Annotated in this window: 48 protein-coding genes (1 of these 48 running past the window's edge); 30 read left to right on the top strand and 18 right to left on the bottom strand. The window is 38.8% G+C overall.

Translation table 11 applies throughout. The features are described 5' to 3' along the window. The first annotated feature begins 396 nt into the window (after positions 1-396). Together ACTH6U_RS08340 and mdtD are read left to right on the top strand one after the other, a co-directional pair. A complete protein-coding gene (locus tag ACTH6U_RS08340) occupies positions 397-1,089 on the top strand; it encodes a FadR/GntR family transcriptional regulator (RefSeq protein ID WP_294102573.1) in 693 nt (230 codons plus the stop codon). Positions 1,090-1,143: 54 nt separating this feature from the next. Continuing rightward, positions 1,144-2,547 (top strand): multidrug transporter subunit MdtD, encoded by a 1,404-nt coding sequence (gene mdtD, locus ACTH6U_RS08335; RefSeq protein ID WP_441831995.1) that lies wholly within the window; start codon positions 1,144-1,146, stop codon positions 2,545-2,547. Here mdtD and rbsR read toward each other — a convergent pair. The 6 genes from rbsR to rbsD all read right to left on the bottom strand — a co-directional run bounded on the left by rbsR (position 2,544) and on the right by rbsD (position 8,410). Continuing rightward, positions 2,544-3,545, bottom strand: a complete 1,002-nt coding sequence (gene rbsR, locus ACTH6U_RS08330) for a ribose operon transcriptional repressor RbsR (protein WP_441831994.1) — start codon at positions 3,543-3,545, stop codon at positions 2,544-2,546. The genes mdtD and rbsR overlap by 4 nt on opposite strands. A gap of 8 nt (positions 3,546-3,553) precedes the next feature. After that, positions 3,554-4,477 carry a ribokinase gene (gene rbsK, locus ACTH6U_RS08325; RefSeq protein ID WP_441829603.1) on the bottom strand — a complete coding sequence of 308 codons (924 nt, stop codon included), beginning with the start codon at positions 4,475-4,477 and terminating at the stop codon, positions 3,554-3,556. Positions 4,478-4,579: 102 nt separating this feature from the next. Next, on the bottom strand, positions 4,580-5,470 hold the full coding sequence (rbsB, locus tag ACTH6U_RS08320; protein WP_434720540.1) for a ribose ABC transporter substrate-binding protein RbsB: 891 nt from the start codon (positions 5,468-5,470) through the stop codon (positions 4,580-4,582). A 39-nt stretch (positions 5,471-5,509) separates the two neighbouring features. Further along, a complete protein-coding gene (rbsC, locus tag ACTH6U_RS08315) occupies positions 5,510-6,472 on the bottom strand; it encodes a ribose ABC transporter permease (protein ID WP_441831993.1) in 963 nt (320 codons plus the stop codon). Next, positions 6,469-7,983, bottom strand: coding sequence for a ribose ABC transporter ATP-binding protein RbsA (gene rbsA, locus ACTH6U_RS08310; RefSeq protein WP_336428682.1), 1,515 nt, complete (start codon positions 7,981-7,983; stop codon positions 6,469-6,471). The genes rbsC and rbsA overlap by 4 nt, the downstream gene beginning before the upstream one ends. Positions 7,984-7,990: 7 nt before the next feature. After that, positions 7,991-8,410, bottom strand: coding sequence for a D-ribose pyranase (rbsD, locus tag ACTH6U_RS08305; protein ID WP_441831992.1), 420 nt, complete (start codon positions 8,408-8,410; stop codon positions 7,991-7,993). A 349-nt stretch (positions 8,411-8,759) separates the two neighbouring features. Here rbsD and ravA point away from each other — a divergent pair, with 349 nt between their 5' ends. Beyond that, positions 8,760-10,268, top strand: a complete 1,509-nt coding sequence (gene ravA / locus ACTH6U_RS08300; protein WP_434720538.1) for an ATPase RavA — start codon at positions 8,760-8,762, stop codon at positions 10,266-10,268. A 2-nt stretch (positions 10,269-10,270) separates the two neighbouring features. Beyond that, a complete protein-coding gene (gene viaA / locus ACTH6U_RS08295; protein WP_294102565.1) occupies positions 10,271-11,728 on the top strand; it encodes an ATPase RavA stimulator ViaA in 1,458 nt (485 codons plus the stop codon). 33 nt (positions 11,729-11,761) lie between these two features. On the opposite strand, the gene asnA is transcribed toward viaA, so the two are convergent. Continuing rightward, a complete protein-coding gene (asnA, locus tag ACTH6U_RS08290; protein ID WP_294102564.1) occupies positions 11,762-12,754 on the bottom strand; it encodes an aspartate--ammonia ligase in 993 nt (330 codons plus the stop codon). A 160-nt stretch (positions 12,755-12,914) separates the two neighbouring features. On the opposite strand from asnA, the gene asnC reads away from it, so the two are divergent. The 20 genes from asnC to ACTH6U_RS08190 all read left to right on the top strand — a co-directional run bounded on the left by asnC (position 12,915) and on the right by ACTH6U_RS08190 (position 34,590). After that, positions 12,915-13,376, top strand: a complete 462-nt coding sequence (asnC, locus tag ACTH6U_RS08285; protein ID WP_294102563.1) for a transcriptional regulator AsnC — start codon at positions 12,915-12,917, stop codon at positions 13,374-13,376. Positions 13,377-13,467: 91 nt separating this feature from the next. Beyond that, positions 13,468-13,908, top strand: a complete 441-nt coding sequence (mioC, locus tag ACTH6U_RS08280) for an FMN-binding protein MioC (protein ID WP_294102562.1) — start codon at positions 13,468-13,470, stop codon at positions 13,906-13,908. 376 nt (positions 13,909-14,284) lie between these two features. Then, positions 14,285-16,174 carry a tRNA uridine-5-carboxymethylaminomethyl(34) synthesis enzyme MnmG gene (gene mnmG / locus ACTH6U_RS08275; RefSeq protein ID WP_294102561.1) on the top strand — a complete coding sequence of 630 codons (1,890 nt, stop codon included), beginning with the start codon at positions 14,285-14,287 and terminating at the stop codon, positions 16,172-16,174. A gap of 1 nt (position 16,175) precedes the next feature. After that, a complete protein-coding gene (gene rsmG / locus ACTH6U_RS08270; protein ID WP_441831991.1) occupies positions 16,176-16,799 on the top strand; it encodes a 16S rRNA (guanine(527)-N(7))-methyltransferase RsmG in 624 nt (207 codons plus the stop codon). Between the two features lie 599 nt (positions 16,800-17,398). Next, positions 17,399-17,776, top strand: a complete 378-nt coding sequence (gene atpI, locus ACTH6U_RS08265) for a F0F1 ATP synthase subunit I (RefSeq protein WP_294102559.1) — start codon at positions 17,399-17,401, stop codon at positions 17,774-17,776. A gap of 33 nt (positions 17,777-17,809) precedes the next feature. After that, a complete protein-coding gene (gene atpB / locus ACTH6U_RS08260; RefSeq protein WP_294102558.1) occupies positions 17,810-18,628 on the top strand; it encodes a F0F1 ATP synthase subunit A in 819 nt (272 codons plus the stop codon). Positions 18,629-18,674: 46 nt separating this feature from the next. Beyond that, positions 18,675-18,914 carry a F0F1 ATP synthase subunit C gene (gene atpE, locus ACTH6U_RS08255; RefSeq protein WP_004393045.1) on the top strand — a complete coding sequence of 80 codons (240 nt, stop codon included), beginning with the start codon at positions 18,675-18,677 and terminating at the stop codon, positions 18,912-18,914. A gap of 58 nt (positions 18,915-18,972) precedes the next feature. Next, complete coding sequence (gene atpF, locus ACTH6U_RS08250; RefSeq protein WP_294102575.1) at positions 18,973-19,443, top strand: F0F1 ATP synthase subunit B; 471 nt, start codon at positions 18,973-18,975, stop codon at positions 19,441-19,443. A gap of 11 nt (positions 19,444-19,454) precedes the next feature. Then, positions 19,455-19,988 (top strand): F0F1 ATP synthase subunit delta, encoded by a 534-nt coding sequence (atpH, locus tag ACTH6U_RS08245; RefSeq protein ID WP_294101678.1) that lies wholly within the window; start codon positions 19,455-19,457, stop codon positions 19,986-19,988. 14 nt (positions 19,989-20,002) lie between these two features. Next, positions 20,003-21,544, top strand: a complete 1,542-nt coding sequence (gene atpA / locus ACTH6U_RS08240) for a F0F1 ATP synthase subunit alpha (protein WP_294101675.1) — start codon at positions 20,003-20,005, stop codon at positions 21,542-21,544. Positions 21,545-21,599: 55 nt separating this feature from the next. Next, the gene (gene atpG / locus ACTH6U_RS08235) at positions 21,600-22,463 is read left to right on the top strand and encodes a F0F1 ATP synthase subunit gamma (RefSeq protein ID WP_294101672.1); all 864 of its coding nucleotides are present in this window, start codon (positions 21,600-21,602) and stop codon (positions 22,461-22,463) included. 34 nt (positions 22,464-22,497) lie between these two features. Beyond that, entirely contained in the window at positions 22,498-23,880 is a 1,383-nt protein-coding gene (gene atpD / locus ACTH6U_RS08230) for a F0F1 ATP synthase subunit beta (protein ID WP_294101669.1), read from the top strand. 21 nt (positions 23,881-23,901) lie between these two features. Next, positions 23,902-24,327, top strand: coding sequence for a F0F1 ATP synthase subunit epsilon (locus ACTH6U_RS08225; RefSeq protein WP_294101666.1), 426 nt, complete (start codon positions 23,902-23,904; stop codon positions 24,325-24,327). A 182-nt stretch (positions 24,328-24,509) separates the two neighbouring features. Beyond that, positions 24,510-25,883: a bifunctional UDP-N-acetylglucosamine diphosphorylase/glucosamine-1-phosphate N-acetyltransferase GlmU gene (gene glmU / locus ACTH6U_RS08220; RefSeq protein ID WP_434720536.1), complete on the top strand. Its 1,374-nt coding sequence runs from the start codon at positions 24,510-24,512 to the stop codon at positions 25,881-25,883. 205 nt (positions 25,884-26,088) lie between these two features. Continuing rightward, positions 26,089-27,921, top strand: coding sequence for a glutamine--fructose-6-phosphate transaminase (isomerizing) (gene glmS / locus ACTH6U_RS08215; protein WP_294101660.1), 1,833 nt, complete (start codon positions 26,089-26,091; stop codon positions 27,919-27,921). Positions 27,922-28,884: 963 nt separating this feature from the next. Further along, complete coding sequence (locus tag ACTH6U_RS08210; RefSeq protein WP_441831990.1) at positions 28,885-29,433, top strand: fimbrial protein; 549 nt, start codon at positions 28,885-28,887, stop codon at positions 29,431-29,433. Between the two features lie 143 nt (positions 29,434-29,576). Further along, positions 29,577-32,123, top strand: a complete 2,547-nt coding sequence (locus ACTH6U_RS08205; protein WP_441831989.1) for a fimbria/pilus outer membrane usher protein — start codon at positions 29,577-29,579, stop codon at positions 32,121-32,123. Then, a complete protein-coding gene (locus tag ACTH6U_RS08200) occupies positions 32,120-32,854 on the top strand; it encodes a fimbrial biogenesis chaperone (protein WP_441831988.1) in 735 nt (244 codons plus the stop codon). The genes ACTH6U_RS08205 and ACTH6U_RS08200 overlap by 4 nt, the downstream gene beginning before the upstream one ends. Next, entirely contained in the window at positions 32,854-34,029 is a 1,176-nt protein-coding gene (locus ACTH6U_RS08195) for a hypothetical protein (protein WP_441831987.1), read from the top strand. Before ACTH6U_RS08200 ends, ACTH6U_RS08195 begins: the two co-directional genes overlap by 1 nt. A 57-nt stretch (positions 34,030-34,086) precedes the next feature. Beyond that, positions 34,087-34,590 (top strand): fimbrial protein, encoded by a 504-nt coding sequence (locus ACTH6U_RS08190; protein WP_441831986.1) that lies wholly within the window; start codon positions 34,087-34,089, stop codon positions 34,588-34,590. Between the two features lie 165 nt (positions 34,591-34,755). On the opposite strand, the gene ulaG is transcribed toward ACTH6U_RS08190, so the two are convergent. Together ulaG and ulaR are read right to left on the bottom strand one after the other, a co-directional pair. Then, a complete protein-coding gene (gene ulaG / locus ACTH6U_RS08185; RefSeq protein ID WP_434720535.1) occupies positions 34,756-35,823 on the bottom strand; it encodes an L-ascorbate 6-phosphate lactonase in 1,068 nt (355 codons plus the stop codon). Positions 35,824-35,938: 115 nt separating this feature from the next. Next, positions 35,939-36,694 (bottom strand): HTH-type transcriptional regulator UlaR, encoded by a 756-nt coding sequence (gene ulaR, locus ACTH6U_RS08180; RefSeq protein WP_441831985.1) that lies wholly within the window; start codon positions 36,692-36,694, stop codon positions 35,939-35,941. Between the two features lie 402 nt (positions 36,695-37,096). Between ulaR and ACTH6U_RS08175 the strand changes: the two genes are divergently transcribed. From ACTH6U_RS08175 to ACTH6U_RS08160, 4 genes are all read left to right on the top strand, one after another. Further along, positions 37,097-38,857, top strand: a complete 1,761-nt coding sequence (locus ACTH6U_RS08175) for a PTS ascorbate-specific subunit IIBC (protein ID WP_294101651.1) — start codon at positions 37,097-37,099, stop codon at positions 38,855-38,857. A gap of 62 nt (positions 38,858-38,919) precedes the next feature. Then, positions 38,920-39,390 carry a PTS sugar transporter subunit IIA gene (locus ACTH6U_RS08170; protein WP_294101648.1) on the top strand — a complete coding sequence of 157 codons (471 nt, stop codon included), beginning with the start codon at positions 38,920-38,922 and terminating at the stop codon, positions 39,388-39,390. Between the two features lie 247 nt (positions 39,391-39,637). Then, entirely contained in the window at positions 39,638-40,459 is an 822-nt protein-coding gene (locus tag ACTH6U_RS08165) for a Cof-type HAD-IIB family hydrolase (protein ID WP_294101646.1), read from the top strand. 5 nt (positions 40,460-40,464) lie between these two features. After that, a complete protein-coding gene (locus ACTH6U_RS08160) occupies positions 40,465-41,112 on the top strand; it encodes a 3-keto-L-gulonate-6-phosphate decarboxylase UlaD (protein ID WP_441831984.1) in 648 nt (215 codons plus the stop codon). Between the two features lie 59 nt (positions 41,113-41,171). On the opposite strand, the gene ACTH6U_RS08155 is transcribed toward ACTH6U_RS08160, so the two are convergent. From ACTH6U_RS08155 to ACTH6U_RS08145, 3 genes are all read right to left on the bottom strand, one after another. Then, on the bottom strand, positions 41,172-42,482 hold the full coding sequence (locus ACTH6U_RS08155; protein WP_441831983.1) for an MFS transporter: 1,311 nt from the start codon (positions 42,480-42,482) through the stop codon (positions 41,172-41,174). A 204-nt stretch (positions 42,483-42,686) separates the two neighbouring features. Beyond that, complete coding sequence (locus ACTH6U_RS08150; protein ID WP_294101637.1) at positions 42,687-43,481, bottom strand: enoyl-CoA hydratase/isomerase family protein; 795 nt, start codon at positions 43,479-43,481, stop codon at positions 42,687-42,689. A gap of 2 nt (positions 43,482-43,483) precedes the next feature. Then, positions 43,484-44,689 carry a CaiB/BaiF CoA transferase family protein gene (locus ACTH6U_RS08145; protein WP_441831982.1) on the bottom strand — a complete coding sequence of 402 codons (1,206 nt, stop codon included), beginning with the start codon at positions 44,687-44,689 and terminating at the stop codon, positions 43,484-43,486. 190 nt (positions 44,690-44,879) lie between these two features. Here ACTH6U_RS08145 and ACTH6U_RS08140 point away from each other — a divergent pair, with 190 nt between their 5' ends. After that, positions 44,880-45,986, top strand: coding sequence for a hypothetical protein (locus tag ACTH6U_RS08140; RefSeq protein ID WP_441831981.1), 1,107 nt, complete (start codon positions 44,880-44,882; stop codon positions 45,984-45,986). Between the two features lie 26 nt (positions 45,987-46,012). On the opposite strand, the gene ACTH6U_RS08135 is transcribed toward ACTH6U_RS08140, so the two are convergent. The 6 genes from ACTH6U_RS08135 to ACTH6U_RS08110 all read right to left on the bottom strand — a co-directional run bounded on the left by ACTH6U_RS08135 (position 46,013) and on the right by ACTH6U_RS08110 (position 52,670). Beyond that, a complete protein-coding gene (locus tag ACTH6U_RS08135; RefSeq protein WP_294101627.1) occupies positions 46,013-46,672 on the bottom strand; it encodes a GntR family transcriptional regulator in 660 nt (219 codons plus the stop codon). A 204-nt stretch (positions 46,673-46,876) separates the two neighbouring features. Further along, positions 46,877-47,992, bottom strand: coding sequence for an ABC transporter substrate-binding protein (locus tag ACTH6U_RS08130; RefSeq protein WP_441831980.1), 1,116 nt, complete (start codon positions 47,990-47,992; stop codon positions 46,877-46,879). Beyond that, positions 47,992-48,879 (bottom strand): PepSY domain-containing protein, encoded by an 888-nt coding sequence (locus ACTH6U_RS08125; protein WP_441831979.1) that lies wholly within the window; start codon positions 48,877-48,879, stop codon positions 47,992-47,994. Before ACTH6U_RS08125 ends, ACTH6U_RS08130 begins: the two co-directional genes overlap by 1 nt. 5 nt (positions 48,880-48,884) lie before the next feature. Then, positions 48,885-51,029: a TonB-dependent siderophore receptor gene (locus ACTH6U_RS08120; RefSeq protein WP_294101617.1), complete on the bottom strand. Its 2,145-nt coding sequence runs from the start codon at positions 51,027-51,029 to the stop codon at positions 48,885-48,887. Between the two features lie 150 nt (positions 51,030-51,179). Next, positions 51,180-52,022 carry a helix-turn-helix domain-containing protein gene (locus tag ACTH6U_RS08115; protein WP_294101614.1) on the bottom strand — a complete coding sequence of 281 codons (843 nt, stop codon included), beginning with the start codon at positions 52,020-52,022 and terminating at the stop codon, positions 51,180-51,182. Between the two features lie 108 nt (positions 52,023-52,130). After that, complete coding sequence (locus ACTH6U_RS08110) at positions 52,131-52,670, bottom strand: TetR/AcrR family transcriptional regulator (RefSeq protein WP_441831978.1); 540 nt, start codon at positions 52,668-52,670, stop codon at positions 52,131-52,133. A 94-nt stretch (positions 52,671-52,764) separates the two neighbouring features. Between ACTH6U_RS08110 and ACTH6U_RS08105 the strand changes: the two genes are divergently transcribed. After that, positions 52,765-53,221: the beginning of an MFS transporter gene (locus ACTH6U_RS08105; protein WP_441831977.1), read on the top strand. Its footprint extends 1,043 nt past the window's final position; 457 of the gene's 1,500 nt are visible here — the first part of the coding sequence; it begins with the start codon at positions 52,765-52,767; the stop codon falls past the right edge of the window.

Raw genomic sequence — 53,221 nt, 5'->3', positions numbered from 1 at the left:
CCCACACAGATTGTCTGATAAATTGTTAAAGAGCGTTGCAACTTAATCTTTCGATTTGAACCACTTTAGGTTCTTGTTGCGAGGTGACGTATATTACGTTTTTCTTTCAGAAAGTCAAGTGGTTATTTTCAACTTATCTTTCTTTTTCACCTCACTGTCACCGGGGTTTATTTTTCAAACCTCACCACCGAAGCGGTTTGCCGTGTCAGTGGATGCGCATTATAGGGAGTCAGAGAATTCTGGCAAGTGTTTTATTACATTTTTATTTTGTTCGCGTTTTTTTTAGCCAAAAGTGAGTTCATAAGGCAAATAGGTGCTGCATACTGACTATTTCTACAGCAATTATTGATTTACTCACGTAATATAGTTATCTCAGAATAGGTATTGAGACGAATTATGGAATTAAGTCAGCAACAAACAGCTTCGAAAAAAAACCTTTCTTCTATTATCGCAGCAGATCTTGGCCAACAGATATTAACAGGTAGCTATTTACCGGATTCAATTCTTCCAAGTGAATTTGAGTTGTCCGAAAAATTTCAAGCCAGCCGAACAGCAATAAGAGAAGCAATTAAAATTTTAGCCGCAAAAGGTATGTTGTTAGCGCGCCCACGAATTGGAACTCGCGTGATGCCGTCGGCAAATTGGAATTTTCTCGATCAAGAGTTGTTAAATTGGTGGATTAATAGCGAAGAGCAGTCAGTCGTCATTACACATTTTCAAATTGTGCGTCTCGCAATCGAACCGCAAGCTTGTTATCTTGCAGCCATGCATGCCAGCGAAGAACAAAAACAATCTTTACAGCTTTTCGCTAATGAAATGCTCTTACTTGCAAAAAATTTTGATAGGCAGCGTTGGGTAAAAGTGGATTATCTTTTTCATTTAACTATCTATGAAGCCTGTGCGAATCCTTTTTTAATTTCTTTTGCCAATTTGTTCCGGTCTGTTTATCAACGTTACTTCGATGCTATTACCATAAATGAAGTCATTAAAGTTGATATCCATCAACAACTCGCGAATGCCATAATTAATGGTAATAGTACTAACGCACTTGATTTCTGTTATAAGTTATTAAACATTACCCAAAAATAAACCTAACAAGATAACTACCCTCTATTGGGCTTTAACTTTTTAGATAGGTAACAAATGCTCAAAACAGCTAAGAATATGTCTGGCCTCCCGTGGATTGCTGCAATGGCTTTTTTTATGCAAGCGCTTGATGCCACCATTTTAAATACGGCTTTACCTGATATAGCCAAAAGTCTTAATCACTCGCCACTCGCCATGCAATCTGCAATTGTAAGTTATACATTAACTGTTGCATTGTTAATTCCGCTGAGTGGTTGGTTTGCCGATAGATTTGGTACTCGCCGTGTTTTTATTTTAGCTGTCTCATTATTCTCGTTAGGATCTTTGCTTTGTGCTCTGTCACCTACGCTTGATTTTTTAGTCGCCTCTCGCGTTATTCAAGGTGTGGGTGGTGCAATGATGATGCCAGTTGCACGACTCGCGTTAATTAGAGCTTATCCTCGAAGTGAATTACTACCTATTTTAAATTTTGTCACGATACCTGGCCTAATAGGCCCTATATTAGGCCCACTCTTAGGGGGCGTATTAGTGACCTATGCTACTTGGCATTGGATATTTATTATTAATATTCCTATTGGTGTTTTAGGTATTTTTTATGCTTTAAAACATATGCCTGATTTTAAAATGCCAAAACGCAAATTTGATACACTTGGATTTATTCTTTTCGGCTTTGGATTAGTCATGTTATCCATTAGCCTAGATTTGTTCAGTGACAAATCACTTTCCAACTATATTCCTATATCAATCGTCCTAGGTGGTTTTCTTTTCTTACTACTTTATATTGTTCATGCAAAACGAACTAAGCATGCCATTATTCCACTAAACCTATTTAAGACACGTACGTTTTCGATTGGTATCAGTGGTAACCTCGCAACACGTTTAGGAACAGGCAGTATTCCTTTCTTGATTCCCTTAATGTTACAAGTTGGTTTTGGGTACGAAGCTGTTGTTGCAGGTATGATGATGGCACCACTAGCAATTGGTTCGATCGTGGCTAAATCAGGTGTGACAAAAATTTTAACTAACTTTGGTTATAGAAAAACACTATTTCTTATCACCCTAATTATTGGCATTATGATTACACAGTTCGCTTTGCAATCACCCAATATGTCTATCTATTTACTTGTCATTCCTTTATTTGTTTTAGGTATGGCAATGTCGATTCAATTTACCGCGATGAATACTATCTGCTTAGCTGACTTAACGGATAACAATGCAAGCTCCGGTAACAGTATGCTTGCCGTCACTCAACAATTATCGATAAGTTTTGCAATTGCAGTAAGTGCAGCAATATTAAGTTATTACGATGCGCAGCCTAGTGGCAATACAGTAGATAATTTCCATTATACCTTTATCACTATTGGTGTGATTACCTTAGTTTCTGCTTTTGTATTTTTGCTGTTAAGTAAAACGGATGGCGATAACCTTATTAAAAGCAAAGTTAAAGCCTCCACAGATTAACTTTTTTTAACAGACTGGCGCTCAATCAACTTGGGCGTTAAGACTAATACTGTTGCATCAGCTTCAGGATTATCCATCCTATAAATAAGTTGATTCACAGCCTGTTGGCCTAATTTATCTTTTGGCTGATGAATAGTCGTTAAGGGCGGGATCATATAAGGTGACAAATCTATATCGTCATATCCAATAATTGATATATCTTCAGGTACTTTCATTCCCTTACGGAAAATAGCTTGATAGGCACCTACCGCCATCGCATCATTACCTGCAAAAATAGCTTGTGGTGGGTTGGGTAGTTCAAGCAATTTATTCATGGATTCAAACCCGCCAGCAAATTCAAAATCACTGAAAATAATATACTCTTCATTTATAGCTAAAGAAGCCTGCTTCATAGCTTCAATAAAACCTAAGTGGCGAGCGCGTGCTGGCGATTTATCTTGAGGTCCTGCAATGCAAGCAATCTGAGTAAAACCCGCATCAATTAAATAACGAGTCGCAATTTCACCACCAAGAAAAGAATTATCCTGGATCACATCGCCACCAAACTCAAACGGCGACCAATCCATCATTACCGTAGGCACTGAGGGATAACGAGAGAATATGTTCTTTGATGGACCTTGAACTTCAGTACACATAATCAGTAGGCCATCGACACGCTTTTGCAGCAAGGTTTCTAAACTATGATTCATACGCTGAAGATCGCCTTCAGTATTACATAGAATTAAACTATATCCACGCTCATAACAACTACGTTCCACACCTCGTACAACTTCGGCATAAAAAGGGTTATTACTTGTTGTTAACAGCATGCCAATAGTGTTGGTGCGATTCATTTTCAGGCTTCTGGCCAACGCAGAAGGGGCGTAGTTTAGCTCTTCAATCGCATTATTAACTCGCAATGTAATACTTTCGCTCACATAACGATTTTGGTTAATAACATGAGAAACAGTGGATGTTGACACGCCAGCAAGGCGAGCAACATCTTTCATTGTTGCCACAATTAGTCCTATTGAGTTAAAAATTCATCAATTTCATTGCGCCACGGTACAGAGGGTTGAGCACCAGAGCGAGTGACAGCAATAGCTGCCGCAGCATGAGCAAAAATAATCGCCTCTTCATCAGCCTTACCTTCAAGTAGCGCAGTCACATAGGCCCCATTAAATGTATCACCCGCGGCAATGGTGTCTACGGCTTTTACTTTAAATCCAGGGATTATTTTTCCTTTAGCCCCTTGCTCGCTATACCAAACACCCCGAGCACCTAATGTAATCATCACTTTACTAATACCTTTTTGATGTAAAACTTCAGCGGCAGCTTGGGCTCCCTGCTCATCATTAACTGCAATCCCCGTTAAATATTCAGCTTCAGTTTCATTTGGCGTAATAATATCAACCAATGCTAATAATGAATCAGGTAATGATTGGGCCGGAGCAGGATTAAGAATAACTTTTGTATTATTTTTTTGTGCAATTTCAGCGGCCATTTGTACAGCTTCTAGTGGTGATTCTAGTTGCATGAGTACAGCATCAGCATCAATAATTTTTTGTTGATAATTAACGAGTCGATTGATGGTGAGATGCCCATTTGCGCCAGCGTGGATGCCGATAACATTTTCACCCTGTTGATTGACATAAATGAGTGCAACACCGGTTGTTTCATCTTTAATTGCATCGATACATTCAATATTAATATTATCTGATTGAAGCTGTTTTTTAACGTTAGCACCGATATCATCATCACCGACACAAGCAATAAATGTTATGTCTGCACCACTTCGACCTGCGGCAACTGCTTGGTTAGCACCTTTACCGCCAAATGCGACTTGGTAATGGTTGCCCCTCACTGTTTCTCCGGGTTGAGGAAAATGTTGAACATTCAAAATATGATCAGCATTAATGCTACCTAAAACCACCAGCTTAGCTGTACCCATAACATTTATTTCCTTTTGGCACTTTTGAACCACAAATCGATTATTAACAATTAAGTAAACCGCCGCTATTAATAACAGCGTAGTAACGGCGGTAAACTCATCTTATTTTTTGATGACCAGCTCTAACTCTACAGGCACTGTTGGTTCAACTTTTTCGCCTTTTAAGACTTTATCGGCAATTTGAATTCCAACAATACCAATCTGATCAGGTCGTTGGGCAATCGTTGCGCCTAATTTTCCAAGCTCAACAGCTTTAATACCATCATTTGTTCCGTCAAATCCTACTACCAACACATCATCACGACCTGCTGTTTGTAATGCTCTTAATGCACCTAATGCCATTTCATCATTTTGAGCAAATACCGCTTGAACAGCAGGATGAGCCGTTAATAAGTTTTGCATTACATTCAGCCCTTTTGTTCTATCAAAATCTGCAGGCTGACTAGCTAATACATTAAATTTATGCTCTTTAGCACCAGTATTAAAACCTTCACCACGTTCACGCGCAGCTGAAGTCCCCGAAATACCTTCTAGTTGAATAACTTTTGCATCATTACCATTTTTTTGGGCAATGTAATCAGCGGCCATTTTTCCGCCCATACGGTTGTCGGAAGCAACATGACTGATAACATCGCCTTTATTTGCCGCGCGGTCGAGGGTAATAACCGGGATTTTTGCTTTGTTTGCCATAAGAATGGCATTTCCTACAGCGTCAGAATCTGTTGGATTAATTAGCATCAATTTTGTACCGCGCACAGTTAAATCCTGAACGTTTGCTAATTCTTTCGCTGGGTTATCTTGAGAATCTAAAACAATTAATTCATAACCCAGTTTATCCGCTTCTTTTTGGGCACTGTCTTTCATCGTCACAAAGAATGGATTATTTAAGGTAGAAATAACCAATGCAATATTATCTTTCGCCATTGCATTCACACTCACTGTCGCACAAAGTGCCACAGCAGATAACAATGTTGCTAATTTATTTAGTTTCATAATAATTTTCCTGAAATATGTAGGGTATATCGGATTACATTACTTTTTATTATCAACAAGTACCGCAAGTAAAATCACAACTGCTTTAACAATCATCTGATAGTTTGATGAAATACCGAGTAAATTTAACCCATTGTTTAAGAAGCCAAGAATAAGCGCACCGATTAACGTTCCAACAATGCGCCCTTTACCACCAGCAAGACTGGTTCCACCGAGCACTACAGCAGCAATAGCATCAAGTTCATATCCATTACCTGCCATTGGTTGAGCAGAAGAAAGTCGAGCAACTTCAATCACACTGGCTAATGCCGCTAATAAACCACACAATGCATAAACCATGATTTTAATACGATCAACATTAATTCCTGATAACCGTGTTGCTGATTCATTACCCCCTAACGCATAGATATAGCGCCCTAAACGGGTGTGATGCAGTAAATACCATGCCGCAGCAAAAACAATAATCATTAACCAAATGGGTGTCGGAATACCAAATGGGCGACCAATACCAAACCAACCAAATAATTCAGCATTATCAGTAAATCCAGTATTAATTGGGCTACCATCGGTATACACACGAGTCACACCGCGTAATAACAACATCATGACCAATGTGGCAATAAAAGCTTGAACCTTTCCTTTTGCGACAATAACGCCAGTACAGGCACCAATTGCAGCACCAAGAGCAAGTGCACCCGCGACAGCGACAAAAGCATTAACATCAGCGCCAACCATTGATGCAGCAACCGCACCAGTTAATGCCAAAAGTGAACCAACAGAAAGATCAATCCCTGATGTCAGAATGACTAGCGTCATTCCTACGGCCATAATGGCATTCACGGATGTTTGTTGAAGAATATTAAAGAAATTATTAACGGTAAAAAAATTAGGACTAAGTGTTGATACAATAGCAATTAAGACTAATAAAGCGATTAATGATTTTTGTTCCATCAGCCATGCTTTGCTAAACCAACGTTTTGATGATGCGGTAGTTGAACTCATACTGATAACTCCTGAACTGAGCCATAATTTTTACCCACTGCAGCAGCCATTAAGGCTTCCTGAGTTGCTTCTTTGCCTGTAAATTCACCACTAATATGGCCTTCATGCATAACCAAAATACGGTCACTCATTCCGATAACTTCAGGCATTTCTGATGAAACTAAAATGATGCTCAGCCCTTCTTTTTTGAATTGATTAATTAATTGGTAGATTTCTTTTTTAGCGCCCACATCAACGCCACGAGTAGGTTCATCAAGGATCAAAACCTTTGGTCTTGTCATCAATCCTCGAGCAATCGCGACTTTTTGTTGATTACCACCGGATAAATTACCGATAATTTGATCCATTGATGGGGTTTTAATATTAAATAAACGAATAAAGTCACCGACCGTTTGCTGTTCTTCGCCATGTTTAAGGCTACCGCCTGCTCGACTAAAATAACGAAGCGCGGTTAATGACATATTTTCTTTAACCGACATTCCAAGCACTAATCCATCACGCTTACGATCTTCTGAAATATAAACAATACCGTTGTTGAGCCCATCTTGTGGTGTTTTTAAGTTAACAGATTTACCTTCAAGATGAATTTCACCTGTTTTTTTGGTTGCTGCACCATAAACAATTTTCATTAATTCTGTGCGACCCGCTCCCATCAATCCAGAGATACCCAAAATCTCACCGCTTTTTAGTGAAAAACTTGCGTGAGTGACGCCAGGCCCTGACACATTATCAACCTGCAAACGAACCGCTCCCATAGGAACTTGAACTCTTGGATATTGGTCTTCAAGCTTACGGCCGACCATCATTTCGATTAAGTTTTCTTCTTTTAATTCGCTAACAGGTTTTTCACCAATGAATTGGCCATCACGAAAAACAGTAACGTCATCGCATATTTCAAAAATTTCTTTTAAACGATGAGAAATATAAACAATACCGCACCCTTGAGCCTTTAAGTCTTCAATCACACGAAATAAGGAAGCCGTTTCTGTATCCGTCAACGCATCTGTAGGTTCATCCATAATGATGACTTGCGATTGGAAGCTTAATACTTTTGCTATTTCAACCATTTGTTGTTCACCGATAGATAATTCGGCAATAATTTGGTGGCTGTCATAATCAAGATTGAGGCGTTTGAGTAATTTGTCTGATTCACTAAACATCTTTTTCCAATCAATTTTGCCAAATTTTCCGACAAACTCGCGACCTAAAAAAATATTCTCAGCAATCGTCAATTCAGGAATGAGGTTTAATTCTTGATGGATGATACCAATGCCAGCTTCTTGTGAACTTTTAGGACCATTAAAAATAATCTCTTTTCCAAGGTAACGGATCACCCCAGCATCTTTGTTGTAGATACCGGTTAAGACTTTCATCATAGTTGACTTACCCGCTCCATTTTCCCCCACCAGAGCCATCACTTTTCCTGGGTAAACTTTCAAAGCAGCACCAGAAAGCGCTTTTACACCAGGGAATGATTTATCAATTCCAATAAGTTCTAATAAAGGTTGCATAATCACCTCAGAAAGTTACACCTGAACAAAGGATAACGTTGGCAAAAGGTGAACACTCCCCTGTTCTCACCACAGCTTTGCTACCATGAGTCATTTGTTTAAAGCTTTCATGACTGCAATAAACAATTTCAATACTATTTCCTTGAGCTAATTCAAGTGCTTGTAGATGGACTAAAATGGCTTTTTCCATTTGTGGATTAACTGTTGTTATTTCGCCAGCAAGAATAGCTTTTTCTACCTGCATTTCTTGGGTTATCACACTTAGTACTGACATAAAGTCAGGTAAACCTTGTGTAATCGCCAAATCAATACGTTCAGGCCCTTGTGGGATAGGTAATCCCGCATCTGCCAATGTGATATGGTCGGTATGACCTAATTTCGCAATGACCGATACAATATTCGCATTCAGCAAAATACCCTTTTTCATTATTTCCTGCCATTTTTATTAGCGAAACGTTTCGCTCATCTAATAATAGTAAAGAATAACCACAACTCAATATTCTTATATGATATTTGTGATCGTCATCGAAACGTTTCGTTCACAAGAAAAAGAAACGAAAAACTAACATATTGAATTAATTAAGCTGAATCGTTTTAACTAAAACCATGATATAAAAAATCATATTTATAAAGTTCAATAAAACGACGTTTAACTTGGTGTATGCTGTAACCACATCAAAGAAAAACCGCAAAGCAGATTGCACAATAAATAAAAAAGAATTGATGAAATGAATCTATCAGTGTTAAGTAAGTGACATAACGATAAAGGAATAAATATGCAAATAGCGGAACGAATCGCGCAACTAAGTAACTACCTTGAAAGCGGTTTGTATGAACGTCAGCAAGCTATCCGTTTGTGTCTACTCGCCACACTGTGTGGGGAAAGTGTTTTTCTATTGGGGCCACCCGGTATTGCTAAAAGTTTGATCGCTAGACGAATGAAATTTGCCTTTCGTCATGCAAATGCCTTTGAATATTTAATGACGCGTTTTTCTACACCAGAAGAAATTTTTGGACCACTTTCAATACAAGCGTTAAAAGATGAAGGCCGCTATGAGCGACTAACCAAAGGTTATTTACCTGATTCAGAAGTGGTTTTTCTAGATGAAATTTGGAAAGCGGGCCCTGCCATTTTGAATACGTTATTAACCGCAGTTAATGAACGTAAATTTCGTAATGGTGACGAAGAAAAATCGATTCCGATGCGCTTATTAGTCACCGCATCAAATGAGCTTCCCGATGCAGATAATAGCCTTGAAGCTTTGTTTGACCGCATGTTAATACGAATTTGGCTTGATAAAGTGCAAGAAAAACAAAATTTTCGAGCACTACTTACTAGCAAATCTTCGTTTAATGAAGCATTGATGCCTGATCACCTTAAAATTAGTGATGATGAATACCATCAATGGCAAAAAGATATCCCTAAAATTACGCTACCCGATCATTGTTTTGAACTCATTTATCAACTGCGTGAACAGCTCGACTCAACAGATAAAAATCTTTATGTCTCTGATAGACGTTGGAAAAAAGCCGTTTACCTATTGCAAGCAAGTGCCTTTTTTAATGGACGAAATGCAGTTTCCCCACTTGATATAGTCTTACTCAAAGATTGTTTGTGGCATGACATGAAATCGATGAATACCTTACCTAATCTACTCAAATCAATATTACAAGAAGACGGTTGGCAGCAAAGAAAACTTGAACGAGAGATTGAACAAGTTTATTTACAATGGATGTCCTCCACTCAAGATCAAAATAATCAAGATGCTTTTAAAGTGAATAAAAACAATGCAATGTTTGCACGTAAAGCGTCTTATTTACTACCTGAAAATATTCGTGAAGGAAAAGTAACACTCTTTTTGCATCGACCATTGCAACTGCATAATATGAAGGTCACTTTTGTCACTACAGATACAAAAGCACTTTCAACCTTCCTAAATAAAGGGGCAACGTTGTCCGTTCACCTCAATGGAATTGGTTTCGCATTAGAAATTACCGCAGAGGTCAATAATTTAAATCAAGTTCAGCTATTGGATATTAGCCACCAATCATCAACTCTTTATTTACAAGAAAAAACAACAGCGGTTACTGATCTCACTGAGTGGTTAGATAAACTCGATAAAATTCAAAATGAAGTTCAATCAGCTCGCTATCAATTTGAAAAACAACAACCTAATTTATTTATAGAGACACATTGGCTAGCAGATATTGAAGAAAGTTTTATTAAGTTATCAGATAAACTCATTCAGTTGCGTAACAAAATTTCAGGTAAAGTGGCCGAATAATCATGTTAAGCCTAGCCACCCTAGATTTATTACTTTCAGTTAATGAAGGTCAATTAATAGAAGAGATAATTATTTCACTTCTTGCAACTCCTACATTAGCCGCTTTCTTTGAAAAACATCCCCGATTAAAAAAAGCACTATTAAAAGATTTATCAAGTTGGAAAAAAGATCTTAAACAAAAATTACAAGATGCAATGGTTCCCCAACAGCTGACTGAAGAGTTTTTACTTTACCAACAATGTCTTGGACTCGCCACAGATGCCTTTTTCTCTCAATTGCCCTCAGTAATAGATAAACTAAAACAAATTGATTCGCCTTTTTATACTGAAGCCAATCAATTACACAGTGGAAAAATTGAAAATAAAAGCGCTCGTCAGTCATTGTTTATCCAACGTTGGCGAGTCAATCTCATTTTACAAGTCACCACTTTACATAAAGAACTACTGGAACAAGAAAAAGAGCAATTATTAGCGGAACTACAACGAAGGCTAGCACTCAGTGGTAATTTAGAAGAAGTACTGGGGGAAAATGAACGAGCAGCAGGACGTTTATGGGATTTAAGCAAAGGGGTAAATGCCACATCTGCTTATAATGACCAATTATTAAATCGCTATAGTGATTTTTTACGTCAGCAACCAGAACTAGAAAAAATCGCGCAATTGTTAGGTCGAAGCCAATCAGCACGGGCAATTCTTGATGATAATGTTGTACTTGAACCAATGACTATTATGGAAAAAGTACCCGAAACGGTACCTGAACAAGTTAATGGTTTAGGTTTAAGTGATGATATTTTACGCTTATTACCCGCAGAATTAGCTATGTTAGGGCTCGAAGATATTGAATTTGAGTTTTACCGTAAATTATTAGAAAAACAATTGCTGACTTATCGCTTACAAGGGGAAAGCTGGCAAGAGCGGAAAGTATTGCGCCCTGTAGTTCACCATCAAGATGAAGAGCAGCCTCGGGGGCCTTTTATTGTCTGTATAGATACATCAGGATCAATGGGTGGACTCAATGAACGCTGCGCAAAAGCATTTTGCCTTGCGTTAATGAAAATTGCGCTGGCGGATAATCGATCATGCCACATTATGTTATTTTCAACACAAATTGTGCATTATGATCTGCTTAGTGCTGATGGGTTAGAGCAATGCATTCAATTTTTACATCAAACCTTTCGTGGCGGAACAGATCTCGCTGGCTGCTTACAAGAAACTGTCATTAAATTAGAGTCAAAGCAATGGATTGATGCAGATGCAGTAGTAATTTCTGATTTTGTTGCCCAACGTTTACCTGATGATTTAATCCAAAAAATAAAATCTCTTCAAAAAGTTGGGAAATACCGCTTCCATGCGGTATCAGTATCAAATTATGGGAAGCCCGGCATCATGAAGATATTTGATCATATCTGGCGCTTTGATACCGGGTTAAAAAGCAGACTGCTACGCCGTTTTAGTCGCTAATATACTTAATTCTACAGTTTAATCAGTCTATTATTAAAGCATTCCTTCAACAGACTCTTCCATATCTGGCGCCCAAACACCGCATTGTACTTGGCCGATGTGCTGGCGTTGCAGAAGTAGCATTACTAAGCGTGATTGACCAATACCACCACCAATAGTTTGTGGCATTTCACCTTTAACTAATGCTTGGTGCCATTCTAGCTCCATGCGTTTTTCGTCATGCGTTAGACCTAATTGGCGCGTTAAGCACTCAGGACTAACACGAATTCCCATTGAAGATAATTCAAATGCATCTTGTAAAACAGGGTTCCAAACAAGGATGTCACCGTTTAGACCACAAAAACCGTCTTCATTTTTAGTTGTCCAGTCATCATAGTCTGGTGCACGTACGTCATGTGACTCCCCGCTAGATAGTTTTCCACCTATACCGATAAGGAATACAGCACCTAATTCTTTCGCAATAGCACGTTCACGGCCTTTAGCGTCTAAATCAGGGTAACGTTGTAATAGCTCTTCACTGTGGATAAAGTGAATTTGGTCTGGCAGGAACGGTGCCAGTCCAAACTCTTTACTTACGGCAGCTTCTGTTTCTTTTATTGCCTTGTATATTTTACCCACTGTCTGTTTCAGATAAGGAAGCGTACGTTCCTCATCTGCCATCACTTTTTCCCAATCCCACTGATCAACATAGACAGAATGGATTGGTGTTAAGCGATCCTCGTCCGGGCGCAACGCTTTCATATGAGTGTAAAGTCCTTGGCCTTCGCTAAAACCAAAACGACCTAAGGTTTTGCGTTTCCATTTAGCCAAAGAGTGAACAACTTCAAAGGTTGCGCCTGGAATTGATTTCACTTTTACTTGAACGGCTTTTTCGCTGCCTGATAAGTTATCTTGAGTACCATCACCTAAACGACTTAGGATAGGACCTTGAACTTCAATCAGACCAAGTTCTTTTTCAAGTAAACGTGAGAAATAAGATTTAACAAAACTAATTTGCTGCTGATGTTCGATAAATGACTTGTCCATAATATTACCCATAATTTGTTTGCTGTATTAGCTGATGTATAGATTAAGCAACAAAATGAGGTATAAATTCAATATCCATCGGTAAAAAAAGCCATTGTTGTTTATTTTAGATAATAAAAAGGGTATAAAAATGAATATTCATCAAAATGGAGGGTAAATAATGCCTGAAAATTATCAAATCGATAATCTCGATCGTGACATACTTCACGAATTAATGAGAAATGCACGTATGCCTTATGCTGAATTGGCCAAAAAATTCGCTGTCAGTCCAGGAACTATTCATGTACGTGTTGAGAAAATGAAGCAATCGGGGATCATTAAAGGAACTCGTATTGATATTAGTGAAAAACAACTTGGTTTTGATGTCTGTTGCTTTATTGGCATTATTTTGAAAAGTGCAAAAGATTATCATACTGCATTAAAAAAATTAGATGCCTTAGAAGAAGTGGTTGAGGTTTATTACACAACAGGTCAATACAGTATTTTTATCAAGGTCATGTGTCGATCTATTGATTCCCTTCAAGATGTACTTATCAACAAAATTCAAACCATAGATGAAATTCAATCTACAGAAACGCTGATCTCCTTGCAGAACCCCATTATGCGCACGATATGCCCTTAGAAAAAAAATACTATAACCACATTATCCACAGGTAGATCCCAGCTCATTCACAGCGTACAATGGCGGCTTATTATTGTGAAAGAGAACCATCATGACGAAAATAACCCTTATAAGTGGTAGCACAATGGGTAGTGCTGAGTATGTAGCAGAGCATATGGCTGAAATTTTAGAAGAACTCGACTTTGAGACTGAAATTCAACATGGTCCTGCACTTGATGATCTACCACTTGAAGGCTTATGGCTGGTGGTGTGTTCTACACATGGTGCAGGGGATCTTCCTGAAAATATCCAACCACTAGCAGATGAAATAAATACGTTATCCCCTGATCTCAGTAATGTCAGTTTTGGATCCGTTGGTATTGGCAGCTCAGAATATGACACTTTCTGTGGTGCGATCCATTCCCTTAATGCCTTATTAACCAATAAAGGTGCTAAAAGGATCGGCGACTGTTTAGAAATTGATGTGCAAAAACACGAAATTCCTGAAGATCCCGCAGGTGAATGGGTTAAAAAATGGGCAAACGAACTCTAAGTTGCTCAAAAAAGAAACGGTTGAATGTGGATAACTTAGGGGAAACAGTGGTATTAACCCGTAGTTATCCATAGTATAACTTTTAGGTCGACCAGAGCCTGTGTATAAGTCCCTTTTTTGATCCCAGCTTATACGTAAAGAGATCACGGATCATTCACAGTATATGATCCTTTACACTGTAATGATCTTTATAGTGAAAAATCACTTATCCACAGAAACCTTCGATCCTAATAATAGATCTAATAAAGAGATCTTAAAGAAAAAAGATCTTAATACTATAAGGCTGATGCTTACAGGGGTTGGTCTATTCTTAAAACTTGAGTAGAATTCATTTCTCAAATGCACAGTTAGCATTTTCTAACGTTAAGGCTCACACATGTTTTATCCAGAACAATTTGACGTCATCGTAATTGGTGGTGGTCATGCCGGTACTGAAGCAGCAATGGCAGCTGCACGTATGGGGCGTCAAACCCTATTGCTGACTCACAATATTGATACATTGGGTCAGATGTCTTGCAACCCAGCCATCGGTGGGATCGGTAAGGGACATCTGGTAAGGGAAATTGATGCTCTCGGTGGATTAATGGCTACAGCCACTGATAAGGCCGGTATCCAATTTAGAACTCTTAATGCAAGCAAAGGTCCTGCTGTTCGAGCTACTCGTGCACAAGCAGACCGTGTCTTGTATCGACAAGCTGTGAGAACTGCATTAGAAAATCAACCTAATCTAATGATATTTCAACAACCTGTAGAAGATTTAATTGTTGAAAATAATATCGTAACGGGTGCTGTAACCCGTATGGGACTTAAGTTTAAAGCTAAATCTGTGGTACTAACTGTAGGAACTTTTCTAGATGGAAAAATTCATATTGGTTTAGAAAATTATAGTGGTGGTAGAGCAGGTGATCCTCCTTCAATTTCACTTTCACAACGTTTGAGAGAACTGCCTTTTCGCGTTAATCGCTTAAAAACAGGAACACCACCAAGAATTGATGCAAGAACTATCGATTTTAGTCAACTAGCGCAACAATTAGGTGACGACCCAATGCCTGTATTTTCATTTTTAGGTAGACAAGATCAACATCCACAACAGATGCCTTGCTATATCACCTATACCAATGAAAAAACACATGAAGTGATCAGAAATAATTTAGATCGTAGCCCAATGTATGCAGGGATCATCGAAGGGATCGGACCTCGTTATTGTCCTTCGATCGAAGATAAAGTCATGCGTTTTGCTGACAAAAATTCACATCAGATCTTTTTAGAACCAGAAGGCTTAACAAGCAACGAAATTTATCCAAATGGTATCTCCACCAGCTTACCGTTTGATGTACAAATGCAAATTGTTCATTCAATGAAAGGAATGGAAAACGCAAGGATCATTCGTCCTGGTTATGCGATTGAATATGATTTCTTTGACCCAAGGGATCTTAAACAAACACTAGAAAGTAAATTTATTGAAGGCCTTTTCTTTGCTGGTCAAATTAATGGCACAACTGGATATGAAGAAGCTGGTGCTCAAGGCTTACTTGCTGGACTAAATGCTGCTCAATATGCCAATGGATTAGAAGGTTGGTTCCCACGCCGTGACCAAGCTTATATGGGCGTTCTAGTTGATGACCTCTGTACCTTAGGAACAAAAGAACCCTACCGTATGTTTACTTCTCGCGCTGAATACCGGTTGATGCTGCGAGAGGATAATGCAGATTTACGTTTAACCGAAAAAGGTCGCGAATTAGGTCTAGTTGATGACGTTCGTTGGGAACACTTCAACCGAAAAGTTGAACTGATTGAAAAAGAACGTCAACGCTTAAAAGATATCTGGGTTCACCCTAAATCTGAAGGTCATGATGAAGTTAATCAAATTTTAGCAGCTCCGCTGTCTAAAGAAGCGAGCGGTGAAGATTTATTACGTCGTCCAGAAATAAGTTATCGATTACTAACATCATTAAATCTTTTTGCCCCAGGGATCGAAGATCCACAAGCTGCGGATCAAGTTGAAGTTCAAGTTAAGTATGAAGGTTATATCTCTCGTCAAAAAGAAGAGATCGAACGACAACTACGTAATGAAACCGCTTTATTGCCTATCGATCTTGATTACAAACAAGTTAAAGGTTTATCGAACGAAGTTATGGCTAAATTGAATGATCATAAACCAACATCAATTGGCCAAGCTTCCCGTATTTCAGGAATTACCCCAGCGGCAATTTCAATCTTACTCGTTTGGTTAAAAAAACAAGGCATACTGCGTCGGAGTGCATAAAATGGATTTACTATCAAAACTGACTCAGTTGTTAGCCAAAGCGGATATCAGCTTAACAGATAAACAAAAACAACAATTAGTAGGGTATGTCGAGTTATTGGTTAAATGGAATAAAGCCTATAACTTGACGTCAGTTCGAGATCCTCAACAAATGCTTATTCGTCATATTATGGATAGCATAGTGGTGAACGGTCATCTAACAGGCTCCACGTTTATTGATGTAGGAACAGGCCCTGGTCTACCTGGCGTTCCTTTAGCAATAGTTCGACCAGATTCCCATTTCGTGCTGTTAGACAGCTTAGGAAAGCGTATACGCTTCTTAAAACAAGTTCAGCATGAGTTAGGTCTCAATAATATTGAACCTGTTCAATCGCGTGTTGAAGAGTATCAATTTAAAGATGGATTTGATGGTGTAATCAGTCGTGCATTTGCTTCTTTGAATGATATGTTAAGTTGGTGTCATCATCTGCCTTCTCCTGAAGGGCAATTTTATGCCTTAAAAGGCGTGATACGTGATGAAGAAATTACTGAGCTTCCTGAAGGTTTTGTAGTGCAATCAATTATCGAACTTGAAATTCCTGAACTTGATGAACAGCGCCATTTAGTTAAGTTATCTATAAAATAAAGTTGCTTGTTATCAAATAAATTTATCTTTTTGAGCCATAGCCGTGCATTTACAATGTTACGGCTATTTCATTTTAGTTTGAATATATATTATTCGTATTTTACGTAAAATTTACATGCTAATAACGAAAAAATGGCATAAATAATGATTTGAAAGGAAAAAGTCATCCTAACGGGATATTTTAAGTTAATCGTTTTAGCACTACAGATAGTTAATAATTAAATATTTGATTTATTGCATCATTATTTTGATTAAAAATTGTATCAGTTAATTATTTGATTTACCGATCAAAACCTTATTTATCCGGCTAGGGATGCGATGGAATAAATAAAGTCATTAATATTTAGTGTGATGTAAATCACATAAAAGATTTTTTAGTTGTCAGATTGTTAATCAATTATTAATTATTACAGTGACAATTCTGCGCTATCTCGAAAAAATTAAATATTTATTCACCTTTTCGCTACTTACTGATTGAATTCATTTCGCCTGCCCGTATAATTTGCTCGTTTTTGTCTCTTGACACATTTAAGCAAAGGCAGTTTTATACAACACTTAGCGTTTCTGAGCTGAGAAGAGCTGGGAGAACATCAAAAGTTATGTCTGTATCCCTTTACGACAACACCAATGCTGTAAAACAGTTGTCTGTTCAGTTAATAACTTTTGTTATCCTCAGTGGGGCTTTCTGTGCAAATAGTATAGAATGGGGAGCCTCTGCTCTTGCGGGTGGGTTAGCATGCTGGTTACCTAATATTGTATTCATGCTGCTATCACGTATCCAAAAAGCAAAAGAAGAGGATGAACCTGTCCGCATTGCCTGGTTCTTTGCGTTAGGAGCAGGGCTAAAGGTTGTTACAACTATAATTGTCTTAGTTGTTGCTTTTGGTGTGTTTAAAGCGTCACTGACACCACTGGGTTTGACCTATTTAGCGGTGCTAATTGTTCAGATTGTTGCACCAGCCGTTTTTAAACGGTAAGTATTTTTAAACTACAAAAGGGTAAGAGGCATCATGTCTGCATCAGGAGAAGTGATGACTACAAATGAGTACATAAGTCACCATCTGAATAACCTTCAGTTAGACTTACGTACCTTTGAGTTGGTCAATCCCCAAGCTAGTCCAACATTTTGGACGTTGAACATTGACTCGCTTTTTTTCTCGGTAGTTCTCGGGGCTCTGTTCCTGTGGCTATTTAGAAGAGTTGCCGTTAATGCGACTAGTGGCGTACCCGGTAAGTTACAGACTGCAATAGAACTGATCATTGGTTTCGTTGATAACTCAGTCCGTGATATGTATCACGGTAAGAGCAAAGTTATTGCCCCGTTGGCATTAACCGTGTTCATCTGGGTATTTTTAATGAACCTCATGGATTTACTACCAATCGATTTCCTTCCATATATTGGTGAGCATTATTTAGGGCTACCTGCTCTGCGTGCAGTTCCGACAGCAGATGTGAGTGTGACTTTATCTATGGCGATCGGCGTGTTTATCCTAATAATCTTTTATAGCATTAAGATGAAAGGAATTGGTGGATTTACGAAAGAGTTGACTCTTCAACCTTTTAATCATCCTATCTTTATTCCGGTAAACTTAATTCTTGAAGGAGTAAGCCTGCTATCAAAACCTGTATCACTCGGTCTACGACTGTTTGGTAACATGTATGCAGGTGAATTGATCTTTATTCTTATCGCGGCATTACTACCGTGGTGGTCACAGTGGTTGCTAAGCCTGCCTTGGGCTATCTTCCACATATTGATTATTACGCTACAAGCCTTTATTTTTATGGTTCTGACTGTTGTCTATCTCTCGATGGCATCTGAAGAGCACTAATTTTTCTATCAATAATTGAATTAACTGAAACAAACTGGAGACTGTCATGGAAAACCTGAATATGGATCTGCTGTACATGGCTGCCGCTATAATGATGGGTTTAGCGGCGATCGGTGCTGCGATCGGTATCGGCATCCTAGGTGGTAAATTTTTAGAAGGCGCTGCTCGTCAGCCAGATTTAATACCTCTACTGCGTACACAGTTTTTTATCGTAATGGGTCTAGTAGATGCTATTCCGATGATTGCTGTTGGTCTGGGCTTGTATGTAATGTTCGCTGTTGCCTAATTAGCATTACGGAACACATTAAGAACATTAACTCACTAATAAATAAGAGGTATTGTCTGTGAATCTGAATGCAACAATCCTCGGCCAGGCTATCGCGTTTGTCCTGTTTGTTTTGTTCTGTATGAAGTATGTATGGCCACCGATTATGGCGGCCATAGAAAAACGTCAAAAAGAAATTGCTGACGGTTTATCTTCCGCAGAACGTGCTAAAAAGAACCTGGAACTAGCGCAAACCGACGCAACCGACCGACTGAAGAAAGCAAAAGCAGAAGCACAAGTGATCATCGAACAAGCGAATAAACAACGCAGTATGATGATTGAAGAAGCAAAAGCAGAAGCTGAAACAGAACGTGCAAAAATCGTAGCACAAGCGCAAGCGGAAATTGATGCTGAGCGTAAACGTGCACGTGAAGAGTTACGTAAACAGGTTGCGATGCTTGCTATCGCAGGTGCCGAGAAGATCATAGAACGTTCCGTGGATGAAGCTGCTAACAGCGACATCGTTGATAAACTAGTCGCTGAACTGTAGGAGGGAGGGGCATGTCTGAAATTGCTACTGTAGCTCGCCCCTACGCCAAAGCAGCTTTTGACTTTGCTGTAGATAATCAATCCGTTGATAAATGGCAGAATATGCTGAGCTTCACCTCTTTGGTGTCGCAAAATGAACAGGTTGGTGAGCTACTTTCTGGTTCTATTGCACCAGAAACATTAGCCAAAACGTTTATCTCTGTTTGCGGAGATGAAATTGACGAGCATGTTCAAAATCTGATTCGTATCATGGCTGAAAACGGGCGTTTAACCACGCTTCCAGAAGTTCTCGTACAATTTATTCAATTGCGCGATTCGCTGGAGTCAACGATTGAAGTTGATGTGATTTCTGCTACCGAACTGAATGAACAGCAGTCAGCTAAAATTTCTGCAGCGATGGAAAAACGTCTGTCACGCAAAGTTAAGCTGAATTGCAAAATTGACAAGTCTGTTATTGCTGGAGTGATCATTCGTGCTGGAGACCTCGTCATAGACGGAAGTGTCCGCGGTCGCTTAGAGCGTTTAACTGACGTCTTGCAGTCTTAAGGGGACTGGAGCATATGCAACTGAATTCCACCGAAATCAGCGAACTGATCAAACAGCGTATTGCTCAGTTTGATGTTGTGAGTGAAGCTCACAATGAAGGTACGATTGTGTCCGTTAATGACGGTATCATTCGTATTCACGGTTTAGCCGAAGTCATGCAGGGTGAGATGATCGCACTGCCTGGCAGCCGTTATGCAATTGCATTGAACTTAGAGCGTGACTCTGTTGGTGCGGTTGTAATGGGTCCTTATGCCGATTTGGCTGAAGGCATGAAAGTAAAATGTACTGGTCGTATTCTTGAAGTTCCAGTAGGCCGTGGTCTACTTGGACGTATCGTGAATACACTGGGCCAACCAATTGATGGTAAAGGCCCTGTTGAGCATGATGGCTTCTCCCCAATTGAAGTTATCGCTCCAGGTGTTATCGAACGTCAATCGGTTGATCAACCTGTACAAACTGGTTATAAATCAGTTGATGCAATGATCCCAATCGGCCGTGGCCAGCGTGAGCTTGTCATCGGTGACCGCCAGACAGGTAAAACTGCGCTAGCGATCGATGCGATTATTAATCAACGTGATTCTGGCATCAAATGTGTTTACGTTGCTATCGGTCAGAAAGCTTCAACAATTTCTAACGTAGTACGTAAACTCGAAGAACACGGCGCTCTGGAAAATACCATTGTTGTTGTTGCAACGGCATCTGAATCAGCTGCACTGCAATACCTGTCCGCATACTCCGGTTGCGCAATGGGTGAATATTTCCGTGACCGTGGTGAAGATGCACTGATTGTTTATGATGACCTGTCTAAACAGGCTGTTGCATACCGTCAGATTTCACTGCTACTGCGTCGTCCACCAGGACGTGAAGCTTACCCAGGTGATGTTTTCTATTTGCATTCACGTTTACTTGAGCGTGCTGCTCGTGTTAATGCTGAATACGTTGAAAACTTTACTAAAGGTGAAGTTAAAGGCAAAACAGGTTCATTGACGGCTCTGCCTATCATTGAAACCCAAGGCGGTGACGTTTCTGCATTCGTACCGACTAACGTAATTTCGATTACAGATGGTCAGATCTTCCTGGAATCTAACCTGTTTAACTCTGGTATTCGTCCAGCGGTTAACCCAGGTATTTCCGTATCTCGTGTTGGTGGTGCTGCTCAGACTAAAATTATCAAGAAATTGTCTGGTGGTATCCGTACTGCACTTGCTCAATATCGTGAACTGGCGGCGTTTGCTCAGTTTGCTTCCGACCTCGATGACGCAACTCGTAAACAGTTGAGCCATGGTCAGAAAGTAACTGAACTGCTGAAACAGAAACAATATGCACCAATGTCAGTAGCAGAACAGTCTCTGTCTCTGTTTGCTGCGGAACGTGGATATTTGGATGATGTTGAGTTAGCGAAAATTGGTGCATTTGAAGCTGCATTAGTTTCTTTTGCACTGCGCGAGCATGCTGACCTTATGAACGAAATCGGCCAGGCGGGTAACTATAACGATGATATCGAAGGCAAGTTGAAAAAACTGCTCGAGTCATTTAAAGCAACTCAGTCCTGGTAATACTATTCGGCCCGTGAATTTTTATGGGCCGTCTGGTTAATAAGGAGAAGCAGTAATGGCCGGCGCAAAAGAGATACGTTCCAAGATTGCTAGCGTGCAAAACACGCAAAAAATCACTAAAGCGATGGAAATGGTTGCTGCGTCTAAAATGCGTAAATCGCAGGAACGCATGGCGGCTAGCCGTCCTTATGCGGAGACTATGCGCAGTGTGATTGGTCACCTAGCTTTAGGTAATCTGGAATATAAACATCCATATCTCGAAGAGCGTGAAGTTAAACGCGTTGGGTATTTGGTTGTTTCAACAGACCGTGGTCTGTGCGGTGGTTTGAATATTAACTTGTTCAAAAAACTGTTAACAGACATGAAGCTATGGTCTGAGAAAAATGTTCAGGTTGATTTGGCTTTAATCGGTTCTAAAGCAGTTTCATTCTTTGGGTCTGTTGGCGGTAATGTCGTTACACAGGTTACAGGAATGGGGGATAACCCTACGCTTTCAGATTTGATTGGTCCAGTTAACTCTATGCTACAAGCCTATGATGAAGGGCGTTTAGATAAACTGTATGTGGTGACTAATAAGTTCATCAATACAATGTCTCAGGAGCCAACTATTCTTCAAGTATTGCCATTGCCTCCAAGCAATGATGAAACTTTGAAGAAGAAGTCTTGGGATTATATATATGAACCCGATCCTAAGGCGTTGCTGGATACCCTGCTACGTCGTTATATCGAGTCTCAGGTTTATCAGGGCGTCGTTGAAAACCTGGCTAGTGAGCAGGCCGCACGAATGGTAGCGATGAAAGCCGCTACTGATAATGGTGGAAACCTGATCAAAGAGTTGCAGTTGGTTTACAACAAAGCTCGTCAGGCCAGCATTACTCAGGAGCTTACCGAAATTGTTTCGGGTGCTTCCGCGGTTTAACAGCTAGGTTTACGAATTACGTAGAGGATTCAAGATGGCTACTGGAAAGATTATCCAGGTAATCGGCGCCGTTGTGGACGTCGAGTTCCCTCAAGATAACGTACCGAAAGTGTACGATGCTCTTGAGGTAATGAACGGTAAAGATAAACTGGTGCTGGAAGTTCAGCAACAGCTAGGCGGTGGTGTTGTTCGTTGTATCGCAATGGGTACATCAGATGGCCTAAGCCGTGGTTTAGAAGTTCTAAACCTAGAACACCCAATTGAAGTACCAGTAGGTAAAGCAACTCTAGGACGTATCATGAACGTTCTGGGTGACCCTATTGATATGAAAGGTGATATCGGCGAAGAAGAACGCTGGTCAATTCACCGTGCAGCACCAAGCTATGAAGAATTAGCTAACTCAACAGAATTGCTTGAAACCGGTATCAAAGTAATGGACTTAATTTGTCCATTCGCGAAAGGTGGTAAAGTAGGTCTGTTTGGTGGTGCGGGTGTTGGTAAAACAGTAAATATGATGGAACTTATCCGTAACATCGCGATTGAACACTCAGGTTACTCAGTGTTTGCCGGTGTTGGTGAGCGTACTCGTGAAGGGAACGACTTCTATCATGAAATGAATGACTCTAACGTTCTGGATAAAGTATCACTGGTTTATGGCCAGATGAACGAGCCACCAGGAAACCGTCTGCGCGTAGCGTTAACGGGTCTGACTATGGCTGAAAAATTCCGTGACGAAGGTCGTGACGTACTGCTGTTCGTTGACAACATTTATCGTTATACACTAGCAGGTACTGAAGTATCAGCACTGTTAGGTCGTATGCCATCAGCGGTAGGTTACCAACCAACGCTGGCGGAAGAGATGGGTGTTTTACAAGAACGTATTACTTCAACTCAAACAGGTTCAATCACTTCCGTACAAGCGGTTTACGTTCCTGCGGATGACTTGACTGACCCATCACCAGCAACAACATTTGCTCACTTAGACGCAACTGTCGTTCTGAGCCGTCAAATCGCATCTTTGGGTATTTACCCTGCGGTTGACCCTCTGGACTCAACAAGTCGTCAACTTGACCCATTAGTTGTTGGTCAAGAGCATTATGATGTCGCTCGTGGCGTTCAGTCTATCCTGCAACGTTACCAAGAATTGAAAGACATTATTGCAATCTTGGGTATGGATGAATTGTCTGAAGAAGACAAACTGGTTGTTGCTCGTGCTCGTAAGATCCAGCGCTTCCTGTCTCAGCCATTCTTCGTTGCTGAAGTCTTTACGGGTTCACCTGGTAAGTTCGTTTCCCTGAAAGACACTATTCGTGGCTTCAGTGGCATTCTGAACGGTGATTACGACCATTTGCCAGAGCAGGCGTTCTATATGGTTGGTACCATTGACGAAGCAGTGGAAAAAGCCAAAAAGCTTTAATCCGACTGACAGGAGGTTGATATGGTATCTGCAATGACATACTACCTGAATGTGGTTAGTGCCGAAAAACGTTTGTTTGAAGGCCTAGTACAGAAAATTCAGGTAACAGGTAGTGAAGGTGAGCTAGGGATTTATCCACAGCATACCCCGCTGCTGACTGCCATAAAACCGGGCATGGTACGTATTACTAAGCAGTTTGGTGAAGAAGAGCTAATTTACCTCTCAGGCGGTATTTTAGAAGTACAGCCAACAGGTGTTATCGTACTTGCTGATACAGCTATCCGTGGTAAAGACTTAGATGAAGCTCGCGCAGTGGAATCTAAACGCAAAGCGGAAGAACATATTCGCAAAGCACACGGTGATGTTGATTATGCTCAGGCATCGGCAGAACTTGCAAAAGCAATAGCCAAACTTCGAGTAATCGAATTGACTAAAAAGCTTATGTAATTATAGCTATACCTAAAATAATTTGAGCTACAGTCAATATGGTTGTAGCTTGAAAAACAAAGGGTATATAGTGAGAAGCCAGTTGGTTTATGCTAACTGGCTTTTTTATTTATGCGAAATATGTAGTAATTTAGACAGGAAATAGGTTTACTTTCACCCCAAAGTTGGAGTTTCAGGAAAATATGACTGTGCAAAGAAAAAGTGTCGTGATTTTAGCTGCCGGTAAAGGCACACGGATGTATTCAGAGCTGCCTAAGGTTTTGCATTTACTTGCAGGTAAACCAATGGTTCAGCATGTTATTGATACAGCAAAATCTATCGGTGCATCAGATATCCATCTGGTATACGGGCATGGCGGTGATTTACTGAAAAATAAATTGGGTGACCAAAATTTAAATTGGGTTTTACAAGCTGAGCAGCTTGGAACGGGTCATGCAATGCAGCAAGCTGCGCCTAACTTTCAAGACGATGAAGATATCATTATGTTATATGGTGATGTGCCTTTGATTGCGCAGGACACCTTACAGCGTCTTATTGAAGTGAAACCTGAAGGCGGTATTGGTTTACTGACTGTTATTTTAGATAACCCAACAGGTTATGGCCGTATCATTCGTGAAAATAATGAAGTCATTGGTATTATAGAGCAAAAAGATGCCACTGAAGCGCAACGTAAAATCCAAGAAATTAATACAGGAATTATGGTTGCAAGCGGTAAAGACTTCAAACGTTGGTTGGCTCAACTGAATAATGATAATGCGCAAGGCGAATATTATATTACTGATATTATTGCACTTGCTCATAAAGAAGGAAATAAGGTTGCGACTGTTCATCCAAGCCGTCTTAGTGAAATGGAAGGCGTGAATAATAGACTGCAACTTGCTGCTCTTGAACGTATTTACCAAAAAGAGCAAGCCGAAAAATTATTATTAGCGGGCGTGATGTTAATTGATCCTGACCGTTTTGATATTCGCGGAACTTTAACGCATGGGCGCGATATTGTTATTGATACCAATGTGATTATTGAAGGTCATGTGACTCTTGGTAATAACGTCCAAATTCAATCAGGCTGTATTTTAAAAGACTGTGTGATAGGCGATAACTCAATAATTAGTCCTTATTCAGTTATAGAAAATTCTGAATTATCTGCTGATTGTACAGTTGGACCTTTTGCTCGTTTACGTCCAGGTGCTAAATTGGCAGCTAAAGCGCATGTAGGCAATTTTGTTGAAATAAAAAATGCCTCACTGGGACTTGGTTCCAAAGCCGGTCACTTATCTTATTTAGGTGATGCTCAAATTGGCGATAATGTGAATATTGGTGCCGGAACAATTACTTGTAACTATGATGGTGCGAATAAATATAAGACTGTGATTGGTAATGATGTTTTTGTTGGTTCAGATACTCAATTAATCGCCCCTGTTTCGATTGCTAACGGTGCAACCATTGGTGCTGGAACCACGGTAACTCGAGATGTAAATGAAGACGAATTAGTCGTGAGTCGTGTTAAACAAATACATATTAAAAACTGGCAACGACCAGTAAAAAAAAATAAATAAATTTTAAGGGGAAATAATGTATTTCCCCTATTTTAAAATGCAGTACTAGAAAATATTTAAAATAGTTACACATAAAATAGCTACCTAAGGTAGCAATATAAAAATAGTTAGATAAAAAATACCCCATTTTCTACAAGGCTGGGGAACAGTGAAAACTGTAAAATAATCAGGTTGCGACAAAATATTATTTAGGAATTAATCAATTATGTGTGGAATTGTAGGTGCAGTCGCACAACGTGATATCGCAGAAATTCTATTAGAAGGTCTTCGTCGCCTTGAATATCGTGGTTATGACTCAGCCGGTATGGCGGTTGTTGACCATGAAGGTCATCTTCAACGCTTACGTGAAGTCGGTAAAGTTAAAATGCTGGCGGATGAAGTTGAAAAGAACCCAGTATCTGGTGGAATGGGTATAGCACATACGCGTTGGGCTACTCATGGTGCGCCAAGTGAGCGAAATGCTCACCCGCATACATCTGGTTATATTGCTGTTGTTCACAACGGTATCATTGAAAATTATTTAGAGCTTAAAGAGCATCTAAAGCAACTCGGCTATGTATTTAGTTCTGAGACAGACACCGAAGTTATTGCTCATCTTGTTCATCACGAGCAAGAAAAAGGCGGTTCATTACTCGAAGTTGTTCAGCGTGTTATCCCGCAATTACGAGGCGCGTATGGCACAGTGGTTATGGATAGCCGTATTCCAGAATTATTAGTTGCAGCTCGTTCTGGTAGCCCGTTAGTTATTGGGCTGGGTGTGGGCGAAAATTTCTTAGCATCAGATCAACTAGCGCTTTTACCTGTTACTCGTCGTTTTATCTACCTTGAAGAAGGGGATATTGCTGAAGTGACACGCCGTTCTGTACGTATTTTTGATAACCAAGGTGCTGCGGTTGAACGTGAACAAATCGAATCTAGCGTTCAATATGATGCAGGTGATAAAGGTATTTATCGCCACTATATGCAAAAAGAGATTTATGAGCAGCCAATGGCGATTAAAAACACCTTAGAAGGGCGTTTTAGTCAAGATAATGGCATTAATCTTAGCGAGCTAGGACCTAAAGCGAGCGAAATTCTTTCTAATGTAGAGCATATTCAAATCGTTGCTTGTGGTACATCTTTCAATGCAGGGATGGTCGCACGTTATTGGTTTGAGTCTCTAGCGGGAATTCCTTGTGATGTCGAAATAGCCTCTGAATATCGTTATCGTAAACCTGCTTTTCGTAAAGGTAGTTTGATGATAACACTGTCTCAGTCAGGCGAAACTGCGGATACGCTCGCAGCTTTGCGTCTGTCTAAAGAGTTGGGTTATTTAACGTCTTTAGCCATCTGTAACGTCGCTGGCTCTTCATTAGTCCGTGAATCTGAATTTGCCTTGATGACAAAAGCGGGCGCTGAAATCGGTGTTGCATCAACTAAAGCCTTTACCACTCAGCTGACAGTATTGTTGATGTTAGTGGCATATATGGGCCGTTTAAAAGGTGCTAATCCTGAATTAGAGCAAAATATTTCGAACGCGCTACATGCTTTACCTGCGCGTATTGAAAGTATGTTGTCTCAAGATAAAGTGATTGAAGCGCTGGCGGAAGATTTCTCTGATAAAAGTCATGCACTATTCTTAGGTCGTGGTGAACAGTTCCCTATCGCGGTTGAAGGGGCTTTGAAATTAAAAGAGATTTCCTACATTCATGCGGAAGCATACGCCGCTGGTGAGCTAAAACATGGTCCATTAGCACTGATTGATGCTGATATGCCTGTTATTATTATCGCGCCGAATAATGAATTGTTAGAGAAATTGAAATCAAACATTGAAGAAGTGCGCGCTCGTGGCGGCTTACTTTATGTGTTCGCTGATCAAGACGCAGGTTTCGAGGCAAGTGAAAATATGAAAATTATTTCACTGCCACATGTTGAAGAGCTGATCGCGCCTATTTTCTATACTGTTCCACTGCAATTACTGTCATATCACGTGGCTTTAATTAAAGGTACAGATGTCGACCAACCTCGTAATTTGGCGAAGTCTGTAACTGTAGAGTAATGGATTATGTGGCATACAAGGTATGCCACATAAATTAAAATGGGTATAGCTGTAAAAAGTAATACCCATGCAACTCATTGAATATACAATTTTATTGAAAGATAAGTTAAAACATTATACTAAAACACTCCCAACATTAAAGAGACTAGCCATAGTCGGCGTATTAGACCTAATTTAAATTTTTTGGGTTCATTACGATATAGTTAACTATCAAATTGGCTTTTATTGGGCCATTCTCAATGCTTAAAATTCCACAAAATTTATTAACTTCAAAATATGCTTGCTTAATAAGCATATTCCCTCTGGTTTAATTAACTTCAATCTATATTTTTACTATTTTATTGAATAGGTAAGGGATTAAAATCAACTTAATTTTTTCGTAAGAAAGTATAGGGATTTAAATTCGTTACATTTACCAATAATAGGAGTTGTAATGAGCTTTTTTTATTTAGTTCTTACTGTTTTCATTGATAAGGTTACTTAATAAAGGAGTATAAATTTATAGTATTAAATAAATAAAAAACAAGTTTTATATTCCATTTTAACCCTAATGTTAATGGGAATGAATGCAGTGCTACTTTTGATGTTAAAATTTAATTTTTTCAGTATTAAATACTATTTTTCTATTATTGTTAATAATATTATCCTGGGAGATTAATGTTGCGTAGGTTTGTTTTTTTTGGGTTAAAATGATTAATCTTCATTAAAAAAAACTTTAAATAGAATTTAATTTTTAATTATATTAATTTATTGGTTTTTTGTGTTTAATTTAAATGATTACAAGTAATATTCTCATAATTGAAAATAAAAGATTATTCTCAATTTTAAAAAATTATTAATTATGGCTGATTTTAATTATTTATAGATAGTTCTGATTAATGGTAATGGTATATACCCACTTATTTTAAGCGTAAGTAATAACTATTTTATTGCTTAATTTTATATTGTAGAAGGAATTTAAAAATGAAACTTCGTCTGCTTGCATTAGCAACTTTGGCTTCAATGAGCATCTCGGGTTACTCTTTTGCTGAGGCGCCTCCGGGTTCACAGGGAAGCGGTGAAATCGTGTTTAAAGGCTCCGTTATTAAAGCGCCTTGCGGTCTAGCTCCGGGTGAAAATGGTGATAACCAACATATTGATTTGGGACAAATTTCTGATGCTCAATTGAGAGCTGTAGGTTATGGTGAGCCAAAAGCCTTCCAAATTAAACTTATCGGTTGTGTTTTTGATCCAGCATCTGCCGAAGTTAAAGCAAATGTACGCTTTGATGGCATGTCTGTTGGTGGCGCTAATGGATTTCTTGGTGTAACTGGAGATGCTAAAGGTTTAGCCCTGCGTTTGTTAGATTCAGCTAATAAAGATGTTAAAATTGGTACAAAATCAAATGATTACAGCTTACGCTCAGGTGATAATTCACTCTTGTTCTCTGTTCAACCAGTTAAGTTAGATGGCGAAAACGTTGTTGCAGGTTCTTATAGTGCATTGACTAGTTTCTCTTTGACCTACTTATAAGTTTTAATTTTTTAGAATAATAATTTTACAGCATCAACTTTCCAGAATAATAGCAACTGGTAAGTTGGTGCTATTTTAAAATTAGAGAGAGTATTCGGTAATTGAATTTTCTCCTCATATTGTCTTAATGAGACTATATATTTATGGATGATAAAAAAAAGTACTCATTCATCCCGGTTGTTATTTTTTGCTTTTTTGTCACTGAGCTTGTCAAGGCTGATAGTAATTATATTGAATTCGAATCCCGGGCACTTGAATTGAATGATAGTACTAATATTAACCTAAATAATTTTGCTCTCTCTGATTATATTCCGGAGGGAAGCTACTCTTTAAGCCTAAAAGTTAATGGGCGAGTTATTGATAATAATAAATTTGACGTTATTAATGTTGATGGTATTAGTCAAATCTGTTTTGCACCTCAAACGGTAGAAAAATTTGATCTTAAGGCTTCATTTTTAGCGCAATTGAATAAACGTACAGTATCTGGAAAATCAGAATGTATACTTGCCGTCGGCTATGAGGGAATAACTGGCCGTATTGATCGTGAAAATAGTATGTTATTAGTCAGTATTCCACAGGCTTTGCTTAATTATAGTGATCCAGACTGGACACCACCGAGTCAATGGGATGATGGAATTTTAGGTGCTTTATTTGATTATTCATTGAGTGGCAGCCTATATAATAATCGTAATAGTGCCAGTACGAGTAATAAGACTATTTCTAGTTATGGTACTTTAGGGGTTAACTATCAAGCATGGCGCTTTAGAAGTAATTATCAAACATCACTGTATACCGATGATAGTGGTGAAAATACGCGCCGATTTAATGCGTCAGCAGCCTATGTAACTCGATCACTAAAAAATATTGGTAGTCATTTAACAATAGGCAAAGATAATCTCCAATCTAATGTTTTTGAATCATTAGATTATCTTGGGATATCAATTGCTAGTGATAATCGCATGCTTCCTCCTGCTTTTCGTGGTTATGCACCAAAGTTAACGGGAATTGCTAAAACTAATGCTAAAATTATTGTTACTCGAGGCGATAGTATTGTCTATGAAGCAATGGTGCCGCCTGGCCCATTTGTAATTGAAGATCTAACAGATACTACTTCTGGACTGTTAAAAATGACAGTGCGAGAGGAAGACGGTAGTGAAGAAATTTCAACCATTGAAACATCCAATGTCCCTTTTCTAACTCGCTCTGGCCATATCCGCTATAAGGCAATGCTAGGAAAAATGGATCAGAGTAATGGCCCGTTTAAACCAACGTTGGCTACGATGGAGGCTTCTTTAGGGATTTATTCTAATATTTCTCTATTCGGTGGCGCTATTTTTACGGATAAAAATTATTATGCGGTTAATGGTGGAGTTGGTTACGATTTAGGGACACTCGGCGCACTCTCTATTGATGTTACACATTCAGATGCTGTAGCAAATCAGCAAAATAGAAAAGGTGAGAGTTATCGTTTTAATTATTCAAAAGTATTCGACAGCATTGATAGTCAGATTACTTTTGCAGGATATCGCTTTTCTGATAAAGATTATCTCTCATTGAGTAATATGGTTAGTTTAGCCGAATTACCTGATTTTGCTGCGACGAGTAAAGAAAGCTATAACTTAGTTGCGAGCAAGAGTTTTCGTGATTTAGGGATAACGCTCAATACTATTTATAGCCGACAAACTTATTGGCAGGATGTTTCTGACAGTAGTAGTTATGGTCTAAGTTTATCTAAATCATTTGATATTGATAGATTCAAAAATATAAATGTTTATATTTCATTTAATCGTACTGAGTATAAAGCTGCTCTTTTGTCGCAAAAACAAAAAAATAATAACTCAGTTTATGTCAGTTTGAATATTCCACTTAATTCTGACTCTTACCTTAGCACTGGAATGCAGCTTACTGAGAGTAATTTCTCCCCAAGTATGAACTATACGAATAGTAGCGATCCGCAAAATACTTGGTCAATTGGCGCTATTACTAATTCTTCCGATACTTATAAGCAGAGCACTTTTAACGGCAATATTATGCAAAATCGTGACGCTTATGCCGCAGCTTTCAATACCTCTATAAATAAGGATAGTTATTATTTGGGAGGCAATATTAAATCGGGTATTACGGCGACTCAGTATGGCGTTGCGGTTCATCGTGATGGATATGCAGGTAATACAAGATTAGTGATTGATACTGGTGGAATTGAAGGTGTTTATATTGGGGAGCGAGGTAGTAACCAATCAATGGCGAGTAATGCTCAAGGTCTTACCGTAATTAATAACCTTCCGGACTATTATCGTACCAATTATATGATTGATGCTAATCGTTTACCCGATGATGTTGAAATTACTGAACCCAACATTCAAATGGTGTTGACGGAAGGGGCAATTGGTTATCGCAAACTGAATCTTTATCGTGGTATTAAAGTATTGATCAAATTAACCGATTCGCAAGGAAACGAACTTCCTTTTGGCACTCTGGTTGATGATAAACAACAAAATCGCCAAGTTGGTGTTATTGGCGAAAATGGAGAAGTTTATCTCTCTGGTATTAGTGCAACAGCGCCTTTGGTTGCATTGGATAGCGAGGGAAAACGATGCTCATTCACACTTCCAAATCAAGATTTATCTTTATCTTCTATCGTGCCAGTCACCTGTCACAGGGAGCCATCTTCTTCAGGAAAGACATTATGATATTTGAAAATTTTTCTATCAGAAAAACGGTTAGCTTATTTCTTTTATTTGCAGGTATAAGTGGTATGGCTGATGCGGCTATATCAATCGATCGTACTCGAGTCATCTTATTAGGGAGCGATAAATCATCTCCTGTTAATGTGATTAATCACAGTAAAATACTTCCTTATTTGGCACAAAGTTGGCTAGAAAATGAAGCGGGAGAAAAAATCAATTCACCATTAACTGCACTGCCGCCGCTTCAGAGAGTAGAAAAGGATAGCACTGTACAGGTACGTATTGTTCCTTTGTTAGAGGCAGGAAAGCTACCTCAGGATCGAGAGTCATTATTTTATTTTAATTTACAGGAAATCCCACCTAAATCAGATAAACCTAATGCAATACAGCTTGCATTGCGTCTTAAGGTAAAATTATTTTATCGTCCAGCGGCGTTAAAATCCCAAGCTAATAGTGTATGGCAGGAAGAACTTAAATTGGAACCGAGTCATCAGGGATTAAAACTGGTGAATCCAACGCCATTTTTTATTATTTTGCCTGAGGTAAATTTGGGAAAAACGAGTTTATTAGGTGAGAAAGATGCAGTAACTTTGAAACCAATGAGCGAAATCACGCTTCCAAGCGCCCAACTTAAAAATCAGAAAGTAATACTTAAATATATAAATGATTACGGTGCTTACCAGCCGCTAAATTATACCTGTACTGTAACTCAGTGTATAAGGGATAAATCATAATGAGTCGGAACATTATTGTAGGAACGCTAGCACTGTGCTCACTTTCTATGAGTAGTGCTATAGCTGGGCCTATTATAAATTGTGTTTGGGATGACAATTTTTCTTTTCCTCTTATGACTTATGGTTTTTCTGAGATTGTTTATGATGCGATTACTAAAAAAGTAGAGGAATATAATTGTGACCCAGAAACCGGAAAGTGTGATAAACGGGAATATTATTCACTCGCAAATAAGGTTTTTACAGTAACATCTTCAAATACAGTAAGTTGTATTAATAATGGAGATGCTGTAGGCGATATAAACTTTCTTTTTTATATTAGTCCTGGCCCAGCTGAAACTAATTTTAGAGGCCCAAAAATGGTGGTGGCAGGGGGACCAACTATATTATTAGATGGTAGCTCTGCGGGGAGTACCATTAATTGGAAAAATGGGAGTCTTGCACCTTGCCAGAGAGATTGCAGAAATGTAAAAACGGGATGGCCGCGGTTTGATAAAACACTTAGTCTTACTTTTACAGCAACACCAATCTCTCTTAGAGCAGATTTTATAGATAAACTTGAATGGAATAAGCAAAATCATGTCGGTAATTGGGCTGTAGATTCCTTAACATCATCTGTAATAGCTAGAGCTGTACCCGTCTGCATTATGAAAAAAGGTGATAGTTCATGTAGTCAATATGCGGGTGGTATGGGAGGTGGAGGAGGTTTACTTCCACCCCCACCTCCTGTTCCACAATGCACATTGAGGATAACTACGCCAAATGTTATTCAATTTCAACCAATCTCATCTGATGATTTAAGTCGTAATAGAGTAAGAATGGAGGACTTTACACTGACTGCGACTAAAGGGCCGGTACAATCCCAGTTTTGCACAGGTAATGTTTATAACCTTGCAGGCGAAATTAAGGCTGAGGGTGGATATGCAATTAATAGTACTTTTTGGGGAATTAATCATTCAAGTGGTTCACCACAAGGTATTGGGTTGAAGATTTTCGATTTAGACCAAGGGAGTTATTTACAGTTTAATTATCGTTACCCATCTTTTATTAAGAATATTAAAGATACCAGTGAAACTAAGCGGTTTAGAGCAGAAATTGCGGCGAGCACCAATGATTTGAAAAAGATCAAAGCTGGTGAGTATAGCCAAGTATTAACATTCGAAGTCAGAATGCCGTAACGGCCAATATAATTTTTGGCGGAACATTGACCCGATTTCCGTCACTTGGAGTGAATGATGAGAAAGGGGCTTTATTTTTTATTGATCTCTCTGTTCGTTGTCGATATGGCGCAGGCAGATTTAGTCGCCACAAGTAGAACGACATTTAAAGGACTTATTACTATTGCAACCTGTAATATTGTCGTCGGTGATGATAATCAGACGATTAATATGGGCGAAATATCTTCAGTTGAACTTGAAACTCGAGGGCAATCGACTCCTGTTAGTTTTACTATCAATTTATATGGTTGTAATACCTCGGACAAAATAGTTAAAACGATATTTGACCAATCTGGCCAAGGTGCAACTGGTACAGTGATTCCAGTCAATGGTATCAGTGGTGTTGGTTTGAGTTTGCAAGATGGCGCTGGTAATCCGATTTATTTTGGTAAAAATACGGTTGGGCAACGAATTCAAGCTGGGGATAATGTACTACTTTATTCTGCCCATTTAGTCAAAACAGGAGCGATACAAGCGGGTAATTTTAGCCGACTATTACATTATTCGCTAACTTATCAGTAAGATATATTTTTGATTATGTTGAGCGTCTAATTAAAATGAGCGGTGTTCAATCGTATTTAAGTATGACAAAAATAAATACCATTTTAATTAATAATACTGAAATTTTTTATACTTAAAATATAAAATGCCTGATTGTTATCAGGCATTAATAAAGAAAACGAATATTTAAAGGAATGCTTTATATGGCAATTCAGGTTCATTTTTAAAGATATCTTGGAAGCCACGGAAGTGTTGGTAATGTATGCGGCCTTTATCGGTTGGATAAGTATATTTTCCGCCAACTTGCCAGAAGAATGGTGCAAAATTATATTGTAAACGCTCTTTTTTCATATTCCACAGAACTTCAATTTCTCTTGGGTCATTTTGGAAATTAGCCCAAATATCATGGTGGAATGGAATAACGGTGGTGCAATCTAAAGATTCTGCTGCGCGCAGGATATCAGAGGAGGTCATTTTGTCGGTGACACCGCGTGGGTTTTCACCGAACGAAAGCAGCGCAACATCAATATCATAGCGATTGCCATGAGCGGCATAGTAGTTGGAATAATGTGAATCACCGGAGTGATAGATAGAGCCACCCGTGGTTTCAATCAGATAGTTAACGGCTCGTTCATCCATTGCATCAAGAATATCTTTGTCGTAAGAAGAGACGCCTTTTGGTAGCGTGACTAATGCTGTGCGGTCGAAAGAATCTAAAACGCGGATTTTCATGTCACCAATTTCAATCACGTCACCTACTTTAGCAACAATACAGCGCTCAGCAGGTACGCCCCAACCTAGCCAAAGATTAACACAGGCTTGTGGCCCTATGAATTTCACATGGTCACCGCAATTTTGTAGTACAGCCGCTGCGACGTTAACGTCTATATGATCAGCGTGGTCATGGGACGCTAAAATGGCATCGACATCTTTGATGGCAAAAGGGTCTAATGGGAAAATTGCAGTACGTAGATTAGGTTGCAGAGCTTCGACTCCTCCCATTCTCATCATTTGATGTTGTTGATTCATAAAGGCATTTTTCTGGGTTTTTTTACCTGTTCCACACCAAAAATCGATTGAAATATTCGTATTGCCTGCACTTTTCAACCAAATACCCGTACATCCTAACCACCACATAGAGAAAGTATTGGGTTCGACGACTGTTTTTTCAATCTCTTCATTGAGCCAGGTTCCCCATTCAGGGAAAGTGCTTAATATCCAAGATTCACGGGTGATTTCATTTACTTTACTCATAGTAATACCTTCTCTTTCATGAATTTAAAATGTAAGGGATTAGCGCCTTATTTAAAATAATAAGGCGATATGCAAAATAAATTTTTAATTAGTTGAATAAGCTGGCAAAAACTAATTAAACCAGTATAACGTGAGTGCCTTGCGCTTTGATTGCTTTAATAATTTTTGGATTGGCATTTTTTCCAGTAATTAAATAATCAATTTTATTGGTTGGGCAAAATAACATACCCGTTCGGCTTCCCACTTTTGAACTATCAACAGCAACAACTAATTTATCAATTTGGTCTAACATCTGTTGCTCAGCAACAGCAGTTAGCATGTCAGACTTGTACAACCCAGCTTCGGTTAAACCTTTTCCTGAGGTGAACATCCAGTTACCTGCGTATCCCATTAGTGTATGGAGCGCTGGATTAAGAAATATGTTCTGCTCTTTGTTATATTGGCCGCCAATTAACACGACATCATCGTGTTCTTGCTCAATTAAATAACTGGCAAGAGGAAAGTAGTTAGTGACGATTTGTACATCTTTCCTACATAATTTTTGCCCAAGAAGAAAAGCGGTAGAGCCGCAGTTAATAACAACGCTATCGCCAGGTTGGCAAAGCTCTGCTGCTTTGATTGCTATTTGCGATTTTTCTTCATAGTGGTCAGTTCTATTTATATTTAGTGGTGACCATTTATTTTTTTTATTTTCTAATCGCTCCGCACCATTACGTACTTTTTTCAGTTTGCCTTGCTCATCCAATTTAGCCACATCACGACGTGCGGTTGCCGGTGATATATTAAAATGTTTAGTAATTAGTGATATGCTAATTACTTGATTTTCTTTAAGTAAAGACAGTATTTCAAAATGTCTTTGTGTTTCATTCATGTCCATAGCCTTATGTGTATAAATCATATTCTTGCTTAGCCATGATAACTTAATGATTCAAAATGATTGTATTTGATTCTATTTATCATGGGTGAGAATGTCAATAACTCAAACAATAAAAATACATATTAGATATTAATTATTTTAACTATTTGTATTTTATTGGTTTTTATATATTAACTGTGATCAGCTCTACAATTGTGTGGTTTTCTACTAGTCAAACAAGCCTAAATTAAATAATCATAAATGAACAAGTGGTGATTACTTTTGATTATTATGTGTTCTTGAGTGACTGGATTGGTTAATTATTTGATTATAACGTGAGAATGCTGTCTGTGATCAGGGTAATGTGTTTTTAATCTAGATAATAATTCAAATACAATTTGATTTAAGGGTAAAAATATGGATTTTTTGTACAATTCTTTCTATATTTTTTATAGCCAAGTAATGACTAAAGCCCCGCTTTTGCTGGGCTTAGTAACTCTTATTGGTTATTGGTTGCTCAGAAGAGATGGTACTACCATTCTCAAAGGTACAATTAAAACAATCGTTGGCTTTATGTTAGTACAAGTCGGCGCTGATTCGCTTGTTTCCAGTTTTAAGCCCGTTATTGCGAAAATGGCTGAGTACCACCATCTTACTGGTTCTGTGATTGACCCTTATACTTCGATGATGGCCACTATGGAAACCATGGGTGATGATTATTCATGGGTTGGGTATATCGTTTTACTCGCATTGGCGATTAACATTTTACTGGTGTTATTTCGTCGAGTTACAGGTATACGAACCATTATGCTTACGGGACATATTATGTTCCAGCAAGCTGGATTAGTAGCGGTATTTTATTTTGTTATGGGCTCGAGTATGTGGGAGACCATTATTTACTCGGCAATAATCATCGCATTATATTGGGGTATATTCTCTAATATCATGTTTAAACCCACAGAAGCGGTTACAGGTGGCGCTGGATTTTCAATTGGTCATCAACAGCAGGCTGCATCATGGATTGCAGTGAAAGTTGCACCAAAATTAGGGGATAAAAATGATAGTGTTGATAATCTAAAACTCCCTAAATGGTTACATATTTTTCATGATAGTATCGCCGCGACAGCTATTGTGATGACAGTTTTCTTTGGCATTATTTTGCTTTCTTTCGGTTTAACTAATCTGCAAGAGATGGCAGGAAAAACCCATTGGACTATCTATATTCTTGAAACTGGCCTTAAATTTGCGGTTGCGATTCAAATTATCGTCACGGGTGTGCGAATGTTTGTTGCTGAACTTTCCGAAGCTTTTAAAGGGATTTCAGAACGCGTTATTCCAAATGCGGTATTAGCTATCGACTGTGCGGCTATTTATGCATTTTCGCCAAATGCGATGGTATTTGGTTTTATGTGGGGTGCATTAGGACAATTTACAGCAGTATTGATCATGTTAGCGTTCAGCTCTCCCATCATGATTATTCCCGGTTTTATTCCTATGTTTTTCTCAAATGCCACAATTGGGGTATTCGCTAATCACTTTGGTGGTTGGAAAGCGGTGATGAAAATTTGTTTCATCATGGGAATTATTGAAGTTGTTGGTTCGGCTTGGGCAATTGATTTGATTAGCCAGCAAGGAACACAATTTAGTGGTTGGATGGGTATGGCTGACTGGGCTCTGGTGTTCCCGCCTATTATGCAAGGCCTCTCAATTTCTAAATATTTCTTCTTTGTCTTAATCGCACTCGCATTGGTCTATATGTATTTTGCATCAAAAAAATTACGTGCAGAAGAAGATGCAGCTGCTTTGGTTAATGAGATTGAAGAAATTGAAGTTGCTGAAATAGCCGAACAAGTCTCTGAACAATTAAGTCGAGTTAGGCCTGTTAGTATTCTTGCTGTGTGCGGTAATGGTCAAGGTTCATCCATGATGATGAAAATGAAAATTGCTAAGTATCTCGAAGCGAAAGGTATTCCTCATGTTATGGACTCTTGCGCAGTTTCAGATTACAAATCAAAACTTAGCGCCACAGATATCATTGTTTCGTCAAAACACCTTTCAGCAGAGATGGATCCAGGTGAAGGTAAATTTGTTTTAGGGGTGCAAAATATGCTGAATCCAAATTCATTTGGTGATGAACTTCTCGATATTATTAAGACTAATTTTAGTGAATCTCAATAAATAATATAAAAATATTTATAGATACTAATTAGTTAGTATCTATTTCAATAGGAGAGCGTGTCATGGGTTTTAAGCAATCGTTAATTGATAACAATTCTATTAAGTTACAAGCTTCTGCCAAAAACTGGCAAGAAGCTATTAAGATTGGTACTGATATGTTAATTGCCTCAGGGGCAATATTACCAACCTATCACGAAGCTATTATTAGTAGTATCAATGAGCTAGGGCCTTATATTTGTATCGCACCTAGCCTCGCATTACCTCACGCCAGACCAGAAAATGGCGTTCTAAAAACAGCTTTTGCTTTAGTCACATTAAAAGAACCTATTTTATTTGAAGGAGAAGATGAACCTGTTGATGTATTGATAACTTTAGCGGGAAGTTCTTCTGATGAACATATGGAAGGTTTAATGGAAGTTACCCAAGTATTGGATGATGAAAATAGTGAAACGGGAATTGATCTCCATAAAATACGACGTTGTCGCAGCATTGAAGAGGTCTATAAAGTGATCGATGAGGCGTTATCTCAATAATATTTAGCAAACGATAATCGCTAAAAGTATGAAATTCCATTGAGTTCGTGATTTTAAAATGAGTTGCTTTGCGCTAGCTCGTACGGTGAGGTGTACCAAATGTTAGAATTGCAGTTTGCAGCTGTATTTTTATTAGTCTCTGCTATGGTACCCGTTTAACAGCGAAATTTAATTAGAGGAAGGGCTACTCCATTAGTATTTAGTTATAAATGGGGTAATAGCGCTTACTACGAGCAAAGGTGAAAAAATGTATAAGATATTGGCTTTAGATCTCGATGGAACTGTATTAAATAGCGATCATGAAATTAACCCAGCGGTTAAACAAGCGATACAAGAAGCAAAAGATAAGTGCCATGTCATGATAGTCACTGGTCGTCATCATACCGCCGCCCGTCCTTATTATGATGAACTTGGTTTAGACACCCCAATTATTTGTTGTAATGGAACTTATCTTTATGATTTTAAAAATGAAAAAGTGCTTAAGCATAATGCACTCTCTAAAGAGAATGCGCTGACTTTTATTGATTTAGCCAGCCAGTACCAATTTAAATTGGTGATGTATATCACCGATGCCATGGTTTATTCCAATAGCAATCCTATTGATTACATGACTGCGATGGAAATGTGGGCAAAAAATTTGAATACCCCACATAAACCAAAAATTTATCGAATCGACTCTTTTAATGAACAAGTGAAAAACGCCGAATTTATCTGGAAATTTGTTGTGGAAGGTGAGCCAAGCGATATCGCTAAAATGTCGAATCTTCCTTGGGTGCAAGACAATTTTAACGGTGAGATATCGTGGTCAAACCGAATTGATTTTGCTGCAAAAGGCAATAATAAAGGTAAACGGTTGGCGGAGTATGTTGCTGAATTAGGTTATCAGCCAGAGCAAGTTATAGCGGTGGGTGATAATCATAATGATATTTCAATGCTTACATACGCAGGTTTGGGCATTGCGATGGGAAATGCTGATGACACTGTTAAAGCGAATGCGGATATCACTTGTTCAACTAATAACAATCAAGATGGGCTCGCCTATCTTATCCGTGAAAAAATATTAGGATAATCATCATGACAAAGCCACTGATTCAAATTGCTTTAGACCAAACTAATCTCAACGATGCAATTACTGTCGCCAATAATGTCTGTTCTTTTGTCGATATTATTGAAATCGGTACGATTTTAGCTTTTGCTGAAGGGATGAGCGCAGTTTCTACACTGCGTAAAAGTCATCCTTCACATATTATTGTCTGTGATATGAAAACGACAGATGGTGGGGCAATTTTGTCTCGTATGGCATTTGAAGCAGGTGCAGATTGGATTACGGTGTCAGCAGCAGCGCATATTGCGACTATTGCTGCCTGTAAGAAAGTGGCTGATGAATTTAACCGAGAGATTCAAATCGAGTTATATGGTAATTGGACTTTAGATGATGCCCAAAAATGGGTTGATTTAGGCATAAAACAAGCGATTTATCACCGTTCAAGAGATGCGGAATTAGCCGGTATTGGTTGGACTGATGATGATTTAATTAAAATGCGTCAGCTTTCTGATTTAGGCTTAGCGCTATCTATTACCGGTGGTATTGTGCCAGAAGACATTCATCTGTTTGAAGGAATTAAAGCCAAAGCCTTTATTGCAGGCCGTGCGCTGGTGGGTGACAAAGGAAAATTAACCGCAGAAGCATTGCGCACGCAGATAGATCGTTTTTGGAAATAATCAGTTGCATTAAAGCGCCCATTGAATGGGCGCTGCGGTTAATTAAGTAGCTAAAAATATTATGAATGATCAGCTTTATTTTTAATTAAATCGGTGAGGTTATTTTTGTGTGTTTCTGGTGCGTGCCAAATCGCGTACATAGTAATTAAGCTCATACCCATCGCAAGACAAGCTACTGGCCATGATGCTCCACCAGCTAAACCAGATAGCAGTACTGCTAGAAGAGGTGCAATACCACCGGATGCAGCAGCACTGATTTCTCGCCCAAGAGCTAAGCCACTAAAGCGAACTTTTGAAGGAAATATTTCTGAGAAAAATGCACCTTGGGTTCCTAACATTGCAGCAACGCCAACACCAACACCTAATGTCATTGCAGTGATAACCCCCCATGCAGTCCCTGTATTTACGAGTAAAAAGAATGGGAAAGCAAATGCGGCGGAGAACGAAGCACCAAACATATAGATTTTTTTACGACCAAATTTATCTGATAATGCTCCAAACATTGGTGTCGTAAACATGGCAACAGCAGCGGCAATCGCAACAGCTACTGGACCGATTGATGGCGCCATATGTAATGTCCCTACCACATAAGCAATAACAAAGGTTTGGTAGACATAACTTACACCACTTTGTGCTACTTGAGAGCCGGCAACAACATATAGATTTTTTCGTTCTGTTTTAATTAATTCTTTTAGTGGACTTTTACTAATTTCATTCGATTCTGCTAATTTTTCAAAGGCTTCAGTTTCTGATAGTTTCATCCGAATTATTAGTGCGACAGCAACAAGCAACATACTAAATAAGAATGGAATTCTCCAAGCCCATCCGAGAAAAACTTCTTTTGGTAATTGCGTTAAAATGGCAAATGTTGCTGATGATAGTAATAATCCAATATAAACACCAACTCCTGGGAATGATGAATAAAATCCCCGTTTATTTGCTGGCGCACTTTCTGCTGTTAGGATAGCGGCCCCGCCAAACTCGGCACCAGCACCAAATCCTTGAAGAAGACGTAAACAAACTAATGAAATAGGAGCCCAAACACCAATTGTTTCATAGGTTGGCACGAAACCAATTAGAGTTGTTGCTGTGCCCATTAATAATAAGGTAATAACTAATACTTTTTTACGACCTATTTTATCGCCGAGTTGTCCAAAATATACGGCGCCAAATGGACGTACAACAAAACCAAGTGCAAGCGTTGAAAACGCTAGAAGTGTTGAAATAAAAGGGTCTCCTTTTGGAAACATTATTTCATTAAATACTAATGCGGCCGCTGTGCCATAAAGAAAATAGTCAAACCATTCTAGTGCAGAACCAACCAGTGATGCTGCTGCAACACCTTTCATTGATTTTTTTTTCGTACTCATAGGGTCTCCCCCGTTATTAGAATTGTAGGGACGCCTTTTATAAATTCAATAACAGAATTCTGGCGTTAAATAAATACAAAGTTGTTATGTTCTATCTTTTAATTAACTATTTATTAGTGAGTTAACATTATTTAAAATTCATTTTTTGATATGAAATTATGTTATTTTTATTTCGTACGTAATTTCCATTACTGCATTTTTAAATTATTCACCGCGAAAATAAGGCGCTCTTTTTTCTTTAAAAGCTGCTTTCCCTTCTCTCGCATCATCGGTATAAAAACAAATTGTTCGTAAATCACGCTCATAGCGAACAGCTTGGTCTAATGGCATATTGACCGCAGCATGCATATTTAATTTAGCAGTTTGGATAGCGATAGGGGGACGTTCTTCTATCGTTTTGGCAAGATGTAAAACGGATATCATCATGGCCTCTTGTGAGTCAAAAACCTCATCTACAATACCCCAAGATAAACCTGTATTTGCATCAATAGAATCTCCTGTATAAAGCAGACGAGAAGCTCTAGAGGCACCAACAGTTTTATTTAAGTAGACAGCCATTCCGCCGCCGCCAACCCAGCCCAATTTTATTTCTGGTGCACCGAACAATGCATTTTGAGTACTCACACGGATATCACAACATAGTGCTAGCTCAAGCCCTCCACCGAGTGCATAACCATTGATAGCGCATAAGGTTGGTTTATGTATTTGAGCGATAGCATCACAATGGTCATGTTTCATTCTATGTGCCCATGGTGATTGATAAGTATCTAGCTCTTTAATGTCGCTTCCGCAGCAAAAAGCTTTAGGTCCTAATCCTGTAAGAATAACAACTCTGACATCATTAGATTCATTACAAAAATTCGCCAAATTAATGATAGAAACTGACATTGATGGTGTTATTGCATTTAATTTTTCGGGTCTATTCAATGCAATAGTTGCGATTGAGCCATCTAATGAAAATTGAATATTTGGGTCAATTTCGAAATTTAATTTCACCATGGCTATTTTTCCCCCGGTGTTGTCGCAACTGTGCCGCTACTTTTTAAAGCGCTAATTTGCTCAGAGGAGCAACCAAGTTCTTGTAATATATCGTCGGTGTGTTGCCCAATAAAAGGTGTAGGTAATCGAATAGAAGAAGGTGTTTTTGAAAATTTAATAGCAAAACCAGGCGTTTTTACCAAGCCTTCACTTGGATGCTCATATTCAATAAATGTTTGATTATGAATGACCTGAGGGTCAGCAATGACATCTTCATAACCATATACATCACTGCTCCAGAGTTGGTGTTCATCAAAAATATCTCGCCACTCTTGAGTGGTGCGTTCTAACAATTTCTCCTTTGTAATACGAAAAATAAAATCACGCTCAGGTAATGAATGTCCTGCGATTTCATCATCCATTGCTTTGAGTTCAGGTACATCGAAAATTTCGCCAAGAGTGGGCAGGTGTGGAGTAACTAAAGTAATAAAACTATCTTTAGTACGAAAAACACCATAAGGAGCACGGATATAGCAGTGACCATGTGCCTCTTCACTGCGGCGTTGAGGTTTTAGCCCTTGAGTAAATACGGTCATTTCTTGCATTTGATTAGCAATAATTGCGTCGAGCATGTTGATTTGGACTAGTTGCCCTTCACCTGTGCGTTCGCGATGTAGCAATGCAGCAAGAGCGCCTTCAAATGCGGTATAAGCGGTAATTGCATCTACCAAGTATTGTCCTGCTGGCTGAGGTGGTGTGCCTTCTGCTCCTGTACTCAGCATTGCACCACTCATTGATTGTAATAGTAAATCTTGCCCTGGACGTTTTGCATAAGGCCCGCTTTCTCCATATCCAGACATTGAAATATAAATTAAATCAGGTTTGATTTTTTTCAGTGTTTCATAATCAACACCGAGTCGTTCAGCAACGCCTGGACGATAGTTTTGTAAAAAAACATCCGCAGTTTCAACAAGTTTATACAGTAATGCTTTACCTTCCTCGTCTTTTAAATTAACGGCAAAACTGCGTTTATTACGGTTAAGTGATAAAAATGACGTATTAATAACATTACCATAAGCACCACCAGCAGATGTATGCCGCTGCCATTCCCCTGTTGTTGGTTCAACTTTAATTACATCAGCCCCCATATCGCCCATTCGTAATGCGGCAAAAGGGCCAGCCATTGCAATAGAACAGTCTAAAACTCGATATCCCTTAAGAATTGACATATTTCCACTCCATTTCGTTAAATCAGTTATTTTTGGTTTGGTGTTATTCGTGCTATTACCATAAACTGCAAATTCTCAATATTATATATAATATTTAATGTTGCGTGAGATTGATCACGATTTATGTTCTTGTTGATCGTTATGATTGGCTAGGTAAATGATGATAAAGATAAAATAGAAGAGGAAATATATGAGTTTTTTCAAAGGGTTGACTTGGGATCATCCTAGAGGGTATAAACCGTTGCAAGCTTGGGCACAACTTGATGACTTAGTTAATGTGCAATGGGATATTCAAAAACTAGAAGGGTTTGAATCGCATCCTATTGATGAGCTGGCTGAAAAATATGATATTTTGATTGTTGATAATCCAGGTATTGGAGAAGCGGTAGAGAAAAATTGTTTATTACCTTTGGAAAGCTTTTTGTCATTGGAACAATTAGATTTTTTGAAAAAAAATAGTATTGGGAATAGTTACGAAAGTTATCGATATGGTGGGCAACATTGGGCGATACCTATTGATGCAGCATCTCAAGTTTGTGCATTAGCGGGGAATATAGCAAAAACACCACCGATTACATGGGATGATGTTATTTTACTTAGCAAGAAAAGTAATCAACGAATTGTTCTATCGTTGGGGGGGCCTCATGCCCTTTTAACTTTTTATTCAATATGTTTATCTTTTGGTGATTTATTATTTAAAGATAATCGATTGATTATTAAGCAAGAAATAGCTATTCATGCACTTTCTATAATGCAAAACATTTATCAACAGCAAGATAAATCATTAATTGATTTAAATCCTATTGGCTTATTAGATGCGATGGCTAAAGGAAAAATTGATATTTGTCCTGCTATATTTGGCTATATTAATTATGCCGATCCATCACATTCGTTGCCGATTACTTTTTGTGATATTCCACATGCAGGCCAATCTATATTGAGAGGCTCTATTTTGGGGGGGACAGGCTTAGCATTATCATCAAGGTGTACTCCAACCCCTGAACTTATTCAGCATATCATGGGTTATGTTTCTGAATCAGTACAAAAAAACTTAGTTGTGGATAATGAAGGACAGCCTGCGAATATTGCTGCTTGGCGTGATGAGTATACTAATAAACAGACGGGAAACTTTTTAAGTTCAACATTCAATACAGTTTCTTCGGCATATGTTCGGCCTAAATATCAAGGCTATATTCATCGTCAGGATGCAGGTTCAAAAGTGATTCGTGAGGGATTAAAGCTAGGAAGTCATCCTGAAGTTATTTTCGCAAAAATAGAACAAGTATTTTCGTTATAACAAAATAAAAAAAGGAATATGCGCAGCTAGCCTGCGCTACCAAATGATATTTGTCGATCAAAACCTAGAATAATATGTTCTGTTGTTTTTTCTCGGTATATATCGGCATTTCTTGCTTCTATGGCATCAATAATTTCATCATGTTCATTACACAATAATTGCAAATCTGGTACTCCACGGTTTTCATGAAATCTTCCAACTTGTGGACCATAATTGAGAGTGTTATACATTTCGATAATTAGCTCATTACGAGATGCCATTACAATTTGCTTATGAAATTCAGCATTTAGATTAATAAAATAGACATACTGCTCGTAGTGAGGCCCATATTCGTGAGTACGCATATCGATATTTAATTGTCGGAGGTATGCAATTTCAGATGCTGTGATATTTTCTAAGACAATATCGGCAATCGCGGGTTCTATTAATAAGCGTGCTTGCTGCCATTTATAGATATCTTGTGCGTCAGGTTTTTCGGCAACTCTAAATCCTTTATTGTGTTCTAAAATGATTAATTTTTCTGCTTCTAAACGAAATAGCGCTTCGCGTACTGGTATTCCACTAACACCAAAACGTTTGCTTATATTGCTTACAATTAGGCGGGCTCCAGGCTCTAATTGATTAGAAACTATCTCTTGTTTGAGTAATTCATACACTTTAAAACTGATACTTTCATGCTGCAACATAGGTTGCCTCTACGAAATTAAATAAAATATATAATATCACTGTTCCTGAGCATCATCAATTTAGCTATTAAACTAAATACGTGATGTATCGATGCTAAAATGATTGATAATTTAATTAGTTACCATGATTAACTATTTACTAATAGTGGTAATGACTACCACAGCGTAAAACTGATTACACCGTGGTAGATATTGATAAATTTACTATTTTTCCAAAGTTAAAGAAAATACCCCAGTTGCTGGAATTGGCATAAATCGTTCATACATCTCTTTTCTGGTTGCTTCTGGGTCTAGATCTGTAAATAAATCAGGATGAAGCCATTTCGCTAAAGATTGCAATGCAATAATATTTTCAGGTGAATCATAGAAAATATGCCATAAACCATGCACTCGGCCTTGTTTAACGGCATTTAGCTGACCAATAGGATTACGTTCTGAAATTATTTTTAAGCTTGATTGTGCAGCTTGTTTGGTTGCGGAGTAACCGACAGTAATACCGGGTTTTCCTTCAGGAAAAACACCTGTTGCCACATAAACATCGGGTTCGCTACCTAAAATATATTCAGGATTTAATTTCCCTATTGCACCGGGGAGAATTTTTTCACCAATACCAATGCCTCCAGCAAGGTTAATCATATCTGTCATACTGCCTTTTCCGGGTGAGCCACAGCATTCTTGTAATCCGGGAAGGTAATCAACAAATATTGTTGGTTTTTTGTTCATCGGTACATTGGTCGGGATGCGTGATATGACATCATCCATTTTTTGCTGATAATAATCGTTAAATTGTTTGGCTTGTTGCTCTTTTCCAATCGCTTGCCCTAAGATTGTCATACTTTTTTGAGTATTTTTGATGGGATGTTGGCTAAAATCGACATGAATAACCGCAATACCCGCTGACTCTAACAAGCGAGCCGCTTCGCTCCCCGCTCCCGGCCCATGGCCACCTGTTAATGGCAGAATAACTAAATCAGGTTGTAGTGCTAATGCTTTTTCGATACTAAAAGTATCCTCTGACCCACCGCCAACGGCTGGGATTGCATCTATTTGTTTAAAAATCGCTTTATAGGCGGCATAACCTTGGACATCTAAATCACGAAAATCGCCCTGCCAGCCAACAATACGGTCGAAAGGCGCATCTTTTTCTAAAATAGATAACGGGTAAATCATTCGACCTTCGCCCAATAAGATACGTTTTACATGTTCAGGCACTTCAACTTGTCGACCGGTTATGTCAGTGACAGTAATGGCTTGAGACGTAAAAGAAATAAATGCCATAACGGCTAAAAAAAGACATTTTAGGTTATTAAATTGCATCATTATGCGTTCCTATTTACTGATGAGATTGTTTTTGAGCGTTGAGATGGTCTTTTTTTCCACCAAATTACGACACCACTCACGTAGAGGAGCGGTAAAATAATACCAGACAAAAATGCGACAATTACTCCGCTCAGCCCAAGACCTAGCTCGCTGTGAAGCTGGGAAACAAATCGTTTTATTTCTTGAGATGGAATTATTGAGGTGAATAAATCAGGGCGAGAAAGCATCATTCCGCTTAGGGTGATTAATAGCAGCGGGAGGGTAAAATAAATAGCTAAAAAGTAGTGCCATTGACGCCATTTTGCCCCATTTTTTAATCCTCGACGCCAATTAGTAAGAGCAAAGAAGAGCTGTTTAAACCCTTTTTTAGGCCACCATAAAACAACGCCCGTGATGATAGATAGAGCCAGTACCACGCCGCAACCGAAGACTAGCCAACTGCCAATATTCGGTGGCAGCAACAGTAATCGATGTAAAGAAACAAGATTAGAAAAAATCAAATCATCAAAAACAACAAAGCCTTTGGCGCTTGCATCAATAGGGTCAATAAATGCAATGCCGAGTTTTTCTGAATGTGAAACATGACCAAATACCATGGCATTTGTTGCAGGGATAAAACCTGTGCTTGGAGGCGCTACCCCCATGATTTGAGTCAGCTCAGGGTAAGCGCTATTGGCACTTTGTCGCCAATTATCTGGCGACAAAGGGGTATTTTGCTGGTGGTGCTCGGCATACAGAACCGAAGTGCCAATTTCCCATTCTAAAATGGGCTTTTTCAGTAATAACAACGATCCTGAAATACCCAAAATGGCAATAAAGAAACCGACCACTAAACCTAACCATAAATGCAGCTTCAGCCAGTATTGACGTGCTAAAAATAACGCCATTTTGATTACCAGCGATAACGCAGCGAGGCAATGACGCTTCTATCATAGCCAACAGAACAACCGCCCATTGAACAACTGGTATAGTACTGTTTATTCGTCACATTATTAACGTTGATCCCTAAGCGCCAGTTATTCAAACTTGAATTTAATCCACCAAGATCATAATGTGCCGCAGCATCAAAAAGTGTATTGGATGGATTAGAAATACTATTATCATTATTGACAGGCGACGAACCGGTATAGCGTACCCCTGCCGCAAAACCCAATCCCTGTAGCTGACCATTTAAAAACGTATAATCGGCCCATGCAGAAGCGGTATGTTCTGGTAGCCCTGTTGGACGCTGACCTTTTTCTTCAGGGTTATTGGTCTTGGTATTTTCAAGTTTATTATAGGTGTAGGCGGCGGTAAGATTAAGTTCATCAATAGGAGAATAAATACCTTGTAATTCAACACCTCGCGAACGTACCTCACCAATTTGTAAGCTATTTAAATTATTATTGGGATCGGTTGTTAACATGTTTTGCTGTTTCAACTCAAACACTGTTAAGGTGAGATTGGTTTTTCCATCTTCAGGCTGATATTTAACGCCTGCTTCTATTTGTTTGGCAGTGATAGGTTTATAAGAATTACCATAAAAATTGACGCCAAGCTGCGGGTTAAATGAAGTTGAATAACTGAGATAAGGCGCTAAGCCGAAATCGGTTAAATACATTGCAGCAGTACGATAGGTAAACTTACTATCTCGTTGCTCACTTGATGTTTCATTTTTACGATTATTGGTCTTACTGTTTGACCAATCTTCACGACCGCTCACAACAAAAATCAGCCCATTATCCAGTTTTGCTTGTTGCTGTACGTAGGCACCAAACTGATCACTGGTTTGCAGGGTGTTTGACATCATATTATTAACCGGACCGTAGGAGCCACCATAGCTTGGGTTAAAAATATCAATAGAACTGGCTTTACCGGACATCAAAATATAATCTTCGCGAGTATGGCGATAATCCAACCCTGCAAGGGAGGTCATTTCGATACTATCTATCCACCAATTTGCTTGCAAATTGTTATCTAAGCTTAAAACATCGCCTTTTATTCGAAAATAATAAGCGGCTCGATTTAGCGTTTTCATATCGGGGGAAAGGTAAAGACCTTGGGCAATATTGGTATTTAAATCGGTATGGCTAAAACGTGCGCCTGAATGTCCTGATAGTACATCATTAAAGTCAGTATCTAATTGATAACCTAAGGATGCTTGAGTTCTATCGTTGGTTAATCCGGGTTCATCAAGGAACACATTAGGGTCAACTTTGCCATTCGGATTAGGTAATAGTGTGCCATTTAACGGTAAGAATGGTCGCGGAGCGCCGAATTCATCGTGGCTATAGTCAGCGAGTAACGTAAATGTGGTGCTATCATTGGGTAACCAAGTGAATGCAGGGGCAATATAGACCTTATCGTCTTTAATATGTTTTATTTGAGTATCACTTTTACGAACAAGTCCGGTTAGACGATAAAAATATTTATCACTGCCATCAATTGGGCCACTGAAATCGCCTTGTAATTGTTTCCTATCAAAATTTCCTCCCTGAACTTCTATTTCATGCAGCGGTTGATATAGCGGTCGTTTTGTGACTTGATTAACGATACCGCCGGGTGAGTTTTGCCCATATAACACAGAGGAGGGACCACGTATAACATCAACACGTTCAAGGCCATAAGGTTCGACTTTAGGCCATGCTTGAGCGGTTGTACTGCGTAAGCCATCTCGCAACATTCCTGTGCTGGAGACATTAAAACCGCGAATACTGAGACTATCGAAACGCGATGAGGCTGCGCCGCTTGTTTGTAAAACACCGGAGGTATATCGCAGTGCTTCGCCAACCGATTGGGCATTATGAGCTGTAATTTCATCTCGCGTGATGACGCTAATTGCTTGAGGCGTTTCAATAAGAGCGGTATCGGTTTTTGTCGCACTGGTACTGCGTGTTGCGATGTATCCGTCGACTTTTCCGGTTGGTGATTGCGTGGGTTTAGCGGTCACAATCATTTTTTCAGTTTTTGCCTCTGTATTTTGGTTTGAATAGGCAAAAGGCGAGAAAATTAATGGAATAATCGCAATATAAATAGGTGAGTAAGAGGGTTTTTTCATCGTTGTGCAAACCTATAGGCAATAAATATAAAACGAGAATGTATCTCATTTACATTTTTACTTTATAAGCGTTACTTTTTACATCATGACTATTTATTTATTGAAATGAATATCTCATTGATTCTATTTAATAATTAATAAAGGTAGCGATTAGCAAAGTGTCTTAGGTGAAAAACCAAAGCGCTTACGAAATGCGGTTGAGAGGTGAGCAGGGGAATAACCGACTTTCCATGCGATGGTGGAAACTTGTTCTGCGCCTGTAGATAGTAGTCGATAAGCAAGTTGTAACCGTTGTTCTTGAATAAAAGGGGTGATTGATGTGCCAAAAAGCTGTTTAAAACCAAAATTAAGTTTACGGATATTTAAACCTGATTCACGGCTGAGCTGGTATAAGCTGGGGGGTTGCGCTAAATTAGTTAAAATAAATGCTTTGATTTCATTTAGGCGATTAATATCGTGGCTTGTTAACTTAGGGTGATGAGTTAATTGGCTATTTTGTTGAATATGTTCGAAAGAATAAGCGCACAGTTCAAGTACCTTACCTGTTAGGTACATATCACCGAGAGCTCCACTGAGGGGACAATTTAGAATTTGATTACCAAGGGCTGTTAAAACTGTCCCTGCATTTTTTGCCAGTAGTTGTGGGCCTTTTATACTCGCCGTTGCTAAAAGTTCGGGTTGATTGATATTAAAGGAATCGAGTAAATTTTCTGATAAGCAAACTGAAACATAGCGAATATCCTCAGCATGTAAAAATCGTTGCTGACTTTCTTGATCATGTTTATTGGCAATCACACATAATGATGCTCCTGAAAGCGAAACTGTTTTTTTATTGTCAGGTTGGCATTCCAGTTCTCCATTCATCATTAGAATAAGTTTTACACCTTTCCATAAGGGTTCACTACTCCACTTTCCTGCTTCCGGTGTCATTTTCCCCCTTAAAAAGAAAGAACCCATATCAGGTAAGAGTGTTGTCATTTGGCCGTTATGCATTAGATGTCGCCTTTTCTCCTTTAGTGAATGATTTATATTAACTGATAATCATTATCATTATAAGTAAATTAAAATGTAGCTTTTTTGATATCATAAAAAATAATAATTTTATTTTTTTAATAAACTAGCCATATCATTAAACATTGATTGCCATTCACTTTCATTAATGTCCATTAAACCAAAATAACGCAGCATAGAGGCACCTTCGGTGGCAAGAAACATTAGTCTTGCTCGCTTACCTTTTTCTGTGGAGGTGTCTAAATTAGCAATGCGTTCACGATACCATTGACGGGTACTTTCAAGGTATTCAGGGATTTGTAGTAAGCCTGCCATCAAGGCGGCACCTTTGGCTATGGCAATTTGATCATGTTGATAAATGGCTAATCGATGGGCATTCACTCTATTTTCTGGCGAGTTATCTTGCGAGGTTTCACGGTTAAATATTTCATCATAAGACTGCCCCCAACGTTCGAACATGGCATCAATCAAAGCTTCTTTGTTGCCAAAACAATATTGGACGCCACCTTTAGATATTTCCATCGCTTTAGCAACGGCATCGATAGTCAGTGCGGCTGCGCCTTGAGTGATAACTATCTCCTCTGCCGCATCTAATAACTTTTCTCTGTCGATAGTTCGTTGACGTCCCATTTAGAAAAACCTCTTTTCAATACGTTCGTATGGATTTATATTGTAGCACGATCACCACTAAATGGCGGTCGAAAAAACTTACTGAGATGATTGTATGTTAGCAGATTATAAACGTTGGATTGTTTTACTTTTAATTTCAAGTGTCCTATTTCTTATTGTTATTGATGTCACGGTGCTATACACCGCGCTACCTAAATTAACGCATGATTTAGGCGCAACCTCATCAGAAAAATTATGGATCATGAATGCTTATCCACTGGTGGTAGCAGGGCTATTACCTGCTGCGGGTATGTTAAGCGATAAAATTGGCCATAAGCGAATGTTTTTAATGGGATTGCCTCTTTTTGCACTGGCTTCACTGTGCGCGGCATTTTCACCAACAGCGATGAGCCTAATTTTATCTAGAGGATTTTTGGCTGTCGGTGCGGCAGTCAGTATGCCGGCAACATTGGCGATTGTTCGCCACGTTTTTTTAGATCCGAAAGAAAGAGCATTGGCGATAGGTATTTGGTCTGCGGTAGCATCGGGTGGCGCTGCAATCGGGCCGTTAG

Origin of the sequence: Providencia sp. (assembly GCF_052096715.1) — a bacterium.
Taxonomy (GTDB): domain Bacteria; phylum Pseudomonadota; class Gammaproteobacteria; order Enterobacterales; family Enterobacteriaceae; genus Providencia.
Note: the sequence above shows the minus strand (reverse complement) of the source record. Positions and strands in the feature narration are given on the sequence as shown.

What these genes read in the sequence shown, in the direction of transcription:
- ACTH6U_RS08340 (WP_294102573.1), top strand. Translation starts at nt 397, where the DNA reads ATGGAATTAAGTCAGCAACAAACAGCTTCGAAAAAAAACCTTTCTTCT.
- mdtD (WP_441831995.1), top strand. Translation starts at nt 1,144, where the DNA reads ATGCTCAAAACAGCTAAGAATATGTCTGGCCTCCCGTGGATTGCTGCA.
- rbsK (WP_441829603.1), bottom strand. Translation starts at nt 4,477, where the DNA reads ATGGGTACAGCTAAGCTGGTGGTTTTAGGTAGCATTAATGCTGATCAT.
- rbsB (WP_434720540.1), bottom strand. Translation starts at nt 5,470, where the DNA reads ATGAAACTAAATAAATTAGCAACATTGTTATCTGCTGTGGCACTTTGT.
- rbsC (WP_441831993.1), bottom strand. Translation starts at nt 6,472, where the DNA reads ATGAGTTCAACTACCGCATCATCAAAACGTTGGTTTAGCAAAGCATGG.
- rbsA (WP_336428682.1), bottom strand. Translation starts at nt 7,983, where the DNA reads ATGCAACCTTTATTAGAACTTATTGGAATTGATAAATCATTCCCTGGT.
- rbsD (WP_441831992.1), bottom strand. Translation starts at nt 8,410, where the DNA reads ATGAAAAAGGGTATTTTGCTGAATGCGAATATTGTATCGGTCATTGCG.
- ravA (WP_434720538.1), top strand. Translation starts at nt 8,760, where the DNA reads ATGCAAATAGCGGAACGAATCGCGCAACTAAGTAACTACCTTGAAAGC.
- viaA (WP_294102565.1), top strand. Translation starts at nt 10,271, where the DNA reads ATGTTAAGCCTAGCCACCCTAGATTTATTACTTTCAGTTAATGAAGGT.
- asnA (WP_294102564.1), bottom strand. Translation starts at nt 12,754, where the DNA reads ATGGACAAGTCATTTATCGAACATCAGCAGCAAATTAGTTTTGTTAAA.
- asnC (WP_294102563.1), top strand. Translation starts at nt 12,915, where the DNA reads ATGCCTGAAAATTATCAAATCGATAATCTCGATCGTGACATACTTCAC.
- mioC (WP_294102562.1), top strand. Translation starts at nt 13,468, where the DNA reads ATGACGAAAATAACCCTTATAAGTGGTAGCACAATGGGTAGTGCTGAG.
- mnmG (WP_294102561.1), top strand. Translation starts at nt 14,285, where the DNA reads ATGTTTTATCCAGAACAATTTGACGTCATCGTAATTGGTGGTGGTCAT.
- rsmG (WP_441831991.1), top strand. Translation starts at nt 16,176, where the DNA reads ATGGATTTACTATCAAAACTGACTCAGTTGTTAGCCAAAGCGGATATC.
- atpI (WP_294102559.1), top strand. Translation starts at nt 17,399, where the DNA reads ATGTCTGTATCCCTTTACGACAACACCAATGCTGTAAAACAGTTGTCT.
- atpB (WP_294102558.1), top strand. Translation starts at nt 17,810, where the DNA reads ATGTCTGCATCAGGAGAAGTGATGACTACAAATGAGTACATAAGTCAC.
- atpE (WP_004393045.1), top strand. Translation starts at nt 18,675, where the DNA reads ATGGAAAACCTGAATATGGATCTGCTGTACATGGCTGCCGCTATAATG.
- atpH (WP_294101678.1), top strand. Translation starts at nt 19,455, where the DNA reads ATGTCTGAAATTGCTACTGTAGCTCGCCCCTACGCCAAAGCAGCTTTT.
- atpA (WP_294101675.1), top strand. Translation starts at nt 20,003, where the DNA reads ATGCAACTGAATTCCACCGAAATCAGCGAACTGATCAAACAGCGTATT.
- atpG (WP_294101672.1), top strand. Translation starts at nt 21,600, where the DNA reads ATGGCCGGCGCAAAAGAGATACGTTCCAAGATTGCTAGCGTGCAAAAC.
- atpD (WP_294101669.1), top strand. Translation starts at nt 22,498, where the DNA reads ATGGCTACTGGAAAGATTATCCAGGTAATCGGCGCCGTTGTGGACGTC.
- ACTH6U_RS08225 (WP_294101666.1), top strand. Translation starts at nt 23,902, where the DNA reads ATGGTATCTGCAATGACATACTACCTGAATGTGGTTAGTGCCGAAAAA.
- glmU (WP_434720536.1), top strand. Translation starts at nt 24,510, where the DNA reads ATGACTGTGCAAAGAAAAAGTGTCGTGATTTTAGCTGCCGGTAAAGGC.
- glmS (WP_294101660.1), top strand. Translation starts at nt 26,089, where the DNA reads ATGTGTGGAATTGTAGGTGCAGTCGCACAACGTGATATCGCAGAAATT.
- ACTH6U_RS08210 (WP_441831990.1), top strand. Translation starts at nt 28,885, where the DNA reads ATGAAACTTCGTCTGCTTGCATTAGCAACTTTGGCTTCAATGAGCATC.
- ACTH6U_RS08205 (WP_441831989.1), top strand. Translation starts at nt 29,577, where the DNA reads ATGGATGATAAAAAAAAGTACTCATTCATCCCGGTTGTTATTTTTTGC.
- ACTH6U_RS08200 (WP_441831988.1), top strand. Translation starts at nt 32,120, where the DNA reads ATGATATTTGAAAATTTTTCTATCAGAAAAACGGTTAGCTTATTTCTT.
- ACTH6U_RS08195 (WP_441831987.1), top strand. Translation starts at nt 32,854, where the DNA reads ATGAGTCGGAACATTATTGTAGGAACGCTAGCACTGTGCTCACTTTCT.
- ACTH6U_RS08190 (WP_441831986.1), top strand. Translation starts at nt 34,087, where the DNA reads ATGAGAAAGGGGCTTTATTTTTTATTGATCTCTCTGTTCGTTGTCGAT.
- ulaG (WP_434720535.1), bottom strand. Translation starts at nt 35,823, where the DNA reads ATGAGTAAAGTAAATGAAATCACCCGTGAATCTTGGATATTAAGCACT.
- ulaR (WP_441831985.1), bottom strand. Translation starts at nt 36,694, where the DNA reads ATGAATGAAACACAAAGACATTTTGAAATACTGTCTTTACTTAAAGAA.
- ACTH6U_RS08175 (WP_294101651.1), top strand. Translation starts at nt 37,097, where the DNA reads ATGGATTTTTTGTACAATTCTTTCTATATTTTTTATAGCCAAGTAATG.
- ACTH6U_RS08170 (WP_294101648.1), top strand. Translation starts at nt 38,920, where the DNA reads ATGGGTTTTAAGCAATCGTTAATTGATAACAATTCTATTAAGTTACAA.
- ACTH6U_RS08165 (WP_294101646.1), top strand. Translation starts at nt 39,638, where the DNA reads ATGTATAAGATATTGGCTTTAGATCTCGATGGAACTGTATTAAATAGC.
- ACTH6U_RS08160 (WP_441831984.1), top strand. Translation starts at nt 40,465, where the DNA reads ATGACAAAGCCACTGATTCAAATTGCTTTAGACCAAACTAATCTCAAC.
- ACTH6U_RS08155 (WP_441831983.1), bottom strand. Translation starts at nt 42,482, where the DNA reads ATGAGTACGAAAAAAAAATCAATGAAAGGTGTTGCAGCAGCATCACTG.
- ACTH6U_RS08150 (WP_294101637.1), bottom strand. Translation starts at nt 43,481, where the DNA reads ATGGTGAAATTAAATTTCGAAATTGACCCAAATATTCAATTTTCATTA.
- ACTH6U_RS08145 (WP_441831982.1), bottom strand. Translation starts at nt 44,689, where the DNA reads ATGTCAATTCTTAAGGGATATCGAGTTTTAGACTGTTCTATTGCAATG.
- ACTH6U_RS08140 (WP_441831981.1), top strand. Translation starts at nt 44,880, where the DNA reads ATGAGTTTTTTCAAAGGGTTGACTTGGGATCATCCTAGAGGGTATAAA.
- ACTH6U_RS08135 (WP_294101627.1), bottom strand. Translation starts at nt 46,672, where the DNA reads ATGTTGCAGCATGAAAGTATCAGTTTTAAAGTGTATGAATTACTCAAA.
- ACTH6U_RS08130 (WP_441831980.1), bottom strand. Translation starts at nt 47,992, where the DNA reads ATGATGCAATTTAATAACCTAAAATGTCTTTTTTTAGCCGTTATGGCA.
- ACTH6U_RS08125 (WP_441831979.1), bottom strand. Translation starts at nt 48,879, where the DNA reads ATGGCGTTATTTTTAGCACGTCAATACTGGCTGAAGCTGCATTTATGG.
- ACTH6U_RS08120 (WP_294101617.1), bottom strand. Translation starts at nt 51,029, where the DNA reads ATGAAAAAACCCTCTTACTCACCTATTTATATTGCGATTATTCCATTA.
- ACTH6U_RS08115 (WP_294101614.1), bottom strand. Translation starts at nt 52,022, where the DNA reads ATGCATAACGGCCAAATGACAACACTCTTACCTGATATGGGTTCTTTC.
- ACTH6U_RS08110 (WP_441831978.1), bottom strand. Translation starts at nt 52,670, where the DNA reads ATGGGACGTCAACGAACTATCGACAGAGAAAAGTTATTAGATGCGGCA.